Annotated in this window: 52 protein-coding genes, 2 tRNA genes and 2 pseudogenes (1 of these 56 cut by a window edge); 19 read left to right on the forward strand and 37 right to left on the reverse strand. The window is 72.7% G+C overall.

Going from position 1 to position 55,983, the window contains the following annotated elements; all coding sequences use genetic code 11:
* Nucleotides 1-491, forward strand: partial view of an ABC transporter ATP-binding protein gene (locus ACIBPB_RS10845; protein ID WP_396839341.1) — the 3' portion only. It extends 187 nt beyond the left edge of the window; only the last 491 of its 678 coding nucleotides appear in the window; the start codon falls outside the window, past its left edge; it ends in the stop codon at nucleotides 489-491.
* A 22-nt stretch (nucleotides 492-513) separates the two neighbouring features.
* Complete coding sequence (locus ACIBPB_RS10850) at nucleotides 514-1,095, forward strand: TetR/AcrR family transcriptional regulator (RefSeq protein WP_396839342.1); 582 nt, start codon at nucleotides 514-516, stop codon at nucleotides 1,093-1,095.
* Nucleotides 1,096-1,212: 117 nt separating this feature from the next.
* Here ACIBPB_RS10850 and ACIBPB_RS10855 read toward each other — a convergent pair whose 3' ends face one another.
* Nucleotides 1,213-1,797 (reverse strand): helix-turn-helix domain-containing protein, encoded by a 585-nt coding sequence (locus ACIBPB_RS10855; protein ID WP_396839343.1) that lies wholly within the window; start codon nucleotides 1,795-1,797, stop codon nucleotides 1,213-1,215.
* Nucleotides 1,798-1,901: 104 nt separating this feature from the next.
* Between ACIBPB_RS10855 and ACIBPB_RS10860 the strand changes: the two genes are divergently transcribed.
* Nucleotides 1,902-2,762, forward strand: coding sequence for an alpha/beta fold hydrolase (locus tag ACIBPB_RS10860; RefSeq protein ID WP_396839344.1), 861 nt, complete (start codon nucleotides 1,902-1,904; stop codon nucleotides 2,760-2,762).
* A 616-nt stretch (nucleotides 2,763-3,378) separates the two neighbouring features.
* Here the strand turns inward: ACIBPB_RS10860 and ACIBPB_RS10865 are convergent.
* The 5 genes and pseudogenes from ACIBPB_RS10865 to ACIBPB_RS10885 all read right to left on the reverse strand — a co-directional run.
* Nucleotides 3,379-3,546, reverse strand: coding sequence for a type II toxin-antitoxin system RelE/ParE family toxin (locus ACIBPB_RS10865; protein ID WP_396839345.1), 168 nt, complete (start codon nucleotides 3,544-3,546; stop codon nucleotides 3,379-3,381).
* A 135-nt stretch (nucleotides 3,547-3,681) separates the two neighbouring features.
* The gene (locus ACIBPB_RS10870; RefSeq protein WP_396839346.1) at nucleotides 3,682-3,996 is read right to left on the reverse strand and encodes a helix-turn-helix domain-containing protein; all 315 of its coding nucleotides are present in this window, start codon (nucleotides 3,994-3,996) and stop codon (nucleotides 3,682-3,684) included.
* Nucleotides 3,996-4,358 (reverse strand): type II toxin-antitoxin system RelE/ParE family toxin, encoded by a 363-nt coding sequence (locus tag ACIBPB_RS10875; protein WP_396839502.1) that lies wholly within the window; start codon nucleotides 4,356-4,358, stop codon nucleotides 3,996-3,998. Before ACIBPB_RS10875 ends, ACIBPB_RS10870 begins: the two co-directional genes overlap by 1 nt.
* Nucleotides 4,359-4,636: 278 nt before the next feature.
* Nucleotides 4,637-4,951: a helix-turn-helix domain-containing protein gene (locus ACIBPB_RS10880; protein ID WP_396839347.1), complete on the reverse strand. Its 315-nt coding sequence runs from the start codon at nucleotides 4,949-4,951 to the stop codon at nucleotides 4,637-4,639.
* Nucleotides 4,951-5,231 (reverse strand): annotated as a pseudogene (locus tag ACIBPB_RS10885) (type II toxin-antitoxin system RelE/ParE family toxin); the annotation flags it as partial. The pseudogene ACIBPB_RS10885 and the gene ACIBPB_RS10880, both read right to left, overlap by 1 nt.
* 321 nt (nucleotides 5,232-5,552) lie before the next feature.
* Here ACIBPB_RS10885 and ACIBPB_RS10890 point away from each other — a divergent pair.
* Nucleotides 5,553-5,831 (forward strand): type II toxin-antitoxin system Phd/YefM family antitoxin, encoded by a 279-nt coding sequence (locus tag ACIBPB_RS10890; protein ID WP_218105002.1) that lies wholly within the window; start codon nucleotides 5,553-5,555, stop codon nucleotides 5,829-5,831.
* A complete protein-coding gene (locus ACIBPB_RS10895; RefSeq protein ID WP_396839348.1) occupies nucleotides 5,828-6,238 on the forward strand; it encodes a type II toxin-antitoxin system VapC family toxin in 411 nt (136 codons plus the stop codon). The genes ACIBPB_RS10890 and ACIBPB_RS10895 overlap by 4 nt, the downstream gene beginning before the upstream one ends.
* Before the next feature lie 112 nt (nucleotides 6,239-6,350).
* Here ACIBPB_RS10895 and ACIBPB_RS10900 read toward each other — a convergent pair.
* From ACIBPB_RS10900 to ACIBPB_RS10915, 4 genes are all read right to left on the reverse strand, one after another.
* Nucleotides 6,351-6,424 (reverse strand) — tRNA-Ile (locus ACIBPB_RS10900).
* A gap of 152 nt (nucleotides 6,425-6,576) precedes the next feature.
* Nucleotides 6,577-7,818, reverse strand: coding sequence for an FAD-dependent oxidoreductase (locus tag ACIBPB_RS10905; RefSeq protein ID WP_396839349.1), 1,242 nt, complete (start codon nucleotides 7,816-7,818; stop codon nucleotides 6,577-6,579).
* Complete coding sequence (locus ACIBPB_RS10910; RefSeq protein WP_396839350.1) at nucleotides 7,808-9,934, reverse strand: MMPL family transporter; 2,127 nt, start codon at nucleotides 9,932-9,934, stop codon at nucleotides 7,808-7,810. Before ACIBPB_RS10910 ends, ACIBPB_RS10905 begins: the two co-directional genes overlap by 11 nt.
* A 201-nt stretch (nucleotides 9,935-10,135) precedes the next feature.
* Nucleotides 10,136-10,208: transfer RNA gene (locus tag ACIBPB_RS10915), tRNA-Asn, on the reverse strand.
* Between the two features lie 281 nt (nucleotides 10,209-10,489).
* On the opposite strand from ACIBPB_RS10915, the gene ACIBPB_RS10920 reads away from it, so the two are divergent.
* Nucleotides 10,490-10,891 carry a hypothetical protein gene (locus ACIBPB_RS10920; protein WP_396839352.1) on the forward strand — a complete coding sequence of 134 codons (402 nt, stop codon included), beginning with the start codon at nucleotides 10,490-10,492 and terminating at the stop codon, nucleotides 10,889-10,891.
* Between the two features lie 88 nt (nucleotides 10,892-10,979).
* Here ACIBPB_RS10920 and ACIBPB_RS10925 read toward each other — a convergent pair whose 3' ends face one another.
* The 13 genes from ACIBPB_RS10925 to ACIBPB_RS10985 form a co-directional block, all read right to left on the reverse strand.
* Nucleotides 10,980-11,987, reverse strand: a complete 1,008-nt coding sequence (locus ACIBPB_RS10925) for a sugar phosphate isomerase/epimerase family protein (RefSeq protein ID WP_396839353.1) — start codon at nucleotides 11,985-11,987, stop codon at nucleotides 10,980-10,982.
* Nucleotides 11,988-12,206: 219 nt separating this feature from the next.
* Nucleotides 12,207-13,274, reverse strand: coding sequence for a polyprenyl synthetase family protein (locus tag ACIBPB_RS10930; protein WP_396839354.1), 1,068 nt, complete (start codon nucleotides 13,272-13,274; stop codon nucleotides 12,207-12,209).
* Between the two features lie 378 nt (nucleotides 13,275-13,652).
* Entirely contained in the window at nucleotides 13,653-14,858 is a 1,206-nt protein-coding gene (locus ACIBPB_RS10935; RefSeq protein WP_396839355.1) for a Gfo/Idh/MocA family protein, read from the reverse strand.
* A gap of 20 nt (nucleotides 14,859-14,878) precedes the next feature.
* Complete coding sequence (locus tag ACIBPB_RS10940) at nucleotides 14,879-15,922, reverse strand: substrate-binding domain-containing protein (RefSeq protein WP_396839356.1); 1,044 nt, start codon at nucleotides 15,920-15,922, stop codon at nucleotides 14,879-14,881.
* 87 nt (nucleotides 15,923-16,009) lie between these two features.
* The gene (locus ACIBPB_RS10945) at nucleotides 16,010-17,119 is read right to left on the reverse strand and encodes an ABC transporter permease (RefSeq protein ID WP_396839357.1); all 1,110 of its coding nucleotides are present in this window, start codon (nucleotides 17,117-17,119) and stop codon (nucleotides 16,010-16,012) included.
* The gene (locus ACIBPB_RS10950) at nucleotides 17,116-18,678 is read right to left on the reverse strand and encodes a sugar ABC transporter ATP-binding protein (protein WP_396839358.1); all 1,563 of its coding nucleotides are present in this window, start codon (nucleotides 18,676-18,678) and stop codon (nucleotides 17,116-17,118) included. Before ACIBPB_RS10950 ends, ACIBPB_RS10945 begins: the two co-directional genes overlap by 4 nt.
* Nucleotides 18,679-18,704: 26 nt before the next feature.
* Nucleotides 18,705-19,910, reverse strand: a complete 1,206-nt coding sequence (locus ACIBPB_RS10955; RefSeq protein ID WP_396839359.1) for an ROK family protein — start codon at nucleotides 19,908-19,910, stop codon at nucleotides 18,705-18,707.
* Between the two features lie 207 nt (nucleotides 19,911-20,117).
* Entirely contained in the window at nucleotides 20,118-21,164 is a 1,047-nt protein-coding gene (locus tag ACIBPB_RS10960; protein ID WP_396839360.1) for a YihY/virulence factor BrkB family protein, read from the reverse strand.
* 60 nt (nucleotides 21,165-21,224) lie between these two features.
* Complete coding sequence (locus ACIBPB_RS10965) at nucleotides 21,225-22,031, reverse strand: ABC transporter permease (RefSeq protein ID WP_396839362.1); 807 nt, start codon at nucleotides 22,029-22,031, stop codon at nucleotides 21,225-21,227.
* Between the two features lie 12 nt (nucleotides 22,032-22,043).
* Nucleotides 22,044-22,838, reverse strand: coding sequence for an ABC transporter permease (locus ACIBPB_RS10970; RefSeq protein WP_396839363.1), 795 nt, complete (start codon nucleotides 22,836-22,838; stop codon nucleotides 22,044-22,046).
* A 189-nt stretch (nucleotides 22,839-23,027) separates the two neighbouring features.
* Nucleotides 23,028-23,663 carry a DJ-1/PfpI family protein gene (locus ACIBPB_RS10975; protein ID WP_357325666.1) on the reverse strand — a complete coding sequence of 212 codons (636 nt, stop codon included), beginning with the start codon at nucleotides 23,661-23,663 and terminating at the stop codon, nucleotides 23,028-23,030.
* 2 nt (nucleotides 23,664-23,665) lie between these two features.
* Complete coding sequence (locus ACIBPB_RS10980) at nucleotides 23,666-24,640, reverse strand: GlxA family transcriptional regulator (RefSeq protein WP_396839364.1); 975 nt, start codon at nucleotides 24,638-24,640, stop codon at nucleotides 23,666-23,668.
* A gap of 166 nt (nucleotides 24,641-24,806) precedes the next feature.
* Complete coding sequence (locus tag ACIBPB_RS10985; protein ID WP_396839365.1) at nucleotides 24,807-25,739, reverse strand: ABC transporter ATP-binding protein; 933 nt, start codon at nucleotides 25,737-25,739, stop codon at nucleotides 24,807-24,809.
* A 414-nt stretch (nucleotides 25,740-26,153) separates the two neighbouring features.
* Between ACIBPB_RS10985 and ACIBPB_RS10990 the strand changes: the two genes are divergently transcribed.
* From ACIBPB_RS10990 to ACIBPB_RS11010, 5 genes are all read left to right on the forward strand, one after another.
* Nucleotides 26,154-28,337 (forward strand): TRAP transporter permease, encoded by a 2,184-nt coding sequence (locus tag ACIBPB_RS10990; RefSeq protein ID WP_396839504.1) that lies wholly within the window; start codon nucleotides 26,154-26,156, stop codon nucleotides 28,335-28,337.
* The gene (locus ACIBPB_RS10995; RefSeq protein ID WP_396839366.1) at nucleotides 28,334-29,353 is read left to right on the forward strand and encodes a TAXI family TRAP transporter solute-binding subunit; all 1,020 of its coding nucleotides are present in this window, start codon (nucleotides 28,334-28,336) and stop codon (nucleotides 29,351-29,353) included. The genes ACIBPB_RS10990 and ACIBPB_RS10995 overlap by 4 nt, the downstream gene beginning before the upstream one ends.
* 65 nt (nucleotides 29,354-29,418) lie before the next feature.
* Nucleotides 29,419-31,842: a nitrate- and nitrite sensing domain-containing protein gene (locus ACIBPB_RS11000; protein WP_396839367.1), complete on the forward strand. Its 2,424-nt coding sequence runs from the start codon at nucleotides 29,419-29,421 to the stop codon at nucleotides 31,840-31,842.
* A complete protein-coding gene (locus tag ACIBPB_RS11005) occupies nucleotides 31,839-32,231 on the forward strand; it encodes a roadblock/LC7 domain-containing protein (protein ID WP_046571842.1) in 393 nt (130 codons plus the stop codon). The genes ACIBPB_RS11000 and ACIBPB_RS11005 overlap by 4 nt, the downstream gene beginning before the upstream one ends.
* Nucleotides 32,228-33,229, forward strand: a complete 1,002-nt coding sequence (locus tag ACIBPB_RS11010; protein ID WP_396839368.1) for a TAXI family TRAP transporter solute-binding subunit — start codon at nucleotides 32,228-32,230, stop codon at nucleotides 33,227-33,229. The genes ACIBPB_RS11005 and ACIBPB_RS11010 overlap by 4 nt, the downstream gene beginning before the upstream one ends.
* A gap of 4 nt (nucleotides 33,230-33,233) precedes the next feature.
* On the opposite strand, the gene ACIBPB_RS11015 is transcribed toward ACIBPB_RS11010, so the two are convergent.
* From ACIBPB_RS11015 to ppdK, 9 genes are all read right to left on the reverse strand, one after another.
* On the reverse strand, nucleotides 33,234-33,770 hold the full coding sequence (locus tag ACIBPB_RS11015) for a hypothetical protein (protein WP_046571845.1): 537 nt from the start codon (nucleotides 33,768-33,770) through the stop codon (nucleotides 33,234-33,236).
* Nucleotides 33,770-35,665, reverse strand: coding sequence for a DNA primase (gene dnaG, locus ACIBPB_RS11020; protein ID WP_396839369.1), 1,896 nt, complete (start codon nucleotides 35,663-35,665; stop codon nucleotides 33,770-33,772). The genes ACIBPB_RS11015 and dnaG overlap by 1 nt, the downstream gene beginning before the upstream one ends.
* 155 nt (nucleotides 35,666-35,820) lie before the next feature.
* Complete coding sequence (locus ACIBPB_RS11025; protein ID WP_396839370.1) at nucleotides 35,821-36,072, reverse strand: helix-turn-helix transcriptional regulator; 252 nt, start codon at nucleotides 36,070-36,072, stop codon at nucleotides 35,821-35,823.
* 9 nt (nucleotides 36,073-36,081) lie between these two features.
* Nucleotides 36,082-36,933 carry an ABC transporter permease gene (locus tag ACIBPB_RS11030; protein WP_046571847.1) on the reverse strand — a complete coding sequence of 284 codons (852 nt, stop codon included), beginning with the start codon at nucleotides 36,931-36,933 and terminating at the stop codon, nucleotides 36,082-36,084.
* Entirely contained in the window at nucleotides 36,930-37,904 is a 975-nt protein-coding gene (locus tag ACIBPB_RS11035) for an ABC transporter ATP-binding protein (RefSeq protein ID WP_396839371.1), read from the reverse strand. Before ACIBPB_RS11035 ends, ACIBPB_RS11030 begins: the two co-directional genes overlap by 4 nt.
* Before the next feature lie 95 nt (nucleotides 37,905-37,999).
* Nucleotides 38,000-38,836, reverse strand: coding sequence for a siderophore-interacting protein (locus ACIBPB_RS11040; RefSeq protein WP_396839372.1), 837 nt, complete (start codon nucleotides 38,834-38,836; stop codon nucleotides 38,000-38,002).
* Between the two features lie 45 nt (nucleotides 38,837-38,881).
* Nucleotides 38,882-40,120 carry a deoxyguanosinetriphosphate triphosphohydrolase gene (locus tag ACIBPB_RS11045; protein WP_396839373.1) on the reverse strand — a complete coding sequence of 413 codons (1,239 nt, stop codon included), beginning with the start codon at nucleotides 40,118-40,120 and terminating at the stop codon, nucleotides 38,882-38,884.
* A 234-nt stretch (nucleotides 40,121-40,354) separates the two neighbouring features.
* On the reverse strand, nucleotides 40,355-40,708 hold the full coding sequence (locus tag ACIBPB_RS11050) for a VOC family protein (RefSeq protein ID WP_396839374.1): 354 nt from the start codon (nucleotides 40,706-40,708) through the stop codon (nucleotides 40,355-40,357).
* A gap of 133 nt (nucleotides 40,709-40,841) precedes the next feature.
* On the reverse strand, nucleotides 40,842-43,577 hold the full coding sequence (gene ppdK / locus ACIBPB_RS11055) for a pyruvate, phosphate dikinase (RefSeq protein WP_396839375.1): 2,736 nt from the start codon (nucleotides 43,575-43,577) through the stop codon (nucleotides 40,842-40,844).
* 310 nt (nucleotides 43,578-43,887) lie between these two features.
* On the opposite strand from ppdK, the pseudogene ACIBPB_RS11060 reads away from it, so the two are divergent.
* Nucleotides 43,888-45,676, forward strand: a pseudogene (locus tag ACIBPB_RS11060) (beta-N-acetylhexosaminidase); the annotation flags it as partial.
* Between the two features lie 624 nt (nucleotides 45,677-46,300).
* A complete protein-coding gene (locus tag ACIBPB_RS11065; protein WP_396839376.1) occupies nucleotides 46,301-46,951 on the forward strand; it encodes a C39 family peptidase in 651 nt (216 codons plus the stop codon).
* Nucleotides 46,952-47,029: 78 nt separating this feature from the next.
* Here ACIBPB_RS11065 and dusB read toward each other — a convergent pair whose 3' ends face one another.
* From dusB to ACIBPB_RS11090, 5 genes are all read right to left on the reverse strand, one after another.
* A complete protein-coding gene (dusB, locus tag ACIBPB_RS11070; RefSeq protein WP_396839377.1) occupies nucleotides 47,030-48,202 on the reverse strand; it encodes a tRNA dihydrouridine synthase DusB in 1,173 nt (390 codons plus the stop codon).
* 37 nt (nucleotides 48,203-48,239) lie between these two features.
* Nucleotides 48,240-49,664, reverse strand: coding sequence for an MFS transporter (locus ACIBPB_RS11075; protein ID WP_396839378.1), 1,425 nt, complete (start codon nucleotides 49,662-49,664; stop codon nucleotides 48,240-48,242).
* Nucleotides 49,665-49,820: 156 nt separating this feature from the next.
* A complete protein-coding gene (locus ACIBPB_RS11080; RefSeq protein WP_396839379.1) occupies nucleotides 49,821-51,200 on the reverse strand; it encodes a glycine--tRNA ligase in 1,380 nt (459 codons plus the stop codon).
* 113 nt (nucleotides 51,201-51,313) lie between these two features.
* Complete coding sequence (locus tag ACIBPB_RS11085) at nucleotides 51,314-51,874, reverse strand: hypothetical protein (protein ID WP_396839380.1); 561 nt, start codon at nucleotides 51,872-51,874, stop codon at nucleotides 51,314-51,316.
* A gap of 25 nt (nucleotides 51,875-51,899) precedes the next feature.
* On the reverse strand, nucleotides 51,900-52,241 hold the full coding sequence (locus ACIBPB_RS11090; RefSeq protein WP_396839381.1) for an antibiotic biosynthesis monooxygenase family protein: 342 nt from the start codon (nucleotides 52,239-52,241) through the stop codon (nucleotides 51,900-51,902).
* A gap of 27 nt (nucleotides 52,242-52,268) precedes the next feature.
* On the opposite strand from ACIBPB_RS11090, the gene ACIBPB_RS11095 reads away from it, so the two are divergent.
* From ACIBPB_RS11095 to ACIBPB_RS11120, 6 genes are all read left to right on the forward strand, one after another.
* Complete coding sequence (locus ACIBPB_RS11095; RefSeq protein ID WP_357322506.1) at nucleotides 52,269-52,526, forward strand: DUF6703 family protein; 258 nt, start codon at nucleotides 52,269-52,271, stop codon at nucleotides 52,524-52,526.
* A 72-nt stretch (nucleotides 52,527-52,598) separates the two neighbouring features.
* Complete coding sequence (locus ACIBPB_RS11100; RefSeq protein WP_396839382.1) at nucleotides 52,599-53,531, forward strand: metal ABC transporter substrate-binding protein; 933 nt, start codon at nucleotides 52,599-52,601, stop codon at nucleotides 53,529-53,531.
* Nucleotides 53,528-54,289, forward strand: a complete 762-nt coding sequence (locus ACIBPB_RS11105) for a metal ABC transporter ATP-binding protein (protein ID WP_396839383.1) — start codon at nucleotides 53,528-53,530, stop codon at nucleotides 54,287-54,289. Before ACIBPB_RS11100 ends, ACIBPB_RS11105 begins: the two co-directional genes overlap by 4 nt.
* A complete protein-coding gene (locus ACIBPB_RS11110; protein ID WP_396839384.1) occupies nucleotides 54,289-55,173 on the forward strand; it encodes a metal ABC transporter permease in 885 nt (294 codons plus the stop codon). The genes ACIBPB_RS11105 and ACIBPB_RS11110 overlap by 1 nt, the downstream gene beginning before the upstream one ends.
* A 43-nt stretch (nucleotides 55,174-55,216) precedes the next feature.
* Entirely contained in the window at nucleotides 55,217-55,519 is a 303-nt protein-coding gene (locus ACIBPB_RS11115) for a metalloregulator ArsR/SmtB family transcription factor (protein ID WP_046571524.1), read from the forward strand.
* Between the two features lie 40 nt (nucleotides 55,520-55,559).
* Entirely contained in the window at nucleotides 55,560-55,952 is a 393-nt protein-coding gene (locus ACIBPB_RS11120) for a Fur family transcriptional regulator (protein ID WP_396839385.1), read from the forward strand.
* Nucleotides 55,953-55,983: the final 31 nt, after the last annotated feature.

The raw sequence follows: 55,983 nt of genomic DNA on the forward strand, positions 1-55,983 counted from the left end.
ATCAGGGCACGGTCACCGTCGACGGCCACGACCTCGTCGGCATGACGGCCCGGCAGCGTGCCGCGTACCGGCGCGACCACATCGGTTTCGTGTTCCAGAGCGGCAACCTGATCCCGGCGCTCACCTCGCTGGAGCAGCTGCAGCTGGTAGCCAAGCTCAGCCCGCGCCGGGCCGACGGCCGGGACCCCGCCGAGCTGCTGGCGGACGTGGGGATGGCGCACAAGGCCAACCGCCGGCCGCATCAGCTCTCCGGCGGCGAACGGCAACGGGTCGGGATCGCCCGCGCGCTGATGGGACGGCCCTCGTTGCTGCTGGTCGACGAACCGACCGCGGCGCTGGACCGGGCGCGCAGCCACGAGGTCGTGCAGCTGATCGCCCAGGAGACGAAGGAGGCCGGTGTCGCTACCGTTATGGTGACCCACGACCACGACGTGCTGGAACACTGCGACCGGGTGGCCGAAATGATCGACGGGCGGCTCTCGGCCGGCTGAGCGACGCGAGAGAGGAGGACCCGTGCCGCGCATCGACGCACCGACGATCGCGGAGCACCGCGCGCACCGCCGCCGGGTCCTCCTCGACGCCGCCCGCGCCCTGCTGGTGGAGAACCCGCACGAGGCGCCGAGCCTCACCGCCGTGGCTGCCCGGGCGGGACTGCCCCGCTCCTCGGTCTACGAGTACTTCCCGTCCGCCAAGGACATGCTGCTGGAACTGGTGCAGGAGGTCCTGCCGAACTGGTCACGCCGGGTCAACGCCGCGATGGACGCCGCCGGCACTCCGGGCGAGAAGGTGCTGGCGTACGCCACCGCGAACCTGCGCCTGGTCGCCGAGGGCGAGCACGCCCTCGCCACCGCGCTGGTCCAGTCGGTACCGGGCGATCAGGTCGACGCCAGCACCCAGCTCATGCACGACCAGATGAGCCGGCCCCTCTGCGCCGCCGTCGAGCAACTGGGCGTGCCCGATCCCGCCACCACGGCGCGCCTGATCAGCTCCGTCGTCTACACGGCCAGCCGCATGATCGAGGACGGCGCGGACACGACCTCCGTCGAGGCGCGGGTCCGTGAGCTCCTGGCCCCCTTCCTCCTCGGTCACGGCTAGGCCGCGGGGCACCGCCGTCCGGGTGCCGCGGAGAGGGCGCTCAGCCACCACCGCGGGGACCTCTCGCGGACCGCGCTGACCGGCACAGGCGGGGTGCGAGACCAGCGGCAGAGCGGATCATGGCCCAGGGGTACGAACCGGGGCCTCCGCCGGTGGGCCGCCGTGGTCCGGCGGGGCGGGCGTCACGGGGAACAGGATCGGACTGAGCAGGTACGCCGACCGCCCCGGCGCCGGGCCGTTGCCCGCCACGTCCCGCAGTACGCCGACCAGCCTTCCGGTCAGCTCGGCCAACTCGGCCGGGCTGAGCCACAGGGTGCCCTGCCGATACGACACCCCGTCGGCGACCGGGTCGGCCCCGTCCCCGTCCAGGTACCTGGTGAACTCGGCGATCAGCACAGCCATCGCGGCGGCGAACCCGCGCCGGTGGTCGTCGATCGTCATCTCCGCCGCCGCGTCGGCGTCGATCACGGGTCGGTCCTGGCGCAGCCGGTACCGGCGCTCGACGCCGCCGCGGACGCGTTGCTCGCCGGCCACCTCGAGGAACCCCTCATCGACCAGCAGGGCCACCTGCCGGTAGACGGTCACCCTGGAGACGTCCGGCAGGCGCTCGCACAGCTGGGTGGTGGTCAGCTCGCGGCCGCCGGAGGCGGCATGCACGATCCGCAGCCGGACGGGATGCAGCAGCAGGTCAGCGATGTTCACGAGGTGAACTATTTCATATGAGATACCATTATCGAGATTGAAACTGATGCCGCGTGTTGATCACGTGCGCCGGGTCCAGGCATGCCGATCAAGGAGGAGATCAGATGCGGGATGCACCGGGGCGGCGACTGGCGGTCAACGGCCGGACTGTCTACGTGGAACAGTCCGGCCCCGAACAGCCCGACCACGACGGGGCCTGGGTGGTGTTCGAGGCGGGCGCCGGCTGCGGCCGCACCTGCTGGGACACCGTGCGGCCACTGCTGGCGGACCAGGCGCGGCTGATCACGTACGACCGGGCGGGGCGGGTGCGGACCGGCCCGCTCTCGACCCCGCTCACCGTCGACGGCATGGCCGATGATCTGGTCGCGCTGGTCGAGGCCCTCGTACCGGGAGACTTCGTCCTGGTGGCGCACAGCATGGGCGGCCTGGTCGCCCGGCGGGCCGCCGAACGCCTACGGACGCGCGTGCGCGGCCTGCTGCTCATCGACACGCTGCCGGAGACGTCCCCGATCTACGACGACGACAGCTGGGCACGGACGACCCGGCAGGTCGACCGGATGCTCGCGGTGGCACAGGCACTGAGCCGGCTCCGGCTGTTCGGCCGCCTGTTCAGCGCGAACGTCCGGCCCCACTACCCGGCCGACGCCTACGAGACGATGCTGGCCGAGGACTTCACCCCGGCCGGGACGGCGCAGACCCGCCGGGAGATGCGGGCGCTCGCCGCCGCGCTCCCCAGCTTCCGGACTGATCCACCGGAGCCGCCGACCTGCCCGACGATCCTGCTGTCGGCCGCGAGACCGGCCGGCGGACGCGAGCGCCAGCACGCCCTCACCCGGGACCATCAGCGCCGGTACGTCGAGACCCTGCCCCACGGCCGGTACGAGAGCGTGGACTCGGCGCATCTCATCCACGCCGAACAGCCGGCGCTGGTCGCCGCCCGCATCCGCGAACTGCTCACCTCATAGGCGACGGACCGGTCAGCGCACGGGCCCGCCGGTCGGGTTCGATTGCCAGCGGATCGCGGCCGAGGACAAGAGTGGGGCGGAGGTACCACCATACGAACCAGACCGCCACGATCGCCGGTGACCCGCTGCCCCTGCCACCAACAGGAGCGATGGCAGGTAGGGCTGCGTCGTGACGGACTGTCGCGTGCGGCGCGTCGGAGAGCGCCACTCAGACCACTCGGCCGCAACACTTCTTGTACTTGGCTGTCGATGCTCACCGGCATGGGGAGTTGCGCGGTGCCGGCCACGCGATCGTGTGCTCCTCCGGAAGGGTCTCGCCGTAGCGGGCCTTGAGCGCCGGATCGAGGGGGGATCCGCTGCCGCTGCGGCGGCGTGGCCGGAGCCAGCTCATCGGTAACGTCCGGCGCCAGCCCCAGCTGCCGACGGACCTCACGCCGGCCGCGAATCATCACCGACGACATCTGCATCCAGCCATCCGGCCCGTTCAGCGCCGCCAGCTCGTCGGCCGACAGTCGGGCCACCGCCCGGTCGTACCAGCGCAACGCACCATGCAGATCGACACGATGCTCACGGTGCTGAATGCCATGGCACCATCGGGCACGGAGGGCGAGGGGCGTCAGGAGCGGTAAACATCTCTTCGATGATCAACGTCCACAGTGTGGTTCTCGTCGTCGATGCGGTAGATGATCCGGTAGGTGCCTCGCCGGGCGCTGAACCGATCAGACAACGGCGGCAGCAAGCGTTTCCCGACCCGGGAGGGCTCTCGTACCAACGGCCCGGTCATGAACTCGTACGCGGCGACCGCGACGGCCTCTGCTCACCGGCTCTGAACGGTGCTCGCTGACCTCGGCTCGCCGACGGCGCGGTTGGCCGGACGGCTATTTTCGCCGTGCGTGATGTCGTCTGAGGCTCGCGGGGATCAGGCGATCTGCCGGAGGTCGCTGCCGTAGTCGAAAATGATCCGCATCCGGGCGCCCAGTGCTCGTGCGTATCGACTGAGGGTCGCCACCTCATTGGCGTCCAGATCGCCGTTCTCCATCTGACTTACCCGGCCGGGCGTGACCCCCATCAACTCGGCGACCTGCCGCTGGGTGAGACCGAGACGTTTGCGCTCCTCGGCGAGGTGGAATGCGCTGACCCATGCCTCGGTACGGGCGCGTTCCGCGTCGAGCGCGTCGTCGTCCCCATCGTGCAGCTCGGCGCGGATGTCGTCCCAGTCATGGAAGTCGCTCATCAGCTCTCCCTCCGTTTCCTCTCGAAGGCAAGCCAACCTTCGTAGGCGACCTCGGCGATCGGGATCGCGCTCTCGTACCACCGCGTCCAGTCGCCGGCCTTGTTGCCGGCCACCAGCAGCACCGCTTGCGACCAAGGGTCGAAGACGAACAGAACCCGGATTGCGACGTCGCGGCCAGACCTCGGCCGCAGCTCCTTGAGGTTGCTGAGGCTCGAACCCCGGAGGGTGTCGACCAGCGGACGCCCCAGACCCGGACCAGTCTCGGCGAGCATGTCGATCGCCGCGTTCACGGACCGGTACCCCACAGGGTCGGTTTGACGCAGGGCCCGTAACCAGTCACGGACATCGCCTGTAGTCCTGATCGCCCAGCGTGGGCTGGCCCCTTGGTCACGGAAGAACTATAGCTCAACCTATACATCACCGAACCCGCTCATCACCGATGCAGCGGAACGGGCGAGACTCGTACTTATCAGGCCGCATCTCGGTCTTGCGAACCACGGAAGCGCAGGCGAAGAGCGAAATCAAGTCATGTGGTGGGCCGGAGGTACCACCATGCGAACCAGCCGGCGACCATCGCCGGTGACCCGTTGCCGCTGCGCATGCGCAGGTCAGGAGCGCAGCTCGGCGCCCAGGTGCAGGGTCAGGCGATCTGACGAAGATCGCTGCCGTAGTCAAAGATGATCCGCATCCGTGCGCCCAGCGCTCGGGCGTACCGGCTCAAGGTCGCGACCTCGTTGGCCTCCAGGTCGCCGTTCTCGATCTGGCTGACCCGGCCGGGCGTGACCCCCATCAACTCGGCAACCTCCCGCTGGGTCAGCCCGAGCCGCTTACGCTCCTCGGCCAGATGGAATGCGCTGGTCCATGCCTCGGTGCGGGCACGCTCCACCTCGAGTGCGTCGTCGTCCCCGTCGTGCAACTCGGCTCGGATGTCGTCCCAGTCATGGAAGTCGCTCATCAGCCCTCCCTCCGCTTCCTCTCAAAGGCGAGCCAGCCCTCGTACGCGACCTCGTCGACCGGGATCGCTTCCTCGTACCATCGAGACCAGTCTCCAGCCTTGTTGCCAGCCACCAACAGCACCGCCTGCGACCAGGGATCAAAGACGAACAGAACCCGGATCGCGACGTCCCGCCCAGACCTCGGACGCAGCTCCTTAGGTTGCCGATGCTCGACCCCCTGAGCGTGTCGACCAACGGACGTCCCAGGCCTGGTCCGGTCTCCGCGAGCATGTCGATCGCTACCGACAGCGCAGCCGGGCATCGCACGCATCCACAACATCATCCTCACCGGATGACACCCAGCACAGGTCGGCAGCATGATCGCGTTCGATGGTGGGCCGGAGGCACCACCATGCGAACCGCACCGCCACGATCGCGGGCGATCCGCTGACCCTGAAGTGGCCCGGCTCGCGGATCTCGGGGCGTACACGATGATTCCGACACGACCTACCGGCCCAGGCGCCACGGCTGGAACTCGTCGAACCTCTCTGGCCGGCGAACAGCGGCCCGGATGACGCCAGGAGCTAGAAACGTAGAACATTTAGTTCTACACTCGTGTCCATGGAACGCATCGGTGTCCGGGAGCTGAATCAGAACACGAGCCAGGTGTTGGCTCGGGTGAGCGGCGGCGAGACCGTCGAGATCACCGATCGCGGACACCCGATCGCCCGACTTGTTCCGGTAGGCGACGACAGGTCGGTGCTGGCCAAGTTGGTAGCGGCAGGACGAGCAGTCGCCCCCACCGGCGGCGGCTCTGTGCCACTTCCACCGAAGCTCGGTGACGAAAATGTGGACGTGGCAGCCTCACTCGCTGCGATGCGTGATGAGGAGCGCTGGTGATCTATCTCGATTCAGCTGCCGTCGTCAAGCTGGTTCGGCAGGAGATGTGCAGCGCCGACCTTGTCTCCTGGCTCAACAAGCACGACGACGTGCCGCTGGTCTCCTCCGCCCTCGTGGAGGTGGAAGTGCCCAGAGCGTTGCGCCGATCAGCTCCGCAAGCGTTGATCGGAGTACCGGCTGCCGTCGGACGGCTGTTCCGGCTGGAGATCGACAGCACGATCCGTGCGACCGCAGCCGCGTTCGCCGAGCCGACGCTCCGCAGCCTGGACGCCATCCACCTGGCCACCGCCCAGGTGCTGACCAACGAGTCCGGCACCGCCCTGACCGCCTTCGTCACCTACGACCGGCGGCTGCTCGAATCCGCCAGGGAAGCAGGACTCCCCGTAGCAAGCCCCGGCCAGAACTGACCCACGAATCCACCACCCTGGTGGCAAAGTCCCGTCCGGCAGTGCGGCCACGGCATCGGCTGCGGCCTGCGCTTTTGCGACCTTCACCCCTCCGTTTGGGTATCCGTTTCGGTGGGGCGGACGGGACTCGAACCCGTGACCGATGGATTATGAGTCCACTGCTCTAACCCGCTGAGCTACCGCCCCGCTACCGCGCCGGATCGTAACCCGCTCACTGGATCACCGACCACCACCGAACGGGCCGCATCATGATTCGTTCGCCACGATGAGCAACGCGAGGATAACAGCGTGCTGCCCCCGTCCGTCCCTTCAGGTACGCGGGGCGCGGGCGCGCCGGGTCAGCCCTCGCCGCGCAGCTGCGCGAGGACCGCGCCGACCGCCCGCCAGCCGCTGGCCAGCGCCCCCTGGATGGATGGGGTGTCCCGGTGGTCCCCGGCGACGAAGAGCCCGTCGCCGAGCGCGACCGGTTTGCGCAGCCGGCCCTGCGGCGGCGGCGCGGCGGGCAGGGCGTGCGGGACGGTGACGGTGGTCAGGTGGGTCCAGTCGGCGGTGGAGCGGCCGTAGAGGCGGTCGAGTTCGCGGCGGATCACCGGCTCGGGCGGGGCCTGCGCGCCGACCACCGAGGTGGCCACCAGGTGCCGGCCGGCCGGGGCGTACGTGGGTGCGGCGTTGCTGGCCACCACGGTGTTGGCGACCAGTTCCCGGCGTTCCCCGTCGAGCAGCAGGATCGGCTCGGTCAGCGGCGGGGTGTCGGTGCTGTGGTAGTAGGTCGTGTAGCCGTGCATCCGTACCCGGGCCAGCCGGGGCAGCAACGCGGCCGCCGCCGGCGGGTCCACGGCGACCACGACGGCGCGGCAGGCGATCTCCCCGGTCCGGGTGCGCACCCGGCCGGGCGTGACCTCGACGACCGGGGTGTGCAGTTCGATCAGTTCGGCGGGCAGCGGGCCGGCGATGGCCCGGGGCAGCGCGGCCATCCCCCGGGCGGGCAGGCCGATCCGGCCCCGGGCGAAGGCGCGCAGGAGCATCGCCAGGACGTGACTGGAGCTGGCGAGTTCCCGGTCGAGGAGCACGCCGGAGAGGAACGGCCGGAGCAGCTCCTCGACGATGGCGCCGGAGAGACCGGCCTGGCGCAGCGCAGTCTCGCTGGTGGTCTCGGGCGCGTTGAGCAGCCGGCCGACCGGCAGGACGGCGCAGCTGGCGGCGAAGCTGGCGAGCCGCAGCCGGTCGGTGAGCGAACCGACCCCGGCGGTGAGGGTCCCGGGTGCGCCGGCGGGGTCGCGCAGCGGGTTGACCAGCCGTTCGAGGCGGTCGGCGCGGCGGACCAGCACGCCGGAGGTGAACCAGCCGAGGTCCAGGGCGGCCAGGTCGAGCAGGCCGGTGAGGCGCGGGTACGCGGTGTTGAGCACCTGGAAGCCGCGGTCCAGCAGGTAGCCGTCGACCGCGTCGGTGGCGACCCGGCCGCCGAGCCGGTCGCCGGCCTCGAGCAGCCGCCACGGTACGCCGGCCCGGTGCAGGCGGCGCGCGGCGGCGAGGCCGGCCAGCCCGCCGCCGACGATGACGACGTCGGTCTCATCGGCCACGCGTCACCTCCGCGCCGGCCCGGTGGGACCGCGACAGCCGGCTCGGCCACCAGATCCGCGGCCCGATGTCGTACGACAGGGCGGGGACCAGCAGCGAGCGGACGACGATGGTGTCGAGCAGTACCCCGACGGCGACCGCCACCCCCAGCTCGACGAGCACCACCAGTGGCAGCACGGCGAGCGCGGAGAAGGTGGCGGCGAGGACGATGCCGGCCGAGGTGATCACGCCGCCGGTGACGGCGAGCCCGGCGAGCACGCCGGCCCGGGTGCCGCGGCGGACCGATTCCTCGCGTACCCGGCTCATCAGGAAGATGTTGTAGTCGATGCCGAGGGCGACCAGGAAGACGAACGCGAAGAGCGGGAACGACTGGTCGACGCCGGGGAAGTCGAGCACGTACCGGAAGACGAGCGCGCAGAGCCCGAGCGTGGCCAGGAACGACAGCACCACGGTGGCGATCAGCAGGAGCGGGGCGACCAGGGCGCGCAGCAGCAGGGCCAGGATGACCGCGATGACCAGCAGCACCACCGGGATGATGACGTTGCGGTCGCGGGTGGAGGCGTCGGCGGTGTCCACGTTGATGGCGGTGAACCCACCGACCACGGCGTCGGCGCCGGGCACCCGGTGCACCGTCTGACGCAGCTCGCGGAGGGTCCGCTCGGCGCGGTCGCTGTCCGGCGGGTCGGCCAGCGTGGCCTCGAGCTGCACCCGGCCGTCGACCACGGTGGGCGGGGCGTCCGCCGCGGGCGGACCGGCCTGCCGGGTGAACGGCCGGACCGAGGCCACCCCGGGTACGCCCTGCGCGGCCCGGGCGACCTGCTCGGCGCTGGCCTGGTTGGCGAAGATGGTGGCCGGGCTGCCGGTGCCGGCCGGGTAGTGCCGGGCGATCACCTCCTGGCCGGCCACCGAGTCGGTGCGCTTGGTGAACAGGTCGGACTGGCCGAGGGCGGTGGCGTTGAGCTGGGTGACCCCGAGCGCGAGGGCGGCCAGGACCACCGCGGTGACCAGCCAGATGGTCCGGGCGCGTCGGGCGACGAAGCCGGCGATCCGGCCCCAGATGCCGTGCTCGGTCTGCGGGTCGGCGTCGTCGTGGCGGGGCCGCCGGGGCCAGAACGCCCACCGCCCGCCGAGCAGCAGCAGGGCGGGCAGGAAGGTGAGCATGACCAGCAGGGTGGCCGCGATGCCGACGGCGGCGACCGGGCCGAGCGCCCGGTTGGAGTTGAGGCTGGACAGCAGCAGGCAGAGCAGGCTCACGATGACGGTGGCGCCGGAGGCGATGATCGCCGGGGCGGCGCCCTTCCAGGCCGCCCAGAGGGCGTCCCAGGTGCGTACGTGGCGGTGCAGTTCCTCCCGGTAGCGGGCGATGAGCAGCAGCGCGTAGTCGGTGCCGGCGCCGAAGACCAGCACGGTGAGGATGCCCTGCGCCTGCCCGTTGAGCTTGATGACGTCGTCGCGGGCCAGGACGTAGACGAAGACCGACGCGAGGGCGTACGACATGCCGGCGGCGAGCAGCGGGAAGACCCAGAGCACCGGGCTGCGGTAGACGATCAGCAGGATCACCAGCACGACGACCAGCGTGACCAGCAGCAGCGGCCCGTCGATGGCGGTGAACACCTCGATCAGGTCGGCGAGCAGCCCGGCGGGACCGGCGACGTCGACGGTGAGCCCGTCCCGGTCCGGACCGGCGATCTCCCGCAGCCGGTCGACGACGGCGCCGATCTGTTCGCCCTCGGCGGCGTCGATCGGGACGACCACCTGGACGGCCTGCCGGTCCTGGCTGGGGATCGGCGGGGACAGCGGGGCGACCACGCCGGGCAGTTGGGCGAAGCGGGCGGCGTCGGCCTGGATCCGCTGCTGGTCGGCGGGGGTGATGCCGGAGGGACGCTCGTAGACGACGAGGGCCGGGGTGGTCTCCTTCTCGACGAAGCCGGCGGCGAGGTCCTGCGCCCGGGTCGCCTCGGCGTCGGTCGGCAGGAAGGCGGCGTTGTCGTTGGTCGCGACGTCGCCGAGCTTGCCCGCGTACGGCCCGGCGATGCCGCCGACGACCAGCCAGGCCAGCACGAGCGCCACCGCGACCAGGGTCGCCGTCCAGCGGCTCCGTCCTCCGGCCATCCCCATCCACCCTCGAATCGACGCAGATATCGACGCAGCGCGAGTCTAAGTCGACATCGACCATCCTGCCGGGCGAACCGGTGCCGGCGGGCGGAAACGTGGGCGACGGCAGCGCGCGGGCACCGAGCGGGTCGGCGGCGCGGGCGACGGCCGGGCCACGAGAAACGCCCGCCGGCGGGGCCGACGGGCGTGCTGTCCGAGCTGAAGCTCCCCCGTTTGGACTCGAACCAAAAACCTGCCGGTTAACAGCCGGCTGCTCTGCCAATTGAGCTACGGGGGACCGTAGATCACCCGGCTTGCGGATCTCTCCGCGCCGGGCGACGGGGACAAGAGTACAGGACATCGGGGGGTGGTGCGCCAGGGGGTTACCGCACCGGCCGCGACGACTTTCCCGGCATTCCACCTCCAACATTTCAGACAAATCGTCATCCTCGCCCAAGGAGGTATGACGAGAGAGCAGGATGGGTAGTTAGCCGCCGACAGAGGACGCAGGCGCGACAGGGTCGCTCCCGCCGGGAATCCCGACGGGAACGGCGCGCGTCAGGTACGGAAGGAGCCGCCATGCGCGGAAAGATCATGTTTCTTGGCGGGCTGGCTGCGGGATTCGTCCTGGGCGCCCGTGCCGGCCGGGAGAAGTACGAGGAGTTGGTGGTCCGGGGCCGCAAGGTGCTCGACCACCCGACCGTCCAGGAGGCGGCGGGGGTCGCGCAGGCCCAGGCGACCCGGCTCTACTCGGAGGGCAAGGACAAGCTGGGTCAGACCAAGCTCGGTGAGAAGCTGGGCACCGGCAACGGCAGCAAGCAGGAGCTGACCGGGGCCGACAAGCCGTTCGCCGGCACGCCGGCCACAGTCGGCGCCAAGGCCGGCTCGACCGGTACGGGTTCGACCAGCACGACCGGCTCGTCGACCACCAGCACGAGCAGCAAGTCGTCCGGCACGAGCAGCAACGGCAGCACCCTCTGATTCATCCGGACGGCGGGCCGGTCACCTCCGGGTGACCGGCCCGCTTCCGGTGGTCCGCTGGCCCCTGCTGCTGAACGCCGGTGGTTCGCTAGCCCTTGCTGCTGAACGCGGCGTCGAAGGCGGCGGCCGGGGCGTCGAAGGCAAGCCGGCGGACGAACTGCAGCGCCTCGGGGGCGCCGACCAGCCGGTCCATCCCGGCGTCCTCCCACTCGATCGAGATCGGACCGTCGTAGCCGATCGCGTTCAACGCGCGGAAGCAGTCCTCCCACGGCACGTCGCCGTGGCCGGTGGAGACGAAGTCCCAGCCGCGGCGCAGATCCGCCCAGGGCAGGTGGGAGGAGAGCCGGCCGCGCCGGCCGTCCCCGGTGCGCACCTTCGCGTCCTTGCAGTCCACGTGGTAGATCCGGTCGGCGAAGTCGAAGATGAAGTTGACCGGGTCCAGCTCCTGCCAGACGAAGTGCGACGGGTCCCAGTTCAGCCCGAACGCCGGCCGGTGGCCGATCGCCTCCAGCGTCCGCCTGGTGGTCCAGTAGTCGTACGCGATCTCACTCGGGTGCACCTCGTGCGCGAAGCGGACACCCACCTCGTCGAAGACGTCGAGGATCGGGTTCCACCGGTCGGCGAAGTCCTGGTAGCCACGGTCGATCATGGCGGGCGGCACCGGCGGGAACATCGCCACGGTGTGCCAGATCGACGAGCCGGTGAAGCCGACCACCGTGCGTACCCCGAGCTTCGCCGCCGCCCGCGCGGTGTCCTTCATCTCCTCGGCGGCCCGGCGACGGACCCCCTCCGGCTCGCCGTCGCCCCAGATCCGGGCGGGCAGGATGTCCTGGTGCCGCTCGTCGATGGGGTGGTCGCAGACCGCCTGCCCGACCAGATGGTTGGAGATGGCGAAGACCTGGAGGTTGTGCTTGGCCAGGGTGGCCAGCTTGCGGTCGGTGTACGAGTCGTCGGCGAGGGCCTTGTCGACCTCGAAGTGGTCGCCCCAGCAGGCGATCTCCAGGCCGTCGTACCCCCACTCGGCGGCGAGCCGGCAGACCTCGTCGAACGGAAGGTCGGCCCACTGGCCGGTGAAGAGCGTGATCGGTCGCGCCATTGTCCTTCTCCCCTGTCGTGGATGGGGATTCCGTTGCGGACCGGGGCGAGGGTGACCGGATGCGGACGACCTCGACGGGAGCACCGGTGGGCGCGGTCGCGCCTGGGTCCGACGGGTTGCGCCTCCCGTCGGAGCACCGGCCACCTCGCGGTCGCCGCCCTCACTCTAGGGCGGGTGGGGCCGCCAGGGAAGCCCCGCCGGAGCCGCCCGGCCCGCCGGTCAGCGACGCCGGTCCACCGCGCGCAGCGCCAGGCCGGTCAGGGCCGCCCGGGCCGGCTCCGCCAGGGGCAGCCGGTCCAGCGCCGCCCGGGCCAGCTCGGCGCGGACCTCGATCATCCGTTCCACCGCCGCGCGTGCCCCGCTCGCCTCGACGATCCGGCGCACCTCGGCGGCACCGGCCCCGTCCAGCCCCGGATCGCCGACCAGCCGGCGCAGCCGCTCCCGTCCGGCCGGCCCGGCCGCCTCCCGGGCCAGCGCCAGCAGCACCGTGGGCTTGCCCTCGCGCAGGTCGTCCAGGTTGGACTTGCCGGTCACCGCCGGATCGCCGAAGACGCCGAGCAGGTCGTCGCGGAGCTGGAAAGCGTCCCCGAGCGGGTCGCCGAAGTGGGCCAGCGCCGCCACGGTCGGGTCGTCCGCGCCGGCCAGGGCGGCCCCGAGCTGCACCGGGCGGGTCACCGTGTAGCGGGCGGTCTTCAGCCGGACCACCGCGAGGGCGGTGGCCAGCGAGCCGTCCCCGGCGGCGGCGGCCACGTCCAGGTACTCCCCCGCGATCACCTCGGTCCGCATCCGGGCCAGGACGGCGTGCCCGCGCCGGAGCCGCTCCGGGTCCAGGCCGCAACCGTGGAACATCTGCCCCGACCAGGCGGCGCAGAGGTCGCCGCAGAGCACCGCCGCCTGCCGGCCGTACCGCTCGGGGTCGCCGCGCCAGCCGGAGCGGATGTGCAGCTCGGCGAAGACCCGGTGCAGGGTGGGGCGGCCGCGCCGGCGCTCACTGCGGTCCAGGATGTCGTCGTGGATCAGGGCGAAGGCGTGGAACAGCTCCAGCGCGGCGGCGGCGACCACGATCGGCGTGCCGTCGGGGCCGCCGAACCCGCGCCAGCCCCAGTAGCAGAAGAGCGGCCGCAGGCGCTTGCCGCCGGCCAGGACGAACCGACGCAGCTCGGCGTGGACGGCCGCCGTACCGTCGTCCGGCCGGCCCGGGCTCCGTCGCCGCAGGAACGCGGCGAGCGCGGCGTCGACACGCTCGCGCAACAGAGCCGGATCGGTCGGTGCGACGGTGACAGTCATGGCGCCTCGGTATCCATGGCTGACAATACCTCAGGTGGCTGTCCCACCGGCTCCACCGGACAGCCCGGATCCTGCTGGTACCCGGGGCCGGCGACCCCCGATGCACTGCCGCCGGTCCGGCCGCCGGGGCGGCGGGGCCACTACGCCCCGGCCCGGCGGATCGTCGGGTCGGTCCGCCGGTGCGGCCGGGGAATCCCGGTCCGGCCGCACCGGAGGGCCGTGCTGGTCGTGCCGGGCCGGACGTTCCGGTGGCACGCTCCCCGGCACCGACCTCGTTCCCCGCCGCGGGGCGCAACCGCGGCGGGCCCTCGCCGGTCGGGGCGGGAAGCCCGGTGTACGGCGGCGTCGAGACGCCGTGGGCGCCTCGGGCCGCGCCGCTCAGGCGGCCAGTTCCGCCAGTACGGGCGCCACCTCCGTCCAGGCGGCCCGCTCCGCCGAGCGGCCCACCGCGTCGAGTACGAGCTGGACCTGCAACGCGTCGGTGAACGACGGCGCCGGGTCGACGCCGGTGGCGACCGCCTCGACGAAGTCGCGCATCTGGTGGGTAAAGGAGTGCTCGTAGCCGATGATGTGGCCCGGCGGCCACCAGGCCGACAGGTACGGGTGCGCCGGCTCGGTCACCAGGATCCGGCTGAAGCCCTGCTCCGGGCCGGGCCGGGTGGCGTCGTAGAACTCCAGCTCGTTGAGGCGCTCCAGGTCGAACGCCACGGAGCCGAGCGACCCGTTGATCTCGACCCGGAGGGCGTTCTTCCGGCCGGTGGCGAACCGGGTCGCCTCGTACGTGGCCAGCGCTCCCCCGTCGAGCCGGGCCAGGAAGACCGCGGCGTCGTCCACGGTGACCGGCCCCGTCGCCCGGCCGTTGCCGTCGGCCTGCGCGGCCAGGCCGCTCGACTCGGCCGGCAACGGCCGTTCCTTGACGAACGTCTCGGTCGCCGCGCTCACCCCGGTGATGAGCTGGCCGGTGACGTACTGGGTGAGGTCGATGATGTGCGCGCCGATGTCGCCGAGCGCCCCGGAGCCCGCCCTGTCCTTCTGCAACCGCCAGACCAGCGGGAACTGCGGGTCGACGATCCAGTCCTGGAGGTAGACCGCCCGGACGTGTCGGATCTCGCCGAGCCGCCCGTCGGACACCAGCTGCCGCATCATGGCCACCGCGGGCACCCGGCGGTAGTTGAACCCGCACATGGCGCGTACCCCGGACTCCCGGGCCGTGGCGGCCGCGGCGGCCATCCGCCGGGCCTCCTCGACCGTGTTGGCCAGCGGCTTCTCGCAGAGCACGTGCTTGCCGGCGGCCAGCGCGGCGATGGCTATCTCGCAGTGGCTGTCCCCCGGCGTGCAGATGTCGACCACGTCGATGTCGTCGGACTCGACGAGCCGCCGCCAGTCCGTGGTGTGCCCGTCCCAGCCGAGCCGGTCGGCGGCCGCGGCCACCTTCGGCTCGTCCCGGCCGCAGATGAGCGCCATCCGCACCCGCGCCGGCAGGTCGTACACGCGGTTCACGGTGCGCCACGCCTGGGAGTGCGCGGCGCCCATGAACGCGTAGCCGACCATGCCGACCCGCAGGAAACTGTCGTGAGTGGACAAGGTGGGTCTCCCCCCGGGTATCAGAAACCGAGCTTCAGGTAGCTGCCCGCGTTCTCCTTGGTGATCGTCTCGGAGGCGAGCACGATCTCCTTCGGCACCTGCAGCTCCACCAGGTCGGACATGCCCTTGTTCTGGCCGATCAGGCGGGCCAGCGAGATGGCCGAGGAGGCCATCGACGGGCTGTAGGTGACGGTCGCCTTCAACACGGTGTTGTCGGCCTGGATGTCCTCCATCGCCTTCTTCGAACCGGCGCCGCCGATCATGAAGAACTCCTTGCGGTTGGCCTGGTTGACCGCGGCGAGGACCCCGATGCCCTGGTCGTCGTCGTGGTTCCAGATCGCGTCGATCTTCGGCAGGGCCTGGAAGAGCCCGGTCGCCTCCTGCTGGCCGGAGTCCGCGGTGAACCTCGCCGCCCGCCGATTGGTGACCTTGAAGCCGGCCTGGGCCAGGGTGTCGGCGAAGCCCTTCGACCGCTCCTGGGTCAGCTCCAGCTCGTCCATGCCGGCGATCTCCCCGATGACCGGGTTGCTCACGCCCTTGGCCTTGAACTGCTCGATCATGTACGCGGCGGCGGCCACGCCCATGCCGTAGTTGTCGCCCTTGATCTGCAGCCGGTACGCCTTGGCGTCCGGGAAGGCCCGGTCCAGGTTGACCACCGGGATGCCGGCCTTCATCGCCTCCAGGCCGAACGCGTTGAGCTCCTTGCCGTCGTGCGGGAGCAGCACGATCACGTCCGGCTTCTGGGAGAGCAGGGTGGACAGCGTCGCCCGCTGGGCCGCCGCGTCGGCGCCGGCCTCCACCGCCTTGAGCTCCACGTCCGAGTACGCCGCGGCCTGCGCCTTGGCGTTGTTGGTGATGGCGGCGATCCAGCCGTGGTCGGCGGCCGGGGCGGAGAAGCCGATGGTCACCTTCTTGCCCGGCTCGCTGTTGCCCCCGGCCGCGGCGGCCTTGGTCTGGGCGGCGGTGGGCGCCTGCTCGTTGCTGGTGCACCCGGCGAGCACGACGCCGGCGGAGAGCGCGGCACCGCCGAAGAGCAGCCGGCGGCGCGACAGGTCACTTCTCATGACGGCCTCCTGATGAGGTGGTGGGGATTTTCGGGTGCGTCGGTCCGGGCCACCGTCGGACTGACGGCGGCCTGGGGTCGCGGTGGATCAGGTGGTGGTGGCCCGGTTGCGGGCGAGGAACTGGGTCAGACTGCGGAACTGCACCTGCTGGACCAGGACGGCGACCACGATGATGCCGCCCTTGACCATGTTCTGGGCCTCGGTGGAGAGGCCGTTGATGGCGAAGAGGTTGGTGATCGTGGAGAAGATGATCACCCCGAGCAGGGAGCCGACGATGGTGCCCCGCCCGCCGCTGAGCAGCGTGCCGCCGATGATCGCGGCGGCGATCGCGTCCAGCTCGTAGAGGTTGGCCATGGCCGCCTGGGCGGAGGTGGCCTGCGCGGTGAGCATGACCGCGGCGATGCCGCAGCACAGGCCGGAGAGCGCGTAGAGCAGCACGGTGTGCCGGCGGACGTTGATGCCGGCGAGCCGGGCCGCCTCCGGGTTGCCGCCGACGGCCACCGTACGGCGGCCGAAGGTGGTCCGGTTGAGCAGCACCCAGCCGGCCAGCACCACCGCGGCCAGGATGTAGACCAGCAGCGGGATGCCGAGCACGTTCGTGCTGGCGATGCCGTTGATGAACTGGTTCTCCGAGACCTGGGTCTGCTTGTCGGAGATCTCGGCGGCCAGGCCGCGGGCGGCCACCATCATGGCCAGCGTCGCGATGAACGGCACCAGCCGCCCGTACGAGATGAGCAGCCCGTTCACCACGCCGACGGCCAGCCCCACGGTGAGCGCGCTGAAGATCATGCCGCCGGCGCCGTAACTCTGGGTCGCGACCGTGGTGCACCAGACCCCGGCCAGGGCCACGATCGCGCCGACCGACAGGTCGATGCCACCGCCGATGATCACGAAGGTCATCCCGACGGTGACCACCCCGACCACCGAGGCGAGCTTCAGGATGGTGAGCGTGTTGCCCCACACCCAGCTCGCGTCGCCGTAGAGGTCGGGCCGGGTGAGGATGCCGATGACGACCAGCACCACCAGCGTGGCCAGCAGGCCGAGGTTGCGCCGGGCGCCCTCCCCGCCGTCGCCGCGCCACCAGGAGAGCCGGGCCCGGGCGTCGGCCTTCGCGGTCTCGGCCGGGTCGACCGGCGGCGACTGGGCCGGCAGCCCCGCCGGCCGTTGCGGGGTGGCCGTGGGCGTCGTCTCGGTCATGCCGGTGCACCTTCCATGAGGGACCCCGCCATGACGAGGTCGAGCACGGTGTTCTCGTCGAGTTCGCCGGCCGGGGCCTCCCGGACCATCCGGCCCTCCCGCATCACCAGCACCCGGTCGGCCAGGCCGAGCACCTCGGGCACCTCGCTGGAGACCAGCAGCACGCCGACGCCGCGCGCGGCGAGGGCGCGGATGACCTGGTAGAGCTCGGCCCGGGCACCCACGTCCACGCCCCGGGTCGGCTCGTCGAGCAGCAGCAGCCGGGTGTCACCGAGCAGCCACCGGCCGACCACCACCTTCTGCTGGTTGCCGCCGGAGAGGGTGCGTACCGGGCGGCGTACGTCGCGGGGGCGCAGCTCCAGCGAGTCGGCGATCCGGTCCGCCTCGTCCCGTTCCCGCCCGGCGTCGGTGAAGCCGAGGCGGGCGTACCGGCCGAAGGTGGCCAGGGTGACGTTGCGGTAGATCGGTTCGCCGAGCAGCAGCGCCTGGCTCTTGCGCTCCTCGGGGGCCATCCCCATGCCCGCCCGTACGGCCGCGCCGACGCTGCCCGGCCGCACCGGCCGGCCGTCCATCCGCACCGTGCCGGCGTGCGCCCGCCGGGCGCCGTAGATGGTCTCCAGCAGCTCCGAGCGGCCGGAGCCGACCAGGCCGGCGATGCCCACGACCTCGCCGGCCCGCACGCGCAACGAGACGTCGGCGAACTCGCCGGTCCGGGTGAGCCCGTCGACCCGCAGCAGCTCCGCGCCGTCGGCCGGGCCGGCCGGGCGCTCCGGGAAGACGTACTCGATGGTCCGCCCGGTCATCCGGGCGACCAGGTCGCGGGTCGGCGTGTCGCGGGCCGGCAGGTTCGCCGCGGTGGTCCGGCCGTCCTTGAGTACGGTGACCCGGTCGCCGATCTCGCGGATCTCCTCCAGCCGGTGCGAGATGTAGATGACCGCGATGCCCTGGGCGGTGAGTTCCCGGATGATCCGGAACAGGTTGCCCACCTCGTCGTGGGCCAGCACCGCGCTCGGCTCGTCCATGATGATCAGTCGCGCCTCGTGCGAGAGCGCCCGGGCCATGCTCACGATCTGCTTGCCGGCGGCGGGCAGGTGGCGGACCAGCCGACCGGGCGGGATCTCCGGGTGACCGAGCCGGGACAGGATCTGCCGGGTCCGGCGGGCCATGTGCCCGCGCCGGACGAAGCCGATCCGGCGCGGCTCGTGGCCGAGGAAGGCGTTCTCGGCCACCGACAGGTCGTCGACCAGGTCGAGTTCCTGGTAGATGGTGGCGATCCCGGCGCGCATCGCGGCCTGCGGGTTGGCGAAGGTGGCCGGCCGGCCGCGCCATTCGACCTCACCCGAGTCGGGCCGGTGCACCCCGGCGAGCACCTTGATCAGCGTGGACTTCCCGGCGCCGTTCTGCCCGAGCAGGCAGTGCACCTCGCCGGCCCGCACCTCCAGCTGCACCCCGTCCAGGGCGCGTACCCCGGGGAAGGTCTTGACCACGTCGGTGAGGCGCAGGACCACCTCGCCGGCGACGGTGCCGGCCGGGGCCTCGACCAGGGGCGCGTTCGTCACGTCGGCCTCCTCACTGTGCTGCGGGGTCACGCCGCCTCCCCGAAGGCGAGATCGCTGGCGAGCACGGCGGCGCCGGCCACGCCGGCGCGCGGGCCCAGTTCGGAGAGGACGACCGGCAGGTTGCCGGTCGCCAGCGGCAGCGACCGTCGGTAGACCACGCTGCGGATCTCGGCGAGCAGGATGTGGCCGAGTTGGGCCAGCCCGCCGCCGATCACGATCATCGACGGGTTGGTGAAGCTGACCAGGCCGGCCAGGATGCTGCCGACCCGGCGGCCGCCGACGCGGATGAGCTGGATGCAGGTGACGTCCCCCTCGACCGCCCCCTGCGCCACGTCCAGCGCGGTCACCGCGCCCCCGGCGGCGAGCCGCTCGGCGAGCGCCGGGGACGTCCCGGCGCGGACCGCGGCGGCCGCCTCCCGGGCCAGTGCGGCGCCGCTGAACACCGCCTCGAGGCAGCCCAGGTTCCCGCACGAACACATCGGACCGTTCGGGTCGACCTGGATGTGGCCGATGTCGCCGGCGCACCCGTCGGTGCCCCGGTAGACCTGGCCGTTGAGGTAGATGCCACACCCTATGCCGGTGCCGATCTTGATGAAGAGGAAGTCGTCGACCGAGCGCGCGACGCCGCCGTGCCGCTCGCCGATGGCCATGATGTTCACGTCGTTGTCGACCACCGCCGGGCAGCCGTGCTCCCGGGTCAGCAGCTCGCGGACCGGGAACCGGTCCCAGCCGGGCATGATCGGCGGGGAGACCGGCACCCCGTCGCGGAAGCTCACCGGGCCGGGCACGCCGATGCCGACCGCGTCGAGCCGCTCGTACGCGCCGTCCACCCGGGCCTTGTGCAGCAGCTCGTTGACCCGGTGCAGGATCACCTTGGGGCCGGAGCGGATGTCGGCCGGCTCGGCGTAGGCGGCCACCGGCTCCAGCCGGCCGTTGACCACCTCGACGTCGATCGAGCTGGCCCCGAGGTCGACGGCGGCGAACCGCAGGCGCGGGCTCAGCTCGACCAGGGTGGAGCGCCGGCCGCCCCGGGACGCGGCCAGTCCCGCCTCGGCGACGTAGCCGAGGCCGACCAGCCGCTCCAGCTCGGCCAGCAGGCGCGGGCGGGGCATCTGCAACCGGTCGGCCAGCTCGGCCCGGGACACCGCGCCCTCGTCGCGCAGCAGTCGCAGGAGCCGCACGTGCAGGGGATCCACCGTCAGCACCGGGCGCACCTCCGGATCGGAAGTCATGGACAGCGACGCAACGGCGACGTGTCGTGTCCGACACAGTAGGAGGCTTCGGGGCGGCATGTCCACAGCTTCGGAACTTCCGTTCAAAACTTTTGTCCAGCTGAGCAGAAGCTCGCAGTGGATCAAGAAAAGCGCCCCGCCGCCGGTGGGGTACCGGGGGCGGGGCGCGGGCGGCCGTGGTGGGCGGTCGTGGCGGGGTTGGCGCGGTCAGCGGCGGCCGGCGGCGTTGCGCTTCTTCCGCAGCTTCCGGTCGTCCCGCAGTTCCACGTACGGTTCCTGGTCGGCCGGGTGTCCGGCCTGGATCGCGCGGCTGCGCTCCAACTCGGCGTCGAACTCCGCGCCGAGCAGGATGGCGATGTTGCTGAGCCAGAGCCAGACCAGGAAGATGATCACGCCGGCCACCGCCCCGTACGTCTTGTTGTACGAGCCGAAGTTGCTGACGTAGAGCGCGAAGAGGCCGGAGACGATCAGCCAGATGACCACCGCCAGGATGCCACCGGGGCTGACCCAGCGGAAACCGCCGTGGCGGGCGTTCGGCGAGGCCCAGTAGAGGATCGCAAACATCAGGCTGACCAGTACGAGCAGCACCGGCCACTTGACGATGTTCCACACCGTGACGGCGGTCGAGCCCAGGCCGATGGCGTTGCCCGCCTGCTCGGCCAGACCGCCGGTGAAGACCACGATCACCGCGCTGGCCAGCAGCATGACCCCGATGATCGCGGTCACGCCGAGCCGGATCGGCAGGGTCTTCCAGATCGGCCGTCCCTCGGGCACGTCGTAGATGCTGTTGGAGGCACGCATGAAGGCGGCGACGTAGCCGGAGGCCGACCAGAACGCGGCCAGCAGACCGATGATCGCCGCGATGCTGGCCAGCCCGCCGGACCGGCCGGCCTGGTCGATCGCGGTCTCGATGATCGTCCGGATGTTCTCCTCCGGCACCACCTGGCCGACGGTGTCCCGTACCCCCTCCTTGGCCTCGTCACCGAGCAGACCGAGGATGGAGATCAGCACCAGCACGCCCGGGAAGATGGAGAGCACGCCGTAGTAGGTGAGGGCGGCGGCCCAGTCGGTCAGGCTGTCGTCCTGGAACTCCCGGACCGTGCGCTTGAGCGTCGCCACCCAGCCGGCGCCGGGCAGCTCGGTCGGGCTGTCCGGCCCTTCGTCCGGCCCGACCGGCCCGACGCGGTTCCCCTCGGCGCGGTCACCCGCGGCGCGGTTACGCCCGGCGCGGGCGGAAGACTCATCGGTGGCCATCGGCCCTCCTCGTCGTCGGCGTCGTCTCCGACTTGCCCGACGACCAGGGTGGTTAACCCCCTACCGGTAGAGCATCCGGCCCATCCGCCGGGACGCCAGCGCCAGCATCCCGACGGTGAGCACCACCAGGTACGCCACGTCCAACGGCCATCCGCCGGAACCGCCCACGCAGATCTCCCGGATCAGGTGCACCGACCGATAGAGCGGCGTCGCCTCGACCAGCCAGCGCAGCGCGACCGGGTACGCCTCGGCCGGCACGAACGTGCCGGAGAAGAGAAAGAGGGTGAACTGCGCGGACCCCATCAGGTCGAAGTCCTGCCAGCTGCGCATCAGGGTGGAGACGGACATGCCGAGCGCCCCGAACGCGAAGCCGACCAGCACGGCGGCCGGGAACGCGACGGCGGCCCGCGCGGCGGTGGTCAGGTCCGCCACCACCATGATCACGAGGAACGCGGCCGAGTAGAGGCTGCCCCGGATCATCGCCCAGGCCAGCTCGCCGAGGGCGATCTCGAACGGCTGCACCGGGGTGGCGATCACCCCGTCGTACAGCTTCATGTACTTCATCTTGCCGAAGAAGTTGAAGGTGGTCTCCGACAGCGCCCCGCTCATCGCCGACGAGGCGAGCATGGCCGGGGCCACGAACGCCGCGTACGACACCACCTGGCCACCGGGCAGGGTGAGGTCGCCGACCAGCGCGCCCACCCCGACGCCGATGGAGAAGAGGTAGAGCACCGGCTCCAGGAAGCCGGAGACCAGCACCAGCCAGTACGCGCTGCGCAGCGCCGTGAAGTTGCGCTCGGCCACCGAGGCGGAGCGGCGCGGCGCCCCCTCGAAGCTGACCAGCCGGGGCAGGACCAGAGTGACCACGGACATCCTCCCCTAGACGACGAGCGCGCGGCGGAACACCCGCCGCGCCAGCAGCCACCCGGCGACGGACCAGGCGGCGAGGTAGAGCAGGTGGCCGGGCACGGACCACTGCGGGGCCACGCCGAGCGTGGCCGCACGGCACAGGTCCACGCCGTGCCAGAGCGGCGTCACGTACGCCACCTGCCGCAGCCCGCCGGGCAGCTGCTCGACCGGGAAGAACACCCCGGCGAAGAGGGTCATCGGGATCACCGCGAACCGGAACAGCAGGGCCAGGTAGCTGTCGCTCGGCACGGCGGCGCTGAACGCGAAGACCGGCGCGGCCACCGCCAGGCCGAGCAACACGCCGACCAGCGGCACGACCACCGCCCACGGCGAGCGCAGCACCCCGAACAGCGCGGTCACCAGCAGGAACGCCACCGTGCTGGTGAGCACCCGGAACAGCACGAAGGCCAGGTGGCCACCGACGATGTCGCCGATCCGCAGCGGCGCGGCCGCCTGGGCGAGATAGGTGCCGATCCAGCGGAAGTTGCTGAGCACCGGCCAGGTGGACTCGGCGACCGCCACCTGGAAGGCGGTCGAGGCGATCAGGCCGGGAACCAGCCAGTCCAGGTAGGGCACTCCGCCGACGCCCCGGTCCACGTACGCCCCGACGCCCACCCCGAACCCGAGCACGGTGAGCACCGGCAGCAGGAACGAGGAGAAGACCCCGGCCCGCCAGGTGCGCCGGTAGCCGACCAGGTAGTACTCGAGCACCGCCAGCACCGGCACCCGGGCCACCCCCGGCCCGGCCCGCTCCGCCACGCTCACCCGACGCCACCCCCGCTCACCGCCGACTCCGGTCTTCCTATCGCCCGGGTACGACAGGCCGCCGGCCACCCTATGACCGGGCCGTCGGTCCTGTCGCGTCAGTTTCCCCGGGCAGGTCGCGCCACCGGTCGGCCCCGGAGCGAAACGCTGCGCGGCCGACCCGGTCGGACTCGAATCCGCCCGTTGCGGTCAGCGTGTCGAGGCGACGTTGATGAGGCGGAGCGCCGGCTCCAGCAGTTCGGCCGGAGCCTTTTTCGGGGAACCCGTGTCGAACGGCGGCTGAGGGTCGTACTCGATCGCGAGCTGCACGGTCTGGGCTGTCGTCGCGTCATCAGCCTGCGCCAGCAGGGAGAGGGCCATGTCGATGCCGGAAGAGACTCCCGCCGCCGTCACGATCTTGCCGTCGGTCACCACCCGTTCGCTGACCGGCTCGGCGCCGAAGCCGGCGAGCAGCTCGAGCCATCCCCAGTGACTGGTCGCCTTCACGCCGTTGAGCAGGCCGGCGGCGGCGAGGAGGAAGGATCCGCTGCACACCGAGGTGGTCCACCGGGTGTGCTCGTGAGCCTCGCTGATCCAGCCGAGCAGGGCGGGATCAGTCGCCGCCTTGAGCGTGCCGGGGCCGCCGGGGACGAGGATCACGTCCGCGCGCGGCAGTTCGGCGTACGACGCCGTGGCAACGATCGACAGGTTTCCACGGTCGTCGAGGACCGGACCGGGTTGGGCGGCGACGAAGGTGACCGTCCAGCCGGCGAAGGCCAGCACCGTGTACGGACCGACCGCGTCGAGGGCGGTGTGTTCGGGATAGAGGGGGATGGCGACGTGCATGGTCAGTTCTCCTTGCCGTGAAATCGGCGGCGGTAGTCGCCGGGCGCGATCCGCCAGTGGCGGCGGAAGACGCGGTAAAGGGTTTCCGGTGCGCCGAGGCCGGATTGTCTGGCCACGGTGTCCAGTGGGTGGCCGGTAGCTTCCAGTAGCCGCCGGGCGGCCTCGGCTCGGCTGCGTTCCACGTACCGGCCGGGCGACAGGCCGGTCTCCTCGGTGAAGACACGGGAGAAGTGGCGCTCACTCATGCCCGCGCGGCGGGCCAGGGCGGGCACGCTCAGGTCCTCGGCCGGGTTGGCGTCGATGAACGCCTGCAACTGTCGCAGGGGCTGCCTGCGTGGGGTGTCCGCGCGCATGGGGGTGCTGAACTGGCTCTGCCCGCCGGGCCGGTGCAGGTACACGACGAGCCCGCGCGCGACGTCCCGGGCCAGTGCGTGGCCGTGGTCCTCGGCGATGAGGGCCAGCGCGAGGTCGACACCGGAGCTCACGCCGGCCGAGGTCCACACGTTCCCGTCTTCGATGTAGATGGGGTCGGCGTCCACCTCGACGTCAGGGTGCCGGTCGGCGAGTTCGTCGGCCACCAGCCAGTGCGTGGTCGCGCGCCTGCCGGCGAGCAGCCCGGCTTCGGCGAGGAGGAAGGCTCCGCTACAGACCGACGCGACTCTGCGGGCGGCCGGGGCCAGCCGGGCGATCCCCTCGACCAGTGGCCGATTGTCCAACTGATCCCTTACGCCCAGTCCGCCGACGATCAGCAGGGTGTCGATGGGGCCGGCGACATCCGCCAGCGGGGTCTGCGCCACGGTCACGAGCCCGTTGTGCGCCGGCACCGACCCGGCCCGCACGGCGGTCACCTCGATGCGATAGCCCGACTTGGGCGACAGCAGGCTCGCGGTCGCGAACACGTCGGCCGGGCCGGCGAGGTCGAACATCTGGAAGCCATCGAAGATCACGATAACGACGCGTCGGTGCATGTCGTCCATGCTCATCAACACGGCCGCGTGGCGTCAACGACACAGCTCTTGCAGATTACGCCATGATCTTGACCGGGAGTCGGCTGATCAATCCGAAACAGGCGGTCTGGACTGTTGCTGCGATGGTCGACCGCTTCGTCACCTGGGCACGGGCCGCTGATCGATCGGCGCCGGGCTAGTCGACCAACGTCCTGCCGGTGAGGTGCAGGAAGACGTCCTCCAGGCTGCTGCGCCGGACCAGGACGCTGGCCGGGACGAGGCCGCGGCCGGTCACCTCGGCCACCGCGGCGTCGCCGTCGGGCACGTAGAGCAGGATGCGGTCGGGCAGCACCTCGACCCGCTCGCCCAGCCCGTCCAGCTTGCCGGCGAACGGCTCCTGCGACTCGGCGGCGAAGCGCAGCTCCACCACCTCGCGGGTGGAGTGCTCCTCGATCAGGGCCCGGGGCGACCCCTCGGCGACGATCCGGCCGCCGTCCATCACCACCAGGCGGTCGCAGAGCTGCTCCGCCTCGTCCATGTAGTGGGTGGTGAGGACCAGCGTGACGCCCTGCTGCTTGAGCCGGAACAGCCGCTCCCAGACCAGGTGCCGGGCCTGCGGGTCGAGCCCGGTGGTGGGCTCGTCGAGCAGCACGATCTCCGGGTTGTTGACCAGTGCGCGGGCGATGGTCAACCGGCGCTTCATGCCGCCGGAGAGCGGCTCCACCTTGCTCTCCGACCGCTCGGTGAGCTGGACGAAGTCGAGCAGCTCGGCGGCGCGCTCGCGGGCCACCTTGCGCGGGATGCCGAAGTAGCGGGCGTACGTGGTCAGGTTCTCCCGGACGGTCAGCTCCGGATCGAGGTTGTCGAGCTGCGGGCAGACGCCGAGCCGGCCCCGGATCGCCGGCCCGTCGCGGACCGGGTCCAGGCCGAGGATGCGCAGCTCGCCGCCGGAGGGCGGGGAGATGCAGCCGATCATCCGCATGGTGGAGGACTTGCCCGCGCCGTTCGGCCCCAGGAAGCCGAACGCCTCACCCGGGCGGACCTCGACGTCGATGCCGTCGACGGCGGTGAAGTCGCCGAACCGCTTCACCAGCCCGCGCGCCTCGATCAGTGGATGAGCCGTGGTCATCGGCCGACCCTAGCCGCCCGGTCCGACAGACTCGACCGGGTTACCGCTCCCACTGCGCGCGGCCGGGCCGATACCCACCGTCACTATGCTCACGCATCGTGACCACCGCAGCGCCCCGTGCGGCGCCTGCGACAAGTCGGACCTACGACCACCATGGTGGACAGACCGAATCCGACCGGGTGCAATTCCGGAAGTTCGCTGCGCCCTTCCGAGCGGCAATTGCGAAAGCCGCTCTGAAAATGCCTGCACTGAGTAATTGGCCAGCGTTTCCCGTCACCCAGCGCAATCACAACCGGCAATGTTCCCATGGTGTACGCGATTCGCGTATCGTGCCCCCTCGTGTCGTCCGTTCGTTCCTCCGACGAATCCCCTCCGACGCCACGGCCCACCGCCGCGCCGGCGCCCCGGTCCGAACTGGACGCCGCCCCGGTGCCGCTCCCGCCGGGCGAGGCCACGGGCGATCCCGCCTGGGCGGACGACGGCCCGGCGCCCGCCCACCACGACCCCCGGGAGTTGGCCAGCCGATTCGAGGACGAGAAGCCCGGTCGGGTCCTCTCCGGACCGGTCGGGGCGCTGTTCACCGGCGCCACGGTCGCCATCGCCCTGCTCACCCTCTGGCAGGTCTTCTTTCCGCTTCCCCAGGGCAGTAAGTACTACCTCATCATTTTCCTCGCCGGCGTACTGCCGATGGTCTTTCTCGCGTACCCGTCGGAAATCCGGCTGCGTCGGCGGAGCGCCACCCCCGCGGCGGCCGACGGTCCGGCGCCCGGCGGCGACCCGGTGGCGGCCGGCGCGGCGCCCCGGCGGTCCGGGCCCACCCCGGTCGACTGGGCGCTCGCCGTCGCCGCGCTGCTGAGCTGCCTCTACCCCGTCCTGCCGGTGACCCTCGGCACGGGCGGCGGCGGGTACGACGCGTTCCTGGACCGGCAGGGCCTGCTGGTGCCGCTGGACGTGGTGTTCGGCACCGTGCTGCTGCTCCTGCTGCTGGAGGCGTGCCGGCGCACCACCGGCTGGATCCTGCCGGCGGTGTGCCTGCTCTTCCTCGGCTACGGCTACTACGGCGGGCTGCTGCCGCAGTCCTGGCCGGTGGCCCACGCCGGCCTCGACTTCGGGCAACTGGTCGACGCCTTCTACAACTCCGACAGCGGCTTCTACGGCACCCCGCTGGACGTGGCCGCCTCGTACATCGTGCTGTTCACCATCTACGGCGCGGTGCTCGACCTCTCCGGGGCCGGCCGGTTCTTCGTGGAACTCTCCGCCGCCGCGTTCCGCCGCTCCCGCACCGCCCCGGGCCGCACCGCGGTCGCCTCCGGTTTCCTGCTCGGCACCGTCTCCGGTTCCGGGGCGGCCACCACGGTCAGCATCGGGGCGGTCACCTGGCCCATCCTGCGCCGCGCCGGCTACCCGCCCGAGCGGGCCGGCGGCATGCTGGCCGCCGCCGGCGTCGGGGCGATCCTCTCCCCGCCCACGCTCGGCGCCGCCGCGTTCATCATCGCCGAGTACCTGGGCGTGTCCTACCTGCGGGTGCTCGGCTGGGCGACCGTGCCGACCCTGCTCTACTACCTCGGCATCCTGCTCTCCGTGGAGATCGACGCCCGGCGCTCGGGCGTACGCCCGGTGGCGCTCGACACCGGCTCCGCCTGGCGGCTGCTGGGCCGCTTCGGCTACCACTTCCTCTCGCTGATCGCGATCGTCGTGCTGCTGGCCACCGGCGCCTCGGCGACCCGGGCGGTGGTCCTGGCCACCCTGCTCGCCGCCGCGCTGTCCTTCCTGGACCGCCGGCACCGGCTCACCGTGGCGCGCCTGGTCGCGGCGCTCAGCGGCGGCGTACGCGGGGTGCTCGCGGTCAGCGCGGTCTGTGCCGCCGCCGGCATCATCACCGCCACCACCACGAAGACCGGCCTCGGCCCGCAGGCCGCCGCGCTGCTGGTCAGCGGCGCGCAGGTGGTCAGCAGCGAGCCGGCCGTGGTGCTCGTGCTCACCGCGCTGCTCGCCGGGGTCGCGCTCAGCCTCCTCGGCCTGGCCGTGCCGGTCACCGCGTCCTTCGTGATCGGCTGGGTGATCATCGGTCCGGCGCTGCTGCACCTCGGCGTCGCCGCGCCCGCCGCCGCGATGTTCGTCTTCTACTTCGCGGTGCTGTCCGAGGTCTCCCCGCCGACCGCCCTCGCCGCCGTGGCCGCCGCCGCGGTGACCGGCGGCCGGCTGGTCCCGACCATGTGGCAGACCCTGCGGTACGCGCTGCCCGCGTACCTGATCCCGATCGCCTTCGTCATCACGCCGACCGGCCTCGGGCTGCTCGGCATCGGCGGGGTCGAGCGGATCGCCGTCGCCGGTCTCGTGTCGGCGCTGAGCGTCGCCGTGCTCGCGGTGGCCGCCGGCGGCTGGCTGCCCGGCGTCGGCCCGGCCGGCGTGCCGGAACGGATCCTCGGCGCGCTCGCCGGGCTGGTGCTGCTCCGGCTCGAACCCGTACCCGTCGCCGTCGGCGCGCTGCTGGCCGCCGCCATGGTCGCGGGTGTGCTCGTACGACGGAGGGCCGCCGGCTGGGCCGGGCGGTCCCCGGCAGTCCCATCCGGAAACCCTGGGGAGGAAATGCAATGAGCGGGATCAACGTACGGTTAGCCGCCGGCGCGGGGGTGCTGGCCCTGGTCGCGGCCGGTGCCGCCGGCTGCGGGGGCCGCCAGGACACGGCCGCGACCGACAACTTCGCCGGCGAGGTCACCTGCAAGGTCGGCAAGGACACCCGGGTCGGCATCGCCACCGGCAACGCCACCGGGGTCTACTACGTGGTCGGCAACGCGCTGGCCGGCCAGCTCTCCGGGGCCACCGGCGGCAAGCTCACCGGCACCGCCGCCGAGACCGGCGCCTCGGTGCAGAACATCGAGCAGCTCGTCGCCGGCCAGTACGACGTGGCCTTCTCGCTCTTCGACACGGCCGTCAACGCGGTGCAGGGCAAGGGCAGCTTCAGCTCCCCCCAGCCGGTGCAGGCGCTGGCCCGGATCTACGACAACTACACCCAGGTGGTTGTGCGGGCCGACTCCGGGATCACCTCGGTGGCCGACATGAAGGGCCACAAGATCTCCACCGGCTCGCCCAAGTCCGGCACCGAGGTCATCGCGAACCGGCTGCTCACCGCCGCCGGCCTCGACCCGGCCAAGGACATCCAGGCGCAGCGGCTCGACCTCACCAAGACCGTCGACGGCATGAAGGACGGCAACATCGACGGCTTCTTCTGGTCGGGCGGGGTGCCCACCGGCGGGGTCACCGACCTCTTCACCACCGCCGGCGACAAGGTCAAGTTCATCGACATCAGCCCGCTGCTGCCGAAGATGACCGAGCTGAACTCGGCGTACCAGGCCGGCACCATCGCCCGGGACGTGTACCGCACGCCGGCCGACGTGCCGACCATCGTGGTGCCGAACGTGCTGCTGGTGCGGGAGAACCTCGACGCCGACGTGGCCTGCGCGATCACCCGCACGGTCTTCGAGAAGAAGGACGCCCTCGCCCAGGCCAACCCGGCCGCCAAGGGCATCGAGCTGAGCAACGCCCGCAAGACCGACCCGGTGAAGCTGCACCGCGGCGCGGACAAGGCGCTCAAGGACCTGGGCGCGAGCTGACCCGACGACGCCGGGCCCGGACCATCCGTCCGGGCCCGGACCCGACCCCCGACCCGGAGACCTCCGTGCCGCTCCCCAGCCCCGCCCGCGTACGCCGGCACCACCGGGCCGCCGACCGCACCGAGCACCTCTGGTCGGTCCGTACCCAGCTGCTCGCCCCGATCCTGGTCGCCACCGTGGGCCTGGTGGTGCTCGGCGCCACCCAGACCGACTCCGCGCTCGCCGCGTCCGCCGACGCCGACCGGGCCCGCGTGCTCGCCGGCACCGCCACCGACACCGTACGGCTGGTGCACGAGCTGGAGCGGGAACTCGGCGAGACGGCCGCGCTGCGCCAGCGCGGCGGCACGTCCGGCCGCCCGCTGGTGGACGCCCAGCGGCGCCGGGTCGACGCGGCCGTGGAACGCTACCGGTCGGCCAGCGGCGCGGCCCGCCGGGCCGCGCCGGACCTGAAGGCGGTGCTCAACGACGCGGACGGTCAGCTCGACCAGCTCAACCCCACCCGTCAGCTCGCGCTCGGCGGCAACCGGGCCGACCCGTCGTACGTGGTGATGGTCGAGTCGTTGCTCGCCGTCGCCGACGCCCTGCCGGCCCAGTTGCGCGACGCGGCCCTGGCCAACGGGGCCCGGCAGGTGGCCGCGGTGGCCGCCCAGGAGCACCTGGCGTCGCTGGAGCGGGACCTGTTGCGGGGCGTCTTCGTCCGGGGTGCGCTCGCCCCCGGCGAGCTGGCCGGGCTGGGCCGGCTGCGCGGCGCCCGGGAACAGCGCCAGGCCGAGTTCCTGCGGATCGCCACCGGCCCGGCGAACACCGCCTGGTACCGGTTGATGTCCGGCGGCGACGTGGAGACGGCCCGCCGGATGCGCGACGGGGTGCTGGCCACCGACGGCGGGCCCGCCGCGCTGGAGACCGACGGCGACGCCTGGTACGTGGCGCAGAGCGGGACGATCCGCCGCTACAACCTGCTCGGCCGGGAACTCTCCGAGGACCTGGACCGGGACGCCGCCGCGCTGGCCCGGACCGCCCGGCAGCGGGCCCTGATCACCGCCGGGGCGACCAGCACCGTGGCGCTCGGTTCGCTGCTCACCGCCGTGCTGCTGGCGGTACGCACCAGCCGCCGGCTGCGCCGGCTGCGGGTCGCCGCGCTCACCATGGCCAACCGGGAGCTGCCGGAACGGATCACCGCGATCGCGGCCGGCGAGGGCTCCTCGGGGGACGGTACGGCGACCCGGCTGACCGCCGGCATCCGGCGCGGCCGGGACGAGGTGGCCCAGGTCGCCGAGGCGTTCGACACGGTGAACCGGGCCGCGCTGCGGCTCGCCGGTGAGCAGGCCGAGCTGCGGCTCGACGTGACCCGGATGGCCGAGGCGCTGGCCCGGCGGATCCGTACCCTGATCACCCGCCAGCTGCGCCTGCTCGACGAGTTCGAACGCGAGGAGACCGACCCGGACGCCCTGGAACGCTTCTTCGCGCTGGACCACCTGGCCGCCCGGCTGCGCCGCAACGGCGAGAACCTGCTCGTGCTGGCCGGTGGCGAGCCGGGCCGCGGGCACGAGGGCGCCCTGCTGCTGGACGATGTGATCCGGGCCGCGGCCTCCGAGATCGAGGACTACCCGCGGGTGGAGGTGGACGTGCCGACCGCGGCGGTGCACGGCGCTGCGGTCGGCAACCTGGTGCACCTGCTGGCCGAGCTGCTGGAGAACGCCACCGTCTACTCGCCGCCGGCCTCGCCGGTGCTGGTGGACGGCCGGCGGACTGTGGACGGGCTCACCCTGCGCGTGCACGACCAGGGCATCGGCATCAGCGACAGCCGGCTGGCCACCATCAACGAGCGGCTCGCCGCGCCGGCCACCCTGTCCAGCGCGGCGGCCGGCAGCATGGGCCTGCACGTGGTGGCGCACCTGGCCGCCCGGCACGGCATCCGGGTGCAACTGCACAACACCGGCACCGGCACGGTCGCCCAGGTGGAGGTGCCCGAGGCGGCGCTCACCCGGGTCGAGGCGGTCAGCCGGCGGCCGGCGATGGAGGGGCGGCCGGTGGCCGGCCGGGGCGCGCCCTGGTTCCGGCCCCGGCCGGGCGGGCCGGCGGCCCGGCCGGTCGGCGGCGCCCGGCGGGACCTGGTCGTCACGCCGACCGCCCTGCCGAACAGCCCGACCGTGGTCGTGCCGGTGGTGGGCGGTCCGCCGCCCGCCGGCCCGGCCCGCGGCGTGGCCAGCGTGCGCCCGCCGGGCTTCGCGGTGCTGCCGCCCAGCGCCGCCCGGGTCCGGCCCGCCGACGGCGCCGGGTCCCCGTCGACCACCGCCAGCGGCCTGCCCCGGCGGGCCCGGGGCGGCCAGTTGCCCGCACCGATGCCCGCCCCCGCGACGCCGCCCCGCCCGGAGGCGGACCTGCTCGACCCCGAGGTGGTACGCGCCCGCCTGTCCGCCCTCGCCGAGGGGGTGGCCAGCGCGATGCGCCGTGCCCCGCACCCCACACCCAACGGGAGAACCCCATGAGCTCATCCGTGACCGCCGGACTCGACTGGCTGCTGGCGAACTTCGCCGAGCAGGTGCCCGACGTGTCGCACGCCCTCGCGGTGTCCGAGGACGGCCTGCGCCTGGCCTCCTCCCCGGACCTCTCCCCCGACCAGGTGGACCAGCTCGCCGCGGTGATCAGCGGCCTGGCCAGCCTGACCGTCGGCGCCGCCCGGCTGATGTCGGCCGGCCGGGTACGCCAGCAGATCGTCGACATGGACGGCGGCGTGCTGCTGGTGATGGCGGTCGGCGAGCGGGCCCTGCTCGGTGTGCTCGCCGCCCCCGGCTGCGACCTGGGCCAGATCGGCTACGAGACGGCCACGCTGGTCCAGCGGGTGGCGGAGGCCCTGGAACCGGCGGTCCGCCGGTGACCGGCCGCGCCCGGCGGTTGCTGGCCGCGCTGCTGCCGGCCGCCCGGCGGTTGCTGGCCGCGCTGCTGCCGGCCGTCCTGGTGGCCGGCTGCGGCACGGCGGACCCCGGGCCGAAGACCTGGCACGACGGGCGGATCTTCCTGGCCACCGGCAACACCACCGGCGTCTACTACCAGCTGGGCGGCGGCTACGCGGACGTGATCAGCCGGCACCTGCCCGGCTACGAGGCGCGGGCCGAGCCGACGGGCGCCTCGGTGGAGAACATCAACCGGCTGACCAGCGGTGACATGGAGGTCGCGTTCAGCCTGGCCGACACCGCGGCGGACGCGGTCACCGGGCGCGGCGCCTTCGAGGGCCAGCCGCAGCCGGTACGGGCGCTGGCCCGGATCTACAGCAACTACACCCACCTCATCGTCCGCGCCGACGGGAAGATCGACACCTTCGCGCAGCTGCGCGGCAAGCGGGTCTCGACCGGGTCGCCGAAGTCCGGCACGGACATCATCGCCGGTCGGTTGCTGACCGCGGCCGGGATCGACCCGGACCGGGACATCCGGCGGCTCACCCTGTCGCTGCCGGAGACGGTGAAGCAGATGCGCTCCGGCGGGGTGGACGCCATGTTCTTCTCCGGCGGCCTGCCCACCCCGGGCGTGAAGGACCTGCTGTCCAGCGCGCCGGGCACCTTCCGGCTGCTGCCGCTGGCGGAGCTGATCGAGCCGCTCTCCGCCCGGTACGGCTCGGTCTACACCACGTCGACGCTGCCCGGGGCCGTCTACGGCACGTCGGCGCCCACCCCGACCATCACGGTGTCGAACGTCATCCTGGTCAGCGCGGACATGCCGGACGATCTCGCGTACGACCTGACCCGGATGCTCTTCAGCTACCAGGGCGAGCTGATCAAGGTGCACCCGGAGGCGGCGAACTTCACCCGGGACAGCGCGGCCGCCACCGACCCGATCCCGCTGCACCCGGGGGCCGCCCGGTACTACCGCGGCGGCTGAGCCGTCAGACGTCGGCGGGGGTGGTGGCGGCCCGGGCCGCGCCGACCAGGTGGTCGGTCTCGGCGGTCACCGCCTCGTCGTCGACCGGCGTGCCCGGGTCGTAGCGGACCGTCCAGGTCAGCCCGTCGACGCCGGGGACCCGGCGGGCCGCGATGCGGGCCGCCCCGCCGGGCACCGGCTGGTGCGCCGTGTACGCCACCGAGCGGGTCACCCGGGCGCGTACCTGGTGCGGCAGCTCGCCCGGGTCGAGCAGCAGGTACGTCTCGGCGGGGCCGTCGGCCACCACGAGGTAGCCGTCCCGCTCGGCGACCCGCTCGGCGGGGGTGACGGTCAGTTCCCGGCCGGACCAGACGGCCTTGAGCACGTCGTGCCAGCCCAGCCGGTGCCCCCGGCCGGGCAGCCAGAGCCCGAGGTTGCTGGCCACCACCACGCCGTCGCCCTCGCCGTTGCCGACGCCGGCCCAGGCGAGCACGCGTTCCTCGGCGGCCAGCGGCGGCCGGTCGGCGGGCGGCAGCTTCGGCTTGCGGTTGAACAGTCCCATCACAGCCCTCCGGCGGCCTGCTCGCGCAGGGCCCGCGCGTGCTGTTCCAGCGAGAGCAGTTCCCCGAAGAGCGCGAAGTACTCGTCCTTGTTGCTCACCGGGTTGATCCGCTGGATCTTCGACTTGAGGTCCTTGATCCGGCCGGTGACCGAGCCCCACTGGAGCCGGGCCATCGTGATCGAGACGTACCGGGGGTCGGGTTCGCCGTCGATGCGCAGCGGCTCGACGGCCAACTCGCCGACGAGGGCCTGCGCGGCCAGGTCGGCGCAGGCGTCCCGGACCTGCTCGATCCAGACCGCGCCGGCCGCGGCGGTCGCCGCCCCGCCGGCCGCCGCGATGGCCGCCCGGACCACCTGGTGCACCGGGTGCCGGTATTCGCCGGCCTCGACCGCGTCGAACATCGGGCCGGCCAGCACCGGCTCCTGGAGGGCGAGCTTCAGCGCCTCCCGCTCGACCTTCGACTGTGGGCTGTCCAGGCTCGGGGCGGCCGGGCCGGGGCGGGTCGGCCCGGACCCGCCGGCCCCGGCCGGCTGGCCGGATCCGGCGGCCAGCACGGCCCGCTGCACCGGCTCGATCTCCATGCCGAGGTCACCGGCGAGCTTGCGGACGTACTCGGGGCGCTTCTCCCGGTCCTTGATCTTGGCGACCAGGGGGGCGGCCCGGCGCATCGCCTCCACCCGGCCGTCGACCGTGTCCAGGTCGTACCGGTTGATCACGTGGCGCAGCGCGAAGTCGACCAGCGGCTCGCGGCGCGCGACCAGGTCCCGGACCGCCAGGTCGCCCTTGGCCAGACGCAGCTCGCACGGATCCATGCTGTCCGGGCTGACCGCGATGAAGGTACGCCCGACGAAGCGCTGGTCGTCCTCGAAGGCGCGCAGCGCGGCCTTCTGCCCGGCGGCGTCCCCGTCGAAGGTGAAGATGATCTCGCCGGCCACCGCGTCGGTGTCCATCAGCAGCCGGCGCAGCACGCTGATGTGGTCGGCGCCGAACGCGGTGCCGCAGGTGGCCACGGCGGTGCTCACGCCGGCCAGGTGGCAGGCCATCACGTCGGTGTAGCCCTCGACCACGACCACCTTGCCCTGCTTGGCGATCTCCCGTTTGGCCAGGTCGATGCCGTAGAGGACGTGGGATTTCTTGTAGATCGGCGTCTCGGGGGTGTTCAGGTATTTCGGGCCGTCGTCGTCGGCGAAGAGCTTGCGGGCGCCGAAGCCGATCACGTCGCCGGTGAGGTCCCGGATCGGCCAGAGCAGCCGGCGGCGGAACCGGTCGATCAGGGTGCCCGAGCGGGACGGCCGGGACAGCCCGGCGGTGACCAGCTCGTCGTGGCTGAAGCCCTGCTGGCGCAGGTGCTTGGTGAGCAGGTCCCAGGCATCGGGGGCGAAGCCGCAGCCGTAGCGCTCGGCGGCGGCCCGGTCGAAGCCCCGCTGGGCCAGGAACTCCCGGGCCGGCCGGGCGCCGGCGGTGCCGAGCTGGGCGCGGTAGAACTCGACCGCGGCGGCGTGCGCGGCCACCAGTCGCTGCCGCTGCCCCTGCTGCGGCCGGGGGCGGGGGGCCGACCGGTCGTCCTCGACGTAGCGCAGCTGGAGGCCGGCCCGGGCGGCGAGCCGCTCGACGGACTCGACGAAGCTCAGGTGCTCGGCGTCCATCAGGAACTTGATCGCGTCCCCGCCGGCCCCGCAGCCGAAGCAGTACCAGACGTTACGGGCGGGCGAGACGTTGAACGAGGGGCTCTTCTCGTCGTGGAACGGGCACAGCCCCTTGAGGTTGCCGCCGCCGGCCGACTTGAGGGTGACCACCTCGGAGATCACGTCGGCGATGGAGCTGCGCTCGCGGACCAACGCGATGTCCTCGTCCCGGATCCGCCCCGCCATCTCCGCCACCTCCTCGGCGTACATCCTGCCCTGCCGGACCGACGATCCGGCGGCGGGGGCACGGCCGTGTGGCGGAGCCCGCCCCGGGCCCCCTCCCGGGGTGGAGCCGGCACCCGACCGCGGCATGTCGGGCCCTTTCCGGCGGCGGAGGCCCCGACATGCCGCATCCCGTTCAATGATCAGGAGGCCCGGTCGGCGCGGCCCGCTCCCGTCCCGATCCGGGGGAAGGGCTCGATGGAGAAGACCACCTCGACCGGCACCTCGAAGTACGCGGCGATCCGCAGCGCCAGGTGCAGGCTGGGCCGGAACTCGCCGCGCTCCAGGTAGCCGACCGTCTGGTAGTGCACGCCCAGCGCGTCGGCGAGCTGCCGGCGCGAGATGCCCCGCTCGGCGCGCAGCACCGCGATCCGGTTGTGCACGGTCTCACTCATCGACGCCACTCACCCGACCCGCTGGATGGCCCGTTCCCGCCGAGCGGCCATCCGGGAACCGGACTCCCGGCGGGCCATCCGGCGCAGCACGACGGGGGCGAGGACGAGCCCGAGCACCGCCCAGGCACCCAGCACCCCGACCGTCTCCAGGTGCCGCCACGACCCGCCGAGCTCCACCGCGGCCAGGTCGTCCGGGAGCAGGGCCGAGCGCATGCCCAGCCCGAGCCAGTAGATCGGGAAGACCTGGGCGATCGCCTGCAACCAGCCGGGGTAGCCGTTGATCGGGTAGAAGATGCCGGAGAGCGCGATGAGCCCCATCGTCGGCAGCATGACCAGCCCGAGGTTGCGCGGGTTCTCAATCAGGGAGCCGATGACCGCACCGATGGGCAGGGTGGCGACCAGGCCGAGCAGCGCCACCGCGAGCAGGCCGAGCCAGGCCCCCGGGCGGGCCAGCTCCAGCCCGTCCAGGAAGAAGATCGCCGGCAGGAGCTGGAGGAGCATGCTCAGCATCGCCACCGTGGAGAGCAGGACGATCTTGCCGATCAGGTAGCCGAGCATGCCGTTCGGGGTGGCCTTGACCCGCAACAGCGTGCCGTCCTCCCGCTCCACGACGAGCTGTGAGGCGAGCATCAGCATGCCGCCGAAGGCCAGCCCCATGCCGAGCGCGCTGGGCAGCGTACGGGCGCCGAGGGAGAAGGTCGTGCCGGGCACCGTGGACCCGCGCATGAAGAACATGGTGACCAGCAGGACGACCGTGGGGAAGAAGTAGTTCCACAGGTCCTGGCCGTTGGTGAAGGTGTTGCGCAGCTCGATCAGGCCGCGCCGCAGTCCGGCCCGGACGGCCGCCGTGGTCGGGTTCATGCCTCGCTCCCCTGCTGCCAGACCCGGGCGGCCCCGCCGGCCCGCGCCCCGGACTCCTGCTCGTAGACCAGTGCCATGTACGCGTCCTCCAGGCTGGCCCGGCGGACCTCCAGCTCCTGCACCTCGTCGCCGTGCTGGGTCAGCAGCTCCCGGACGAAGCTGGTGGCGTCGGCGGTGGCGTGCACGAACCGCTCCCCGCCCCGGGTCCAGCGGATCTCGGCGTCCCCGGCGACCCGGCGGGCCAGCTCGTCCGGCGAGCCGTCGGCGATGATCCGGCCGCCGGCCAGGATGAGGATCCGGTTGGCCAGCTTCTCCGCCTCGTCCAGGTCGTGCGTGGTGAGCAGGATGGTGGTCTCGTCCAGGTCGGCGAGGCGGTGCACCAGCTCGTGGAACTCGCGCCGGGCCGCCGGGTCGAAGCCGACCGTCGGCTCGTCCAGGAAGAGCAGCTCGGGGCGGCCCACGATGCCGACGGCCACGTCGAGCCGGCGGCGCTGGCCACCGGAGAGCTGGTGCACCCGCTTGTCGGCGTGCGGGGTGAGGCCCACCGCGTCCAGCAGCTCGTCGACCGGCCAGGGGCGCGGGATCCGCTCGGTGGAGTAGGCCCGGTAGAAGATGCCGAGGTGGTCCAGCAGGTCACGGACCTTCCACTTGCCGTGGTCGCGCCACGACTGGAGCACCACGCCGAGCCGGGCGCGCCACCGCTCGTCGCCCCGGCCGGGGTCGACGCCGAGGACGCTGACCTCCCCGGCGGAGCGCATCCGGAAGCCCTCCAGGATCTCGATCGTGGTGGTCTTGCCGGCCCCGTTGGGCCCGAGCAGGGCGAGCACCTCGCCGCGCCGGGCAGTGAAGTCGACACCGTGCAGCACATCCGTGCTGCCGTAGCGCATCCGCAGGTCCCGGACGTCGAGGACGAGGTCCTTGCCGGGTGGGTGCGGGGTCTCGGCGACGCCCGCCAGTTCGACCGCAGTCATACCGCAGAATGTAGCACCTCTACTACATCCCTCGGGGGCCGTGGCCGCGGCGTGACGCGCGGGGCGGGAACGAACGGCGGGGACGAGCCGCGCGGTCAGGCGACCAGCGCGTCGGACTCCTCGGCCTCGACCTGGGCGTTCCAGTCGCGCTTGGTGGAGCGCCAGCCCTCGTCGTCCATGCCGCGGCGCCAGTAACCGGAGATGGAGAGCGCCTCGCGGGGCAAGCCACGCTCGATCCGCAGCAGCCGGCGCAGCTCCTTGACGACGCTCGCCTCGCCGTGCACGAACGCGTGCACCGCGCCGGGCGGGAAGTCCAGCGCCCGGACCGCCGCCACCAACGCCTGGCCGACCGGGCGGCCGGCCCGGTGCAGCCAGCGCAGCTCGACCGCGCCGGGACTGGCCAGCGGCAACTCGTCGGCCGCCCCGTCGACCTCGACGAACACCCGGGCCGGGGCGCCGGCGGGCAGCCGCTCCAGCGCGGCGGCGATGGCCGGCAGCGCGCTCTCGTCGCCGACCAGCAGATGCCAGTCGGCGGCCGGGTCGGGGGCGTACGCCCCGCCGGGGCCGACGAAGAGCACCCGGTCGCCGGGGCGCAACCCGGCCGCCCACGGCCCGGCCAGCCCCTCGTCGCCGTGGTACACCACGTCCACGGTCAGCTCGCCGGCCGCCGCGTCCCAGGCGCGCACCGTGTAGGCCCGCAGCCGCGGCCACTGCTCGGCCGGGAACTGCCGTTTGATGGTGGCCAGGTCGGTCGGGTGCGGGTAGCTCACCCCGGCCGGCGGGAAGACGAACTTCAGGTAGTGGTCGGTGTACGCGCCCACCGGCAGGCCGGCCAGTTCCTCCCCGCCGAGCACGAGCCGGATCAGGTGCGGGGTGGGCCGCTCGGTCCGGACGACCGTGGCGGCGGTGACCATCTTGGGGCGCTCCGTCATGCTTCTTAGGCTAGCCTAAGTTGCGCCGGTGCCCCACGGGGGCGGTCAGCGGACCAGCCGGGTGTGCCAGGCCACGGCGGCCGGGTCGGTGAGCGAGGCCACCTGGTCGATCACCACCCGCTGCCGCGCCGCGTCGTCGGGCGCCTCCCGCCACAGCGGGGCGAAGACCGGGTCGAGCGCGTCCGGAGCCCGGTCGAGCAGCACGGCGACCAGCTCGGCGAGGACCTCCCGCTGCCGGGCGTACCGGGGGCCGGAGCCGGGGCGGCGCATCACGTAGCGCAACGCGATGCCCTTGAGCAGCGCGCACCGGGCCCGGATCCGGCGCGGCACCACCAGGTCGGCGGCGTACCGGCGGTGCGGGCCGGGACCGTGCCGCTCCTCGGTGGCGGCCACCACGCCCGACACGAACCGGCCGGTGAGCACGCTGGTGGTGGTCTTCAGCGCGGTCAGCGCCCGGTGGCTGCCGTCGTACGCGGCGAGCGGGGCGAGCGCCGGGTCGGCGAGCAACTCGGCGAGCACCTCGCCGAGGTCCTCCGGGGCCTCCCCGGAGTACGCGGTCGCCACGTCGGCGCAGAGCGCCCGCCGCTCGTCGGCGTCGGCCAGCAGCGGGCGCAGGCTGACGTACCCGCCGTGGATGCCGTCCTCGACGTCGTGCACCGAGTACGCCACGTCGTCGGCCCAGTCCATCACCTGCGCCTCGAGGCACCGCCGGTCACCGGGCGGGGCGCCGGCGCGCAGCCAGTCGAAGACCGGGCGGTCGTCGGCGTACACCCCGAACTTGCGCCGGCCGGGACGGCGCGGCCAGGGATATTTGCCGACCGCGTCGAGCGAGGCCCGGGTCAGGTTCAGCCCGACGGAGCGGCCGTCGGGGGCGAGCACCTTGGCCTCCAGCCGGGTCAGCACCCGCAGCGTCTGCGCGTTGCCCTCGAAGCCGCCGCAGCCGGCGGCGAGCTCGTCCAGGGCGTCCTCGCCGTTGTGCCCGAACGGCGGGTGCCCGAGGTCGTGCGCCAGGCCGGCGGTGTCCACCACGTCCGGGTCGCAGCCGAGCCGGGCGCCCATCTCGCGGGCGATCTGCGCCACCTCGAGGGAGTGGGTCAGCCGGGTACGCAGGAAGTCGTCGGTGCCGGCGGTGTGCACCTGGGTCTTCGCGGCGAGCCGGCGGAACGCCGCCGAGTGCAGCACCCGGGCCCGGTCCCGCTCGTACGGGGACCGCCCGTACCCGGTGTCCTTGGGCGCCTCGGCGACCAGGCGCGCCGCGTCGTCAGGGCCGGGACCCGTGGTCAACCCTCATCCCGGCTGCCGTGCCGCCGCTGTTGGCGACTGCGGGCTCGCAAAACCGGCTCACTCCTCGCGCTCACCGGGCCACCGCTGCTCGCGACTGCGGGGCTCGCAAAACCGGCTCACTCCTCGCGCTCACCGTGCCACCGCTGTTCGCGACTGCGGGGCTCGCAAAACCGGCTCACTCCTCGCGCTCACCGGGCCACCGCTGTTCGCGACTGCGGGGCTCGCAAAACCGGCTCACTCCTCGCGCTCACGCAGCACGCAGAACTCGTTGCCCTCCGGGTCGGCCAGCACCGTCCAGTCGACGCTCCCCTGGCCGATGTCGACGTGCCGGGCGCCCATGTCGACCAGCCGCTCCACCTCGGCCTCCAGATCGGTCGGGCGCAGGTCGATGTGCAGCCGGTTCTTGCCCTCCTTGGGCTGGGCGACCGGGACGAAGACGATGCCGGGCAGCGAATCGGGGGTGCGGCGGATCTCCACCTCGTCCGGCTTGTCGCTGATCACCTGGTAGCCGAGCGCCTCGGCCCACCAGTGGGCGAGCCGGGACGGATCCTGGGCGTCGACCGTCAGGTTCTCCCAGACGCTGCTCATGCGGCCACCTTCCTGATCGGCACGTGCGCGGTAGCTCAGGTTACGCCGGGCGGCCCGGAATGGCGCGCCCAGCAAGCCGGTGGACGCGACACGGGGCCGCCGGCAGGTCGCCGGCGGCCCCGTACGCGGCGGATCAGCGGGAGTCGGAACCGGTGGTGGTGATCGCCGCGCGGCCGGCTTCCAGCCGGGCGACCGGCACCCGGAACGGCGAGCAGGAGACGTAGTCGAGCCCGACGGAGTGGAAGAAGTGCACCGAGTCGGGGTCGCCGCCGTGCTCGCCGCAGACGCCGAGCTTCAGCCCCGGCCGGGCCGCCCGGCCCTCCTCGGCGGCGATCCGGACCAGCCGGCCGACGCCCTCCCGGTCGATCGACTCGAACGGCGAGATGCCGAAGATGCCCAGCTCCAGGTAGCGCCAGAAAAACGCGCCCTCGACGTCGTCGCGGGAGAAGCCCCACCCCATCTGGGTGAGGTCGTTGGTGCCGAAGGAGAAGAACTGCGCCGCCTCGGCGATCTGGCCCGCGGTGAGCGCCGCCCGGGGCACCTCGATCATGGTGCCGATCAGCACCTCGACGCCGCTGTCCCCGACCACCTCGGCGATGATCTTCTCGGCCTCGGCGCGTACCGTCTCCAGCTCCTGGACCGCGCCGACCAGCGGCACCATGATCTCCGGGCAGGCCGTACCGCCGTCGCGGACGACCGTCACGGCGGCCTCGGCGATCGCCCGGACCTGCATGGCGAACAGGCCCGGGATGACCAGGCCGAGCCGGACCCCGCGCAGGCCCAGCATCGGGTTCTCCTCGTGCATCCGGCGCACGGCGGCGAGCAGCGCCTCCTCCTTGGCGACGTCCTCGCCGCGCTCCTGGGCGACCGCCACGTTGACCGCGAGCTGCTCCAGCGGGGGCAGGAACTCGTGCAGCGGCGGGTCGATCAACCGCACGGTGACCGGCAGGCCGTCCATCGCGCGGAAGATCTCGATGAAGTCGGCCCGCTGCAACGGCAGCAGCGCGGCGAGCGCGTCCTCCCGCTCCCGGTCGGTCGAGGCCAGGATCAGCCGCTCGACCAGCTCGCGGCGGTCGCCGAGGAACATGTGCTCGGTGCGGCACAGGCCGATGCCCTCGGCCCCGAACCGCCGCGCCCGGGCCGCGTCCTCGCCGGTGTCGGCGTTCGTCCGGACCGCCAGCCGCCGCGTGGCGTCGGCGTGGGTCATGATCCGGTGTACGGCCCGGACCAGCGGGTTGTCGACGTGCGCGGGGTCGAGGCTGCCCTCGAAGTACTGCACGACCTCCGACGGCATGACCGGCACCTCGCCGAGGTAGACCTTGCCGGTGGTGCCGTCGATGGAGACGACGTCGCCCTCGTTGACGGTCTGCCCGGCGACCGTGAACCGCTTCGCCGGCACGTTCACGTCGATCTCGTCCGCGCCGGAGACGCAGGTCTTGCCCATGCCGCGGGCCACCACGGCGGCGTGGCTGGTCTTGCCGCCCCGCGAGGTGAGGATGCCCTTCGCGGCGATCATGCCGTTGAGGTCGTCCGGGTTGGTCTCCCGGCGGACCAGGATCACCGGCTCGCCCTGGGCGGCCAGCTCGACGGCCCGGGCCGAGGTGAAGACCACCTTGCCGGAGGCGGCGCCGGGCGAGGCGCCGATGCCCTTGGCCACCGGCTGGAACTCGTGGTCGAGCTGGAAGCGCGGGAACATCAGCTGGGCGAGCTGGGCGCCGTTGACCCGGTGCAGCGCCTCGTCCAGGTCGATCAGGCCCTCGTCGACGAGCTGCCCGGCGATGACGAACGCGGCGGCCGCGGTGCGCTTGCCGACCCGGGTCTGGAGCATCCAGAGCTTGCCGCGCTCGATGGTGAACTCGATGTCGCAGAGGTCCTTGTAGTGCTCCTCCAGCCGGGCCATGTAGCTGAGCAGCTCGTCGTAGGACTTCTTGTCGATCCGCTCCAGCTCCTGCAACGGCACGGTGTTGCGGATGCCGGCGACCACGTCCTCGCCCTGCGCGTTGACCAGGTAGTCGCCGTAGATGCCCTGCGCGCCGCTGCCCGGGTCGCGGGTGAACGCCACCCCGGTGCCGGAGTCCGCGCCGAGGTTGCCGAAGACCATGGCCACCACGTTGACCGCGGTGCCCAGGTCGGCCGGGATGCGCTCCTGCCGGCGGTAGACCACCGCGCGCTCGGCGTTCCACGACTCGAAGACCGCGCGGATGGCTAGGTCGAGCTGCTCGCGCGGCTCCTGCGGGAACTCCCGGCCGGTGTGCTTGGCGAAGATCTTCTTGTACGCGTCGACCAGCGCGCGCAGGTCGTCGGCGTCCAGGTCCAGGTCGTTCTGCGTGCCCTTGGCGCGCTTCGCCTCGTCGAGGGCGTGCTCGAACTCCTCGCCCGGAACCTCGCAGACGGTCTTGCCGAACATCTGGATCAGCCGGCGGTAGGAGTCCCAGGCGAACCGGTCCGCGCCGCCGGAGGCGGCCCGGTCGGCACCGCCACCCGCCTGGTTGCTCAGCCCGACCACGCTGCGGTCGTTGAGGCCCACGTTGAGGACGGTCTCCATCATGCCGGGCATGGAGAACTTGGCCCCGGAGCGGACGGAGACCAGCAGCGGGTCGTCGGGGTCGCCGAGCTTGCGGCCCATGCCGCGTTCCAGCGACTCCAGGTGCGCCTCGATCTGCCCGGCCAGCCCGTCCGGCTCGCGACCGGTCGTCAGGTACGCCTTGCAGGCTTCGGTGGTGATCGTGAAGCCGGGCGGCACCGGCAGGCCGAGATTGGTCATCTCGGCCAGGTTGGCCCCCTTGCCGCCGAGCAGGTCCTTGAGATCCTTGTTGCCCTCGGCGAAGTCGTAGACGTACTTGTGCTCGACCGTTTCCTGCGCTGCCACCAGAGCCTCCCACGCGCGCCATTGACACTTAACGAAGGTTCAGTTCGGACATACCCCGAGACCAAGCACCGGTAATCCCGGCGTCGTCAGCGGTCGGTGGGCGAAGGCTAAGCGAACTTCGAGGGGCCTGGGACCGTTCGGTGACAATCGGCACAAGCATCACGACTATCCGCGTCCGTACCGGTTTTTGGGAACGCTTCCACGCGCACGATTACGCAATTCCGGATCCCCTCGTACTCTTGACGGCACTGGTTCTGCTGAACCTGACCATTGCCATATCCCGCGCAAATACACCCCGGGAGCCGTCGCCGTGCCGACCACCCCCACCGCCCCCACCGGGAGCGATCCCGAGCCGCTCCCCGCCGTCCCCGCCGGCAGCGGTCCCGAGCCGCTCGACCGCCTCCCCGGCCGGCAGCCCAGCGCCGGCGAGCTGGCCCGCACCGCCGCCCGCCGCGCCGGGGACCTGCTCGCGCCGGCTGCGCCGGTCCGCCTCGGCGACGTGGTGCCCGCGCCCGAGCGGGTGATCCCGGACCCGGCGGCGGACTTCACCCTGCCGGCGGACGCGGTGATCCGGGTCGGCACCGACCCCGCCGCCCGGGACGTCGCCGAGCAGCTGGCGCAGTGGCTGCGCCCGGCCACCGGCTTCCCGCTACCGGTCGCCGACGCGCCCACCGCCGACGGCCCGCTCCAGCTGACCCTGTCCACGGCCCCCCTCCCCGCCGCCCCCGCCCCGGACCACAGCGCGGAGCCGGGTGGCGGCGCGGGGCCGGGCGATGCGGCGGGTGCCGAGAGCGGGTTGGGCGACGAGGGGTATCGCCTGGCCGTGTCCCGCGACGGCGTACGGATCACCGCCGCCACCGCGGCCGGGTTGTTCCACGGCGCGCAGACGCTGCGGCAGCTGCTGCCCGCCGCCATCGACAGCCCCACCCCGGTCGCCGAGCGGTGGGCGGTGCCCGGCGGCACCATCGTCGACCGGCCGCGCTTCCCCTACCGGGGCGCGATGCTCGACGTGGCCCGGCACTTCTTCGCCGTCGAGGACGTGCTGCGGGTCGTCGACCACCTGGCCCGGTACAAACTCAACCACCTGCACCTGCACCTCACCGACGACCAGGGCTGGCGGATCGCCGTCGACTCCTGGCCCCGGCTCGCCGAGGTGGGCGGCGCCACCGAGGTCGGCGGCGGTCCCGGCGGGTGGTACCGCAAGGCCGACTACCAGCGGATCGTCGAGTACGCGGCCCGCCGGCACGTGACCGTGGTGCCGGAGATCGACCTGCCCGGGCACACCAACGCGGCCCTGGTCGCGTACCCGGAACTCGCGCCCGGCAAGATCCCGCCGCCGCCGTACACCGGCACCGAGGTGGGCTTCAGCTACGTCGACCCGGCCGACGAGCGGACGTACGACTTCGTCGCCGACGTGGTCGGTGAGGTGGCCGAGCTGACCCCCGGCCGGTGGCTGCACCTCGGCGGCGACGAGGCCTTCAAGGTCAAGGGCGCGGCCTACACCGGCTTCGTGGAGCGGGCGCAGCGGATCGTCGCGGCCACCGGCAAGACCGTGGTCGGCTGGCACCAGCTCGCCCCGGCGGAGCACCTCGACGGGCGGGTCCTGCAATGGTGGGGCACCAACGGCGACGACCCGGAGACCGCCGACGCGGTACGCCGGGGCGCCCGGGTGATCCTCTCCCCCGGCAACCGCGTCTACCTGGACATGAAGTACGCCCCGGACACCCCGATCGGGCACGACTGGGCGGGCCTCATCGACGTACGCCGGGCCTACGACTGGGATCCGGGTACGCACCTCACCGGCGTACCGGTCGAGGCGGTGCTGGGCGTGGAGGCGCCGCTCTGGACCGAATCGGTCACCACGCTCGCCGAGGTGGAGTTCATGCTCTTCCCCCGCCTGCCCGCTGTCGCGGAACTCGGCTGGTCGCCCCGCTCCACGCACGGATGGGATGCCTTCCGCCAGCGGCTCGCCGCCCACGGCCCGCGCTGGGCCGCCGCCGGCATCACCTTCCACCCTTCCCCGGATATCCCATGGCTGGCGCAGCCCGCCCCGGTACCTCCCACCCGGCGCAGCCCCGACACCACGGCCGACACCCACTGAGCCGCCGCCAACCGGGCCCAACACCATTCGCGGACCGCGAACCGGCCATCAAGCACCGGCCTCAACCTGGACGCGACGCCCGAGCATGGCGCGCTGCCGAAATCCCATCGCGGGCTGCGGCCGCGCGTCTGCCCGGGCGTTCCGGATTTGGGCGTGGGCGGTGGGGGGCCGTTGGGTGGTTTGGGGGCTGCCGTCCGGTGGTCGGGGTCACCGGCAGGGTGGAATCATGCGGGGGTCGGGGTCGTTGAACATGGCAGACCGTAGAGCAGCCCACCCCCCAGGGGTGCGGGAGCCCGGCCGGAATGATCGGCCACCGGCCGTCGTTACACCCCCGGCACCGCGCACCACCCGGTCCACCCGGGTCAAGGCCGAGGGGAACGATCCCCGGCCCCGGGCCGTTACATCCCCCGGGACCGTGCACCACCGGTCCAACCCGGGGATATCGGCGAGGTCGAGGGAATCACTTCCCCGCCGCCGACCGGTACACCCCGGCACGCCCGAGCAGGTCACCCCCCCCTGACCGCCGGGCATCCCCCAAAGACTTTCCCCCCCTTTTGCGCGCGGCAGCAGACACCCCCCTTGTGTGGCTGTCGCGTCACCCCCGATCAGAGAGGCACTCATCATGCGTACCACTCTGCTGCGTAACACCGTCCTGACCGCCGCCGGCTTCGCCGCCACCGCCGGTGGCATCGCCGGCCCCGCCATCGCCGCCCACGCCGCCCCCGCGGAGAAGACCACGCAGGTCAGCACCGACCGCAAGGGCCACGGCGAGCGCGAACTCAACGTCCGCTACGAAGCCCAGCCCAACTTCTACTACTGCGGCCCCGCCGCCACCCGCAACGCCCTGTCCGTGCTCGGCAAGAACATCGACGTGGACGCCATGGCCAAGGAGATGGGCACCACCGAGGCCGGCACCAACAGCATCAACGACATCACCCCCGTCCTGAACAAGGAAACCGGCAAGACCTACCACTCGGTGGAAATCAAGGACCCCAAGGCCGACGACAAGCAGACCGAGCGGCTGCGCGCCGACATCGTGCGCACCGTCGACGACGGCCGCGCCGTGGTCGCCAACATCGCCGGCACCACCACCGACACCGACGGCAACACCCACTCCTTCGAAGGCGGCCACTACATCAGCGTCACCGGCTACCACGACGGCGGAAAGACCGTCACGATCGCCGACTCGGCCGACCCGAACATGGCCTCCTACCGGATGAGCGTCGACAACCTCGCCGACTGGATCGCCACCCGCGGCTACAGCGCCTCCTGACGATCCGAGCAACACCCGGCAGCCCGAGCAACACCCGAAAGGGCCCGACCCCACGAGGGGTCGGGCCCTTTCGGCACGTCAGCCGCCGGAGTCGTCCAGCTCGGCACCGTCCGGCGGGGTGTCGTCGTCGCGGCTGGCCAGCCAGCCGTCGGGCAGGAACACCTTGCCCGGGGAGTTGGTCCGACCGCGTGGCTGCCCCAAGTTCTCCACCGGGAACGGCACGGCCGGGTCGAGCTTGCCGAGCAGGTCGTCGAGCTGGGCCAGGCTCTCGATCATGGCGAGCGAGCGGCGCAGCTCGCTGCCGATCGGGAAGCCCTTGAGGTACCAGGCGACGTGCTTGCGGAAGTCGGTGCAGCCGTCCCGCTCACCCCGCGCCGGGTTGCGGGCGCCCGCCACGAACTGGTCGACCAGCAGCTCGGCGTGCCGGCGCATGGTCGCCGCCACCTCGCCGAGGCTGGGCAACCGCCGCTCGGCACGCCCGTTGAAGGCGGCCTCCAGGTCGGCGAAGAGCCACGGCCGGCCCAGGCAGCCGCGCCCGATCACCACGCCGTCCACCCCGGTGTGGTCGACCATCCGCAGCGCGTCGTCGGCCTCCCAGATGTCGCCGTTGCCCAGCACCGGCACGTCCAGCGCCTGCTTCAACGTGGCGATGGCGTCCCAGTCGGCGGTGCCCGAGTAGCGCTGCGCGGCCGTACGCCCGTGCAGGGCGACCGCCGCGACGCCGGCGTCCTGGGCGGCCAGCCCCGCCTCCACGTACGTCAGGTGGTCGTCGTCGATGCCCTTGCGCATCTTGACGGTGACCGGCACCCCGGCGGGTGACGCGGCGTCCACCGCGGCCCGCACCAGCCGGGCGAAGAGCCGGCGGCGCCACGGCAGGGCCGAGCCGCCGCCGCGCCGGGTGACCTTCGGGACCGGGCAGCCGAAGTTGAGGTCGATGTGGTCGGCGAGGTCCCGCTCGACCACGATCCGCACGGCGGCGGCGGTGATCTCCGGGTCGGTGCCGTAGAGCTGGAGGCTGCGCGGTTGCTCCTCGGCGCCGAAGGCGATCATGCGGAGCGTCTTCGGGTTCCGCTCGACCAGCGCCCGGGTCGTGATCATCTCGCAGACGTAGATGCCGCCGCCCTGCTCCCGGCAGAGCCGGCGGAAGCCCACGTTGGTGATCCCGGCCATCGGCGCGAGCACCACCGGCGGCCACACCTGGTGCGGCCCAAGAGTCAGCGGGCGCGGCGCGGTGGTGGTCGGAGCGGTCACCTGACCAGTGTAGGGAGCGGTTCTCGGGTATCGCCGCCTACCGGGCCGCCACCCCCTGCGGCGCGGGCGACGGCGCGCCGCCGGGCTCCCCCGCCGGCATGATCAGCAGCAGCGCGAGGGCGCCCAGTCCTCCCGCGACGGCACCGATGAACTGCACGACGCCGTAGCCGACCCCGGCGGCGAGCAGCGTGAGGAAGATCGCCACGGCGATCGCCCCGGCCACGTGAGTGGTCGACTCGAACACCGCCGAGGCGGTCCCCTGGTCGGCCGGCGGCGCGTGACCGACACACACCCGGGTCAGCCCGACGTAGATCGGGCCGGCGCTGAGCCCCCAGGCGACGAGGATGGTCACCACGAGCACCAGCGGCCCGCCCGCGTTGACCGCGACCAGCGCGAGGGTGACCGCGCACAGGACCAGGGCGGCCGTCACGACCCGCCGTGCGCCGAACCTGCGGATCAGCGCGCCGGCCGGAGCGGCACTGACCAGCGCGCCGAGCAGCACCGGGGCCAGCACCAGCCCGGCGCCCGCCGGGGACAGGCCGTGGACCTCCTGGAGGTACAGACTGCCCACGACCACCACCACCGCGTACGCGGCCGAGTGTGCGGCGAAGGCGAGGCAACCGGCGACCAGCCGGCGCGACCGGAGCAGGGACGGCCGGACCAGCGGGTCGGCCACCCGCCGCTCGACGCGTACCAGCAGGAACAGCAGCAGGACGGAGGCGGCCAACGCGCCGAGCGCGACCGGTTCCGGACCCGACTCGGCGATCCGGTTGGCGCCGAAGATCAGCGCGAGCAACGCGCCGGTGGCCAGGACCGCCCCGGCGAGGTCCAGTCGCTGCCGGCCACCAGGATCGGGCCGGCTCGCCGGCAGCAGCAGCCGGGCCGCCACCACCGCCACCAGCCCGACCGGCACGGTAGCCAGGAAAACCCAGCGCCAGCCCAGGTGCGAGGTGATCAGGCCGCCGACGATCGCACCGGCCAGACCGGCCGTGTTCGCGGCGGCGGCGACCACCGCGAACACCCGGCTGCGCCACGGCTCGTCCGGGAAGAACGTCGCCGCAGACGCCAGGGTCGCCGGGATGGCGAGGGCCGCGCCGGCGCCCTGCAGGACCCGGCCGAGCAGCAGCGGAAGCAGCGTGGTCGCGAGCCCGGCCAGGACCGAGCCGAGAGTCGCCAGGGCGAGGCTGCCGACGATCAGCGGGCGGCGCCCCCACACGTCGCAGAGCCGGCCCCCGAGCAGCAGCAGGCCGCCGATGCTCAGCGAGTACAACGTCACGACCCACTGCAGGCGGGCCGGGTCGAGGCGGAACTCCGCGCCGATGCGCGGCAGCGCGGTGGCCACCGCCAGGCTGTCGAAGAGCACCAGGAACATGGCACTGGCCAGGACCAGGGCGGTGGGCCAGGGGTGCACCGCCACCGCGCGCGCCGGGGTGACGGACGGTTCGGTGGTCGCCTGCCGCATCTCGCCCCCTGCGCTGCCGGTGAGGGACCTGCTACCCGGGCGGTCCCGGCGGCTAACGGCAACCGGCGCGCGGGATTCAGACATGTCGACCTGTCGTCCCGCCCCGGAGGCACGGAGAAGGGCGCCGTCACCGACGGCGCCCTTCTCCGTACGAGGTCAGCAGCCGGGCAGGCGCTCGATCAGGTAGCGCTCGACCTGGTCCAGGGAGACGCGCTCCTGGGCCATGGTGTCCCGGTTCCGCACGGTCACCGCGTTGTCGTCCAGGGTGTCGAAGTCGACGGTGACGCAGAACGGCGTGCCGATCTCGTCCTGGCGGCGGTAGCGGCGGCCGATGGCCTGCGAGTCGTCGAACTCGACCACCCAGCGCTTGCGCAGGTCGGTGGCGAGCTGCTTGGCCTTGGGCGAGAGCGCCTCGTTGCGGGACAGCGGCAGCACCGCCACCTTGACCGGGGCCAGCCGCGGGTCGAAGCGCATGACGGTGCGCTTGTCCACGCCGCCCTTGGTGTTCGGCGCCTCGTCCTCGTCGTACGCCTCGAGCAGGAACGCGAGCACCGCGCGGGTCAGGCCGGCGGCCGGCTCGATCACGTACGGGATCCAGCGCTCGCTCTTGGTCTGGTCGAAGTACGACAGGTCGACCCCGGAGTGCTTGCTGTGCGTGGAGAGGTCGAAGTCGGTGCGGTTGGCGATGCCCTCCAGCTCGGCGAACTCCGAGCCGCCGAACTGGAACCGGTACTCGATGTCGACGGTGCGCTTCGAGTAGTGCGAGAGCTTCTCCTTGGGGTGCTCGTAGAAGCGCAGGTTCTCCTCGGACAGGCCCAGGTCGAGGTACCAGTTCCAGCGCTCCCGCAGCCAGTACTCGTGCCACTGCTCGTCGGTGCCCGGCTCGACGAAGAACTCCATCTCCATCTGCTCGAACTCGCGGGTCCGGAAGATGAAGTTGCCCGGGGTGATCTCGTTGCGGAACGACTTGCCGGTCTGCGCGATGCCGAACGGCGGCTTCTTGCGGGCGACCGTCTCCACGTTCTTGTAGTTGACGAAGATGCCCTGGGCGGTCTCCGGGCGCAGGTAGTGCATGCCCTCGTCGCTCTCCACCGGGCCCAGGTAGGTCTTCATCAGGCCGTTGAACATCTTCGGCTCGGTGAAGGTGCCCTTGTTGCCGCAGTTCGGGCAGTTCAGCTCGGACAGCGAGGTGAGCGGCTTGCCGTGCTTCTCGGCGTACGCCTCTTCCAGGTGATCGGCGCGGAACCGCTTGTGGCAGGACTGGCACTCGGTCAGCGGGTCGACGAACTCGGCGATGTGGCCGCTGGCCTCCCAGACCTGGCGGGCCAGGATGACCGCCGAGTCCAGGCCGACGACGTCGTCGCGCTGCTGGACCATGGTCCGCCACCACTGCCGGCGGACGTTCTCCTTGAGCTCCACGCCGAGCGGACCGTAGTCCCACGCCGACCGGGTGCCCCCGTAGATCTCGCTGGAGGGGAAGACGAAGCCTCGGCGCTTGGCGAGGCTGACGACGGCGTCGATACGGTCGGCTGGCATGTTTCCTCCTACGCCGGCTGGCGGTCGGCGGGGGCGATGTGAGTGGAACCGGACGGTTCGGGACAACGGTACGACCGCCGGAGTCCCGAGCCCAGCAGAATACCGGGGCCCGGTCAGCTCACCCCACACACCTCCATGCCGCCCGTCTGCTGGTCCGGCGCGAGGGTCACCGTCTGGGCCTCCCGTTTGCCGCCGGCGAGGGTCACGTCGACCGGCACGGTCAGCGACTGCGGGTCCACCTCGCCGACCCGGTAGCCGGAGATCTGCGGTTCGGTGGCCACCCGCTGCTCGAACTCCGAGCGGGACTCGCGTCGCCGGGCGTCGTCGCAGAGCTGGTCGTACGCCTTGGACCAGTCCTTCTCGACGAGGGCCTGGTAGTAGTCGTCGGTGACCGCCCGGCCCTGTTCCTCGACGGCCTGGACGTTGCTCACCGCCAGCCCGACCACCGCGGCGCCGCCACCGCCGCAGCAGAGCAGCACGGCGAGCGCGCCCACGCCGAGGCCGAGCCAGAGGCGGGCCCGCCGGCCCTCGGTGGGCGGGGCGGCGAAGGGCGGGGCGACCCCGGGACCGGGCGGGGGTGCGGGAACGCCGGGGTCCGCCGGCGAGTCCGGTGCCGCGGGCGCGTCGGACGGCACGGGATGCGGGGGTGGGGCGGCCGGGCCGGGTGCGGTCATACGCCAGAGGGTAGTGCCCTCCGCGTCACCGGTAAGGACCTGCGGCCCGATCACTGGCGACGATGACGATCTCGCCCTCCGGCGCGGCGCTGGCGAGGGTCTCGTACGCCGACGGCTCGTCGACGGACTGGGCCAGCAGCGGCACGGCGGTGACCTTGACGTCGAAGCCGCCCAGCGCCCGCCGGTACGCCCCGACCGAGTCCCATTCGGTGAGCAGGCACCAGTGGGCCGGGTCGTCGAACGCGCGCAGCAACTCGCCACGCCGGTAGCCGGGGCGGGCGGCGAGCGCGGTGAGGGCGGCGTGCGCCCGTTCGGTGAACTCGGCCGCGCCGTCGGGGGCGACCACGAACCGGTTGGTGACCAGCACCGGCTTCCTCCTCGTAGAGTCTGTGGGATGGAGCGTACGCAGACCCCCCTGCTGGCCCGGTTGTCCCGGCTCAACCCGACGGTGGTGTTCCTGGCCACTCTGGTCGTGGTGCTGGTGGGGCTCTTCGCCCCCGGCGCGCTCGGCGGCGGGGTGCTGCTGGCGTTGGCCGCGGTGCTGGTGTGGCTGATGGTGGTCACCTGGCCGGTGCAGGCGGTGGGCACGCGGGTGCTGCGCCTGGTGATGCTGACGCTGCTGCTCGCGGTGGCGCTGGCCAAGTTGCTGTGAGCCGCCCGCCCGGGCGGACATGCAATCATGCGTTTTTGACAATCAATTTCGTTATCGCGGACAGTTGACGGCATGACCGTCCGCCGTATCGCCCGCGCCCTGGCCGCCGCGACCGCCCTGCTCACCCTGGGTGGCGTCGCGGCCTGCTCGGCCGAGGGCGGCGGCGGGCACGACCCGGGCCGGGTGGACGTGGTGGCCGCGTTCTACCCGCTGCAGTTCCTCGCCGAGCGGATCGGCGGACCCACGGTCACCGTCACCAACCTGGTCAAGCCCGGCGCCGAGCCGCACGACCTGGAGCTCAACCCCCGCCAGGTCGGCCAGGTCGTCGACGCGGAACTCATCGTCTACCTGGGCGGCTTCCAACCGGCCGTGGACGAGGCCGTCGCGCAGAACGGCGGTGACCGGGCCTTCGACGTCGCCGACGTGCAGCCGCTGCGGGCCGACACCGGTCACCGGCACGGGGACGGCACCGAGCACGAGGCCGACGGCGGCGGCCGGGACCCGCACGTCTGGCTCGACCCCGACCGGTTGGCCACCATCGGCGACCGGCTCGCCGAGCGGCTCGGCCGGGCCGACCCCGACCACGCCGCCGACTACACCAGCCGGGCCACGGCGCTCCGCACCGACCTGGCACGGCTCGACGGCGAGTACGCCGAGGGCCTGCGGAACTGCCAGCGCCGGGAGATCGTGACCAGCCACACCGCGTTCGGCTACCTGGCCGAGCGCTACCACCTCGACCAGATCGGCGTCACCGGCCTCAGCCCGGAGGCCGAGCCCTCCCCGCAGCGCCTCACCGCGGTGGCCGCCGAGGCCCGGGCCCACCGGGCCACCACCATCTTCTTCGAAACCCTGGTCAGCCCGAAGGTCGCCGAGACCGTGGCCCGGGAGGTCGGCGCACGCACCGCCGTGCTCGACCCGATCGAGGGCCCGCCCGCCGAGGGCGACTATCTCGCCGCGATGCGCACCAACCTCCAGACCCTGCGGACCGCCTTGGACTGCTCATGACCACACCCGTGATCCAGGTCGCGCACGCCGCCGTCGGCTACGACAGCCGCGCGGTGCTGCGGGACGTCTCGCTCACCGTCACCGCCGGCGAGGTGGTCGCCGTGCTCGGCGCCAACGGCTCCGGCAAGTCCACCCTGATCCGCGCCGTGCTGGGCCTGGTCCCGCTCGGCGCCGGGTCGGTCACCCTCTTCGGCGCACCGCAGCGCCGCTTCCGGCAGTGGCACCGCATCGGGTACGTCCCGCAGCGGCTCGGCGCGGGCAGCGGCGTACCGGCCACGGTCAGCGAGGTGGTGGCCTCCGGCCGGCTGGCCCGCCGGGGCGTGCTGCGCCCGGCCGGGCGGGCCGACCGGGAGGCGGTCGCCGCGGCGCTGGACGCCGTCGGCCTCGCCGACCGGGCCGGCGACCCGGTCGCCACCCTCTCCGGCGGCCAGCAGCAACGCACCCTGATCGCCCGCGCCCTGGCCGGCCGCCCCGAACTGCTGGTGCTGGACGAACCGACCGCCGGGGTCGACATGGCCAGCCAGGAGGCGTTCGCCCGCGCGCTGCACGGCTTCGTCGCCGACGGCGGCACCGTGCTGCTGGTCGCCCACGAGCTGGGGCCGCTGCGGCCGCTGATCAGCCGCGCCGTCGTCGTGCACCAGGGCGGCATCTGCCATGACGGGGCGGTGCCCGAGCCGGCCGGGCACCACGCCGAACCGGGCCACGACCACGTGCACCCGCACTGCGACGAGGAGCCCGCCGGGCTGTGGAGCAGCTGATGGATCTCTTCCAGTACGACTTCATGCTGCGCGCCCTGGTCGGCGCGCTGGTCATCGGGCTGGCCGCGCCGGCCCTCGGCATCTACCTGGTGCAGCGGCGGCTGGCGCTGATCGGTGACGGCATCGGGCACGTCGCGCTCACCGGCGTCGGCGCGGGGCTGCTGCTCAACCGCTCCCCCGTGCTGGTGGCGGTGCTCGCCGCGACGGTCGGCGCGATCGTGATCGAGCTGGTCCGCGCGCGCGGGCGTACCTCCGGGGACCTGGCCCTGGCGCTGCTCTTCTACGGCGGCATCGCCGGCGGCGTGCTGCTGGTCGGGCTCTCCGACGCCAGCAGCGCCTCGCTCAACTCGTACCTGTTCGGGTCGCTGATCACCACCTCCCGGGGCGACCTGGTCACCATCCTGCTGCTCGGCCTGGCCGTCCTGGTGGCGATGGTGGCCCTGCGCCCGGCGCTCTTCGCGGTCTGCCACGACGAGGAGTACGCGCGGGTCTCCGGGCTGCCCGTCCGGACGCTCAACCTGCTCCTCGCGGTGACCACCGCGGTGACCGTGACCATCGCCATGCGCTCGGTCGGGGTGCTGCTGATCAGCGCGCTGATGGTGGTGCCGGTGGCGACCGCGCAGCAGGTCACCCGGGGGTTCGCCAGCACCATGGCGGCGGCCATGACGCTGGGGCTCTTCGCCGCCGGCGCGGGCGTCGCGGTGGCCGCCGGCGCGGACACCCCGCCCGGCGCCTCGGTGGTGCTGCTGGCCATCGCCTCGTTCCTGGTGGTCGCGCTGGCCGCGGCGGTCTGGCGGGCGGTACGCCGGCGGTCCCGGCCGGCCGCCGCGCCGGTCACCGAGGCGTTCGCCGAGCCGCCGGAGCACGAGGTGGCGCTCCCGTGAGCCGCCGCGGGCCGGTCCTGCTGGCATTGGTTACCGTTACGGGGTGACCGCCACGAACGGGTACGACGCCTTCGAGGGCGCGGGTGAGCTGCTGCGCGCGTTGTCGGCGCCGATCCGGCTGGCGATCGTCAGCGAGCTGGCCGAGGGCGAGCGCTGCGTGCACGAGCTGGTGGAGAAGCTGGGCGCGCCCCAGCCCCTGGTCTCCCAGCACCTGCGCGTGCTGCGCGGCGCCGGCGTGGTGCGGGGTTCCCGCCGCGGCCGGGAGATCGCGTACGCGCTGGTCGACGAGCACGTCGCGCACATCGTCGCGGACGCGGTCAGCCACGCCGGGGAAGGGCCGCGATGACCGGGCGGCCCACCCGGGCCGGCCGGAGGGAGGTGGCGGCGTGACCGACGGAACGCTGCGTAACACCCGGCAGCGGACGGCGGTGAGCACCCTGCTGGCCGAGGTGGAAGGCTTCCACAGCGCCCAGGACCTGCACGCGATGCTCCGCCAGCGCGGCGAGCGGGTCGGCCTCACCACGGTCTACCGGACGTTGCAGGGGCTCGCCGACGCCGGCGAGATCGACGTGATGCGCCCGCCGGGCGGCGAGCACCTCTACCGGCGGTGCAGCGAGGGCCACCACCACCACCTGGTCTGCCGGCACTGCGGGCGGACCGTCGAGGTGGCCGGCCCGGCGGTGGAGAGCTGGGCCGAGCGGGTCGCCGCCGAGCACGGGTACGCCGAGGTCAGCCACACCCTGGAGATCTTCGGCAGCTGCCCGGCCTGCGCCGGCTGACGCTGCATCGTGCCGGCGGGGCCGGAGCGTG

It is taken from the genome of Micromonospora sp. NPDC049836 (genome assembly GCF_044465125.1).
Lineage (GTDB): Bacteria > Actinomycetota > Actinomycetes > Mycobacteriales > Micromonosporaceae > Micromonospora.

Excerpts from the sequence above, each read along its gene's own strand:
- ACIBPB_RS10860 (WP_396839344.1), top strand. The coding sequence starts at position 1,902 with ATGCGGGATGCACCGGGGCGGCGACTGGCGGTCAACGGCCGGACTGTC.
- ACIBPB_RS10865 (WP_396839345.1), bottom strand. The coding sequence starts at position 3,546 with ATGACCGGGCCGTTGGTACGAGAGCCCTCCCGGGTCGGGAAACGCTTG.
- ACIBPB_RS10870 (WP_396839346.1), bottom strand. The coding sequence starts at position 3,996 with ATGAGCGACTTCCATGACTGGGACGACATCCGCGCCGAGCTGCACGAT.
- ACIBPB_RS10880 (WP_396839347.1), bottom strand. The coding sequence starts at position 4,951 with ATGAGCGACTTCCATGACTGGGACGACATCCGAGCCGAGTTGCACGAC.
- ACIBPB_RS10890 (WP_218105002.1), top strand. The coding sequence starts at position 5,553 with ATGGAACGCATCGGTGTCCGGGAGCTGAATCAGAACACGAGCCAGGTG.
- ACIBPB_RS10910 (WP_396839350.1), bottom strand. The coding sequence starts at position 9,934 with ATGGGGATGGCCGGAGGACGGAGCCGCTGGACGGCGACCCTGGTCGCG.
- ACIBPB_RS10920 (WP_396839352.1), top strand. The coding sequence starts at position 10,490 with ATGCGCGGAAAGATCATGTTTCTTGGCGGGCTGGCTGCGGGATTCGTC.
- ACIBPB_RS10925 (WP_396839353.1), bottom strand. The coding sequence starts at position 11,987 with ATGGCGCGACCGATCACGCTCTTCACCGGCCAGTGGGCCGACCTTCCG.
- ACIBPB_RS10930 (WP_396839354.1), bottom strand. The coding sequence starts at position 13,274 with ATGACTGTCACCGTCGCACCGACCGATCCGGCTCTGTTGCGCGAGCGT.
- ACIBPB_RS10940 (WP_396839356.1), bottom strand. The coding sequence starts at position 15,922 with ATGAGAAGTGACCTGTCGCGCCGCCGGCTGCTCTTCGGCGGTGCCGCG.
- ACIBPB_RS10945 (WP_396839357.1), bottom strand. The coding sequence starts at position 17,119 with ATGACCGAGACGACGCCCACGGCCACCCCGCAACGGCCGGCGGGGCTG.
- ACIBPB_RS10955 (WP_396839359.1), bottom strand. The coding sequence starts at position 19,910 with ATGACTTCCGATCCGGAGGTGCGCCCGGTGCTGACGGTGGATCCCCTG.
- ACIBPB_RS10960 (WP_396839360.1), bottom strand. The coding sequence starts at position 21,164 with ATGGCCACCGATGAGTCTTCCGCCCGCGCCGGGCGTAACCGCGCCGCG.
- ACIBPB_RS10975 (WP_357325666.1), bottom strand. The coding sequence starts at position 23,663 with ATGCACGTCGCCATCCCCCTCTATCCCGAACACACCGCCCTCGACGCG.
- ACIBPB_RS10980 (WP_396839364.1), bottom strand. The coding sequence starts at position 24,640 with ATGGACGACATGCACCGACGCGTCGTTATCGTGATCTTCGATGGCTTC.
- ACIBPB_RS10985 (WP_396839365.1), bottom strand. The coding sequence starts at position 25,739 with ATGACCACGGCTCATCCACTGATCGAGGCGCGCGGGCTGGTGAAGCGG.
- ACIBPB_RS10995 (WP_396839366.1), top strand. The coding sequence starts at position 28,334 with ATGAGCGGGATCAACGTACGGTTAGCCGCCGGCGCGGGGGTGCTGGCC.
- ACIBPB_RS11005 (WP_046571842.1), top strand. The coding sequence starts at position 31,839 with ATGAGCTCATCCGTGACCGCCGGACTCGACTGGCTGCTGGCGAACTTC.
- ACIBPB_RS11015 (WP_046571845.1), bottom strand. The coding sequence starts at position 33,770 with ATGGGACTGTTCAACCGCAAGCCGAAGCTGCCGCCCGCCGACCGGCCG.
- dnaG (WP_396839369.1), bottom strand. The coding sequence starts at position 35,665 with ATGTACGCCGAGGAGGTGGCGGAGATGGCGGGGCGGATCCGGGACGAG.
- ACIBPB_RS11025 (WP_396839370.1), bottom strand. The coding sequence starts at position 36,072 with ATGAGTGAGACCGTGCACAACCGGATCGCGGTGCTGCGCGCCGAGCGG.
- ACIBPB_RS11030 (WP_046571847.1), bottom strand. The coding sequence starts at position 36,933 with ATGAACCCGACCACGGCGGCCGTCCGGGCCGGACTGCGGCGCGGCCTG.
- ACIBPB_RS11035 (WP_396839371.1), bottom strand. The coding sequence starts at position 37,904 with ATGACTGCGGTCGAACTGGCGGGCGTCGCCGAGACCCCGCACCCACCC.
- ACIBPB_RS11040 (WP_396839372.1), bottom strand. The coding sequence starts at position 38,836 with ATGACGGAGCGCCCCAAGATGGTCACCGCCGCCACGGTCGTCCGGACC.
- ACIBPB_RS11050 (WP_396839374.1), bottom strand. The coding sequence starts at position 40,708 with ATGAGCAGCGTCTGGGAGAACCTGACGGTCGACGCCCAGGATCCGTCC.
- ACIBPB_RS11065 (WP_396839376.1), top strand. The coding sequence starts at position 46,301 with ATGCGTACCACTCTGCTGCGTAACACCGTCCTGACCGCCGCCGGCTTC.
- ACIBPB_RS11075 (WP_396839378.1), bottom strand. The coding sequence starts at position 49,664 with ATGCGGCAGGCGACCACCGAACCGTCCGTCACCCCGGCGCGCGCGGTG.
- ACIBPB_RS11080 (WP_396839379.1), bottom strand. The coding sequence starts at position 51,200 with ATGCCAGCCGACCGTATCGACGCCGTCGTCAGCCTCGCCAAGCGCCGA.
- ACIBPB_RS11085 (WP_396839380.1), bottom strand. The coding sequence starts at position 51,874 with ATGACCGCACCCGGCCCGGCCGCCCCACCCCCGCATCCCGTGCCGTCC.
- ACIBPB_RS11095 (WP_357322506.1), top strand. The coding sequence starts at position 52,269 with ATGGAGCGTACGCAGACCCCCCTGCTGGCCCGGTTGTCCCGGCTCAAC.
- ACIBPB_RS11100 (WP_396839382.1), top strand. The coding sequence starts at position 52,599 with ATGACCGTCCGCCGTATCGCCCGCGCCCTGGCCGCCGCGACCGCCCTG.
- ACIBPB_RS11105 (WP_396839383.1), top strand. The coding sequence starts at position 53,528 with ATGACCACACCCGTGATCCAGGTCGCGCACGCCGCCGTCGGCTACGAC.
- ACIBPB_RS11110 (WP_396839384.1), top strand. The coding sequence starts at position 54,289 with ATGGATCTCTTCCAGTACGACTTCATGCTGCGCGCCCTGGTCGGCGCG.